Source organism: Pseudomonas sivasensis (genome assembly GCF_013778505.1).
In the GTDB taxonomy this organism is placed as follows: Bacteria; Pseudomonadota; Gammaproteobacteria; order Pseudomonadales; family Pseudomonadaceae; genus Aquipseudomonas; species Aquipseudomonas sivasensis.
On the sequence record NZ_JAAOWU010000010.1, the window covers coordinates 1 to 57,671 of the forward strand.

At 61.4% G+C, this 57,671-nt stretch carries 42 protein-coding genes and 2 pseudogenes (1 of these 44 running past the window's edge); 29 read left to right on the forward strand and 15 right to left on the reverse strand.

From position 1 onward, the window contains the following. Nucleotides 1-1,161: 1,161 nt before the first annotated feature. The 8 genes from G9Q84_RS17300 to glnE are packed head-to-tail and all read right to left on the reverse strand — an operon-like array spanning nucleotide 1,162 to nucleotide 11,105. Nucleotides 1,162-2,604, reverse strand: coding sequence for a lipopolysaccharide kinase InaA family protein (locus tag G9Q84_RS17300; RefSeq protein WP_181643760.1), 1,443 nt, complete (start codon nucleotides 2,602-2,604; stop codon nucleotides 1,162-1,164). Further along, nucleotides 2,604-3,356 carry a lipopolysaccharide kinase InaA family protein gene (locus tag G9Q84_RS17305; RefSeq protein ID WP_181643761.1) on the reverse strand — a complete coding sequence of 251 codons (753 nt, stop codon included), beginning with the start codon at nucleotides 3,354-3,356 and terminating at the stop codon, nucleotides 2,604-2,606. Before G9Q84_RS17305 ends, G9Q84_RS17300 begins: the two co-directional genes overlap by 1 nt. Continuing rightward, complete coding sequence (locus tag G9Q84_RS17310) at nucleotides 3,353-4,087, reverse strand: lipopolysaccharide kinase InaA family protein (protein ID WP_095186097.1); 735 nt, start codon at nucleotides 4,085-4,087, stop codon at nucleotides 3,353-3,355. Before G9Q84_RS17310 ends, G9Q84_RS17305 begins: the two co-directional genes overlap by 4 nt. Then, complete coding sequence (gene rfaP / locus G9Q84_RS17315; protein ID WP_181643762.1) at nucleotides 4,087-4,893, reverse strand: lipopolysaccharide core heptose(I) kinase RfaP; 807 nt, start codon at nucleotides 4,891-4,893, stop codon at nucleotides 4,087-4,089. The genes G9Q84_RS17310 and rfaP overlap by 1 nt, the downstream gene beginning before the upstream one ends. Then, entirely contained in the window at nucleotides 4,890-6,014 is a 1,125-nt protein-coding gene (locus tag G9Q84_RS17320) for a glycosyltransferase family 4 protein (protein WP_032890373.1), read from the reverse strand. Before G9Q84_RS17320 ends, rfaP begins: the two co-directional genes overlap by 4 nt. Beyond that, a complete protein-coding gene (gene waaC, locus G9Q84_RS17325) occupies nucleotides 6,014-7,075 on the reverse strand; it encodes a lipopolysaccharide heptosyltransferase I (RefSeq protein WP_181643763.1) in 1,062 nt (353 codons plus the stop codon). Before waaC ends, G9Q84_RS17320 begins: the two co-directional genes overlap by 1 nt. A gap of 1 nt (nucleotide 7,076) precedes the next feature. Beyond that, a complete protein-coding gene (waaF, locus tag G9Q84_RS17330) occupies nucleotides 7,077-8,111 on the reverse strand; it encodes a lipopolysaccharide heptosyltransferase II (RefSeq protein WP_181643764.1) in 1,035 nt (344 codons plus the stop codon). Nucleotides 8,112-8,165: 54 nt separating this feature from the next. Beyond that, nucleotides 8,166-11,105, reverse strand: a complete 2,940-nt coding sequence (glnE, locus tag G9Q84_RS17335) for a bifunctional [glutamate--ammonia ligase]-adenylyl-L-tyrosine phosphorylase/[glutamate--ammonia-ligase] adenylyltransferase (protein ID WP_095186099.1) — start codon at nucleotides 11,103-11,105, stop codon at nucleotides 8,166-8,168. Between the two features lie 383 nt (nucleotides 11,106-11,488). Between glnE and aceE the strand changes: the two genes are divergently transcribed. The 4 genes from aceE to msrA all read left to right on the forward strand — a co-directional run bounded on the left by aceE (nucleotide 11,489) and on the right by msrA (nucleotide 19,515). Further along, on the forward strand, nucleotides 11,489-14,134 hold the full coding sequence (aceE, locus tag G9Q84_RS17340; RefSeq protein WP_032890366.1) for a pyruvate dehydrogenase (acetyl-transferring), homodimeric type: 2,646 nt from the start codon (nucleotides 11,489-11,491) through the stop codon (nucleotides 14,132-14,134). A gap of 11 nt (nucleotides 14,135-14,145) precedes the next feature. Beyond that, nucleotides 14,146-15,798, forward strand: coding sequence for a dihydrolipoyllysine-residue acetyltransferase (gene aceF, locus G9Q84_RS17345; protein WP_181643765.1), 1,653 nt, complete (start codon nucleotides 14,146-14,148; stop codon nucleotides 15,796-15,798). Between the two features lie 303 nt (nucleotides 15,799-16,101). Beyond that, nucleotides 16,102-18,795: a putative bifunctional diguanylate cyclase/phosphodiesterase gene (locus G9Q84_RS17350; RefSeq protein ID WP_032890362.1), complete on the forward strand. Its 2,694-nt coding sequence runs from the start codon at nucleotides 16,102-16,104 to the stop codon at nucleotides 18,793-18,795. A 72-nt stretch (nucleotides 18,796-18,867) separates the two neighbouring features. Beyond that, on the forward strand, nucleotides 18,868-19,515 hold the full coding sequence (gene msrA / locus G9Q84_RS17355) for a peptide-methionine (S)-S-oxide reductase MsrA (RefSeq protein ID WP_032890360.1): 648 nt from the start codon (nucleotides 18,868-18,870) through the stop codon (nucleotides 19,513-19,515). 125 nt (nucleotides 19,516-19,640) lie between these two features. On the opposite strand, the gene G9Q84_RS17360 is transcribed toward msrA, so the two are convergent. Continuing rightward, the gene (locus G9Q84_RS17360; protein WP_016975658.1) at nucleotides 19,641-20,477 is read right to left on the reverse strand and encodes a 23S rRNA (adenine(2030)-N(6))-methyltransferase RlmJ; all 837 of its coding nucleotides are present in this window, start codon (nucleotides 20,475-20,477) and stop codon (nucleotides 19,641-19,643) included. A 174-nt stretch (nucleotides 20,478-20,651) separates the two neighbouring features. Here G9Q84_RS17360 and G9Q84_RS17365 point away from each other — a divergent pair, with 174 nt between their 5' ends. After that, a complete protein-coding gene (locus G9Q84_RS17365) occupies nucleotides 20,652-21,929 on the forward strand; it encodes an O-acetylhomoserine aminocarboxypropyltransferase/cysteine synthase family protein (RefSeq protein WP_181643766.1) in 1,278 nt (425 codons plus the stop codon). Here the strand turns inward: G9Q84_RS17365 and G9Q84_RS17370 are convergent. From G9Q84_RS17370 to putP, 3 genes are all read right to left on the reverse strand, one after another. Continuing rightward, entirely contained in the window at nucleotides 21,915-22,640 is a 726-nt protein-coding gene (locus G9Q84_RS17370; RefSeq protein WP_095186102.1) for a DUF4123 domain-containing protein, read from the reverse strand. The genes G9Q84_RS17365 and G9Q84_RS17370 overlap by 15 nt on opposite strands. Nucleotides 22,641-22,655: 15 nt before the next feature. Beyond that, complete coding sequence (locus G9Q84_RS17375; RefSeq protein ID WP_181643767.1) at nucleotides 22,656-24,671, reverse strand: type VI secretion system Vgr family protein; 2,016 nt, start codon at nucleotides 24,669-24,671, stop codon at nucleotides 22,656-22,658. 169 nt (nucleotides 24,672-24,840) lie between these two features. Then, nucleotides 24,841-26,325 carry a sodium/proline symporter PutP gene (putP, locus tag G9Q84_RS17380; protein WP_032890351.1) on the reverse strand — a complete coding sequence of 495 codons (1,485 nt, stop codon included), beginning with the start codon at nucleotides 26,323-26,325 and terminating at the stop codon, nucleotides 24,841-24,843. A gap of 461 nt (nucleotides 26,326-26,786) precedes the next feature. On the opposite strand from putP, the gene putA reads away from it, so the two are divergent. Next, nucleotides 26,787-30,740 (forward strand): trifunctional transcriptional regulator/proline dehydrogenase/L-glutamate gamma-semialdehyde dehydrogenase, encoded by a 3,954-nt coding sequence (gene putA, locus G9Q84_RS17385; RefSeq protein WP_181643768.1) that lies wholly within the window; start codon nucleotides 26,787-26,789, stop codon nucleotides 30,738-30,740. Nucleotides 30,741-30,968: 228 nt separating this feature from the next. After that, nucleotides 30,969-32,771 (forward strand): acyl-CoA dehydrogenase, encoded by a 1,803-nt coding sequence (locus G9Q84_RS17390; RefSeq protein WP_181643769.1) that lies wholly within the window; start codon nucleotides 30,969-30,971, stop codon nucleotides 32,769-32,771. Here G9Q84_RS17390 and G9Q84_RS17395 read toward each other — a convergent pair. Next, entirely contained in the window at nucleotides 32,768-33,058 is a 291-nt protein-coding gene (locus G9Q84_RS17395; protein WP_032890345.1) for a cell division protein ZapA, read from the reverse strand. The genes G9Q84_RS17390 and G9Q84_RS17395 overlap by 4 nt on opposite strands. Beyond that, nucleotides 33,055-33,285, reverse strand: a complete 231-nt coding sequence (locus G9Q84_RS17400; RefSeq protein WP_032890343.1) for a hypothetical protein — start codon at nucleotides 33,283-33,285, stop codon at nucleotides 33,055-33,057. The genes G9Q84_RS17395 and G9Q84_RS17400 overlap by 4 nt, the downstream gene beginning before the upstream one ends. 344 nt (nucleotides 33,286-33,629) lie before the next feature. On the opposite strand from G9Q84_RS17400, the pseudogene G9Q84_RS29850 reads away from it, so the two are divergent. The 6 genes and pseudogenes from G9Q84_RS29850 to trxC form a co-directional block, all read left to right on the forward strand. Further along, nucleotides 33,630-34,286: pseudogene (locus tag G9Q84_RS29850) on the forward strand (MCP four helix bundle domain-containing protein); the annotation flags it as partial. Nucleotides 34,287-34,589: 303 nt separating this feature from the next. Then, nucleotides 34,590-35,189, forward strand: a pseudogene (locus tag G9Q84_RS29855) (methyl-accepting chemotaxis protein); the annotation flags it as partial. A 234-nt stretch (nucleotides 35,190-35,423) separates the two neighbouring features. Then, nucleotides 35,424-37,166, forward strand: a complete 1,743-nt coding sequence (locus G9Q84_RS17410; RefSeq protein WP_032890339.1) for a potassium/proton antiporter — start codon at nucleotides 35,424-35,426, stop codon at nucleotides 37,164-37,166. A gap of 52 nt (nucleotides 37,167-37,218) precedes the next feature. Continuing rightward, complete coding sequence (gene mscK, locus G9Q84_RS17415; protein ID WP_032890337.1) at nucleotides 37,219-40,602, forward strand: mechanosensitive channel MscK; 3,384 nt, start codon at nucleotides 37,219-37,221, stop codon at nucleotides 40,600-40,602. 48 nt (nucleotides 40,603-40,650) lie between these two features. Continuing rightward, nucleotides 40,651-42,114 carry a protein adenylyltransferase SelO gene (gene selO, locus G9Q84_RS17420; RefSeq protein WP_122753840.1) on the forward strand — a complete coding sequence of 488 codons (1,464 nt, stop codon included), beginning with the start codon at nucleotides 40,651-40,653 and terminating at the stop codon, nucleotides 42,112-42,114. Nucleotides 42,115-42,216: 102 nt separating this feature from the next. Then, nucleotides 42,217-42,651 (forward strand): thioredoxin TrxC, encoded by a 435-nt coding sequence (gene trxC, locus G9Q84_RS17425; RefSeq protein ID WP_181643770.1) that lies wholly within the window; start codon nucleotides 42,217-42,219, stop codon nucleotides 42,649-42,651. A 117-nt stretch (nucleotides 42,652-42,768) separates the two neighbouring features. Here the strand turns inward: trxC and G9Q84_RS17430 are convergent, their stop codons facing one another. Continuing rightward, nucleotides 42,769-43,539: a ParA family protein gene (locus G9Q84_RS17430; protein WP_032890333.1), complete on the reverse strand. Its 771-nt coding sequence runs from the start codon at nucleotides 43,537-43,539 to the stop codon at nucleotides 42,769-42,771. Nucleotides 43,540-43,876: 337 nt separating this feature from the next. On the opposite strand from G9Q84_RS17430, the gene G9Q84_RS17435 reads away from it, so the two are divergent. The 16 genes in view from G9Q84_RS17435 to G9Q84_RS17510 are tightly spaced (at most 33 nt apart) and all read left to right on the forward strand, a layout consistent with a single transcriptional unit that may run on beyond the window. Next, nucleotides 43,877-44,596 (forward strand): beta-ketoacyl synthase chain length factor, encoded by a 720-nt coding sequence (locus G9Q84_RS17435; RefSeq protein ID WP_032890331.1) that lies wholly within the window; start codon nucleotides 43,877-43,879, stop codon nucleotides 44,594-44,596. Then, complete coding sequence (locus tag G9Q84_RS17440; protein WP_181643771.1) at nucleotides 44,572-45,384, forward strand: lysophospholipid acyltransferase family protein; 813 nt, start codon at nucleotides 44,572-44,574, stop codon at nucleotides 45,382-45,384. The genes G9Q84_RS17435 and G9Q84_RS17440 overlap by 25 nt, the downstream gene beginning before the upstream one ends. Further along, on the forward strand, nucleotides 45,362-45,631 hold the full coding sequence (locus G9Q84_RS17445) for a phosphopantetheine-binding protein (protein ID WP_010563239.1): 270 nt from the start codon (nucleotides 45,362-45,364) through the stop codon (nucleotides 45,629-45,631). Before G9Q84_RS17440 ends, G9Q84_RS17445 begins: the two co-directional genes overlap by 23 nt. A gap of 9 nt (nucleotides 45,632-45,640) precedes the next feature. Beyond that, the gene (locus G9Q84_RS17450) at nucleotides 45,641-45,895 is read left to right on the forward strand and encodes an acyl carrier protein (RefSeq protein ID WP_003187949.1); all 255 of its coding nucleotides are present in this window, start codon (nucleotides 45,641-45,643) and stop codon (nucleotides 45,893-45,895) included. Continuing rightward, complete coding sequence (locus tag G9Q84_RS17455; RefSeq protein ID WP_032890326.1) at nucleotides 45,892-46,437, forward strand: COG4648 family protein; 546 nt, start codon at nucleotides 45,892-45,894, stop codon at nucleotides 46,435-46,437. Before G9Q84_RS17450 ends, G9Q84_RS17455 begins: the two co-directional genes overlap by 4 nt. Continuing rightward, nucleotides 46,434-48,104: an acyl-CoA synthetase family protein gene (locus G9Q84_RS17460; protein ID WP_181643772.1), complete on the forward strand. Its 1,671-nt coding sequence runs from the start codon at nucleotides 46,434-46,436 to the stop codon at nucleotides 48,102-48,104. The genes G9Q84_RS17455 and G9Q84_RS17460 overlap by 4 nt, the downstream gene beginning before the upstream one ends. Then, nucleotides 48,097-48,831, forward strand: a complete 735-nt coding sequence (locus G9Q84_RS17465) for a glycosyltransferase family 2 protein (RefSeq protein WP_095186112.1) — start codon at nucleotides 48,097-48,099, stop codon at nucleotides 48,829-48,831. Before G9Q84_RS17460 ends, G9Q84_RS17465 begins: the two co-directional genes overlap by 8 nt. Further along, entirely contained in the window at nucleotides 48,828-49,763 is a 936-nt protein-coding gene (locus tag G9Q84_RS17470) for an LpxL/LpxP family acyltransferase (protein WP_032890320.1), read from the forward strand. Before G9Q84_RS17465 ends, G9Q84_RS17470 begins: the two co-directional genes overlap by 4 nt. Then, complete coding sequence (locus G9Q84_RS17475; RefSeq protein ID WP_032890318.1) at nucleotides 49,747-51,288, forward strand: HAL/PAL/TAL family ammonia-lyase; 1,542 nt, start codon at nucleotides 49,747-49,749, stop codon at nucleotides 51,286-51,288. Before G9Q84_RS17470 ends, G9Q84_RS17475 begins: the two co-directional genes overlap by 17 nt. Beyond that, complete coding sequence (locus G9Q84_RS17480) at nucleotides 51,281-51,706, forward strand: acyl-CoA thioesterase (protein ID WP_181643773.1); 426 nt, start codon at nucleotides 51,281-51,283, stop codon at nucleotides 51,704-51,706. The genes G9Q84_RS17475 and G9Q84_RS17480 overlap by 8 nt, the downstream gene beginning before the upstream one ends. Beyond that, on the forward strand, nucleotides 51,703-52,293 hold the full coding sequence (locus tag G9Q84_RS17485; protein ID WP_095186114.1) for an outer membrane lipoprotein carrier protein LolA: 591 nt from the start codon (nucleotides 51,703-51,705) through the stop codon (nucleotides 52,291-52,293). The genes G9Q84_RS17480 and G9Q84_RS17485 overlap by 4 nt, the downstream gene beginning before the upstream one ends. Next, a complete protein-coding gene (locus G9Q84_RS17490) occupies nucleotides 52,283-54,595 on the forward strand; it encodes an MMPL family transporter (protein ID WP_122756631.1) in 2,313 nt (770 codons plus the stop codon). The genes G9Q84_RS17485 and G9Q84_RS17490 overlap by 11 nt, the downstream gene beginning before the upstream one ends. Nucleotides 54,596-54,628: 33 nt before the next feature. Continuing rightward, the gene (locus G9Q84_RS17495) at nucleotides 54,629-55,876 is read left to right on the forward strand and encodes an NAD(P)/FAD-dependent oxidoreductase (RefSeq protein WP_081797837.1); all 1,248 of its coding nucleotides are present in this window, start codon (nucleotides 54,629-54,631) and stop codon (nucleotides 55,874-55,876) included. Beyond that, on the forward strand, nucleotides 55,873-56,607 hold the full coding sequence (locus G9Q84_RS17500; RefSeq protein WP_181643774.1) for a class I SAM-dependent methyltransferase: 735 nt from the start codon (nucleotides 55,873-55,875) through the stop codon (nucleotides 56,605-56,607). Before G9Q84_RS17495 ends, G9Q84_RS17500 begins: the two co-directional genes overlap by 4 nt. Next, nucleotides 56,604-57,086, forward strand: a complete 483-nt coding sequence (locus tag G9Q84_RS17505) for a hypothetical protein (protein ID WP_032890308.1) — start codon at nucleotides 56,604-56,606, stop codon at nucleotides 57,084-57,086. The genes G9Q84_RS17500 and G9Q84_RS17505 overlap by 4 nt, the downstream gene beginning before the upstream one ends. Continuing rightward, nucleotides 57,083-57,671 carry the 5' portion of a beta-ketoacyl-[acyl-carrier-protein] synthase family protein gene (locus G9Q84_RS17510; protein ID WP_122682117.1) on the forward strand. It continues 578 nt past the right edge of the window, so the window shows 589 of its 1,167 coding nt (coding positions 1-589); its start codon is at nucleotides 57,083-57,085; its stop codon lies off the right edge, out of view. The genes G9Q84_RS17505 and G9Q84_RS17510 overlap by 4 nt, the downstream gene beginning before the upstream one ends.

Sequence of the window (57,671 nt, forward strand, 5' to 3'; positions counted from 1 at the left end):
ATCAGTCGGATAGAAAATAATGAGTGCGTAAGCGCTGTCGTTCTTCACTCACAAATGCCCAAGCACTGTTGCTGACACAACACTTAAGAAGAGCACCATAACTGTGGTGAGCGGGCTTGCCCCGCGCTGGGCTGCGCAGCGGCCCCAAAACCAGCCGCTGCGATTTACCTGAAGCATTGCGGTGCTTCTAGTGGGCCTGCTGCGCAGCCCAGCGCGGGGCAAGCCCGCTCACCACAGGAAGACCGCTCACCACGTGTAAGCGCTGTCGTTCTTCACTCACAAATACCCAAGCACTTTTGCTGACACAACACTTAAGGAGAACACCATAACTGTGGTGAGCGGGCTTGCCCCGCGCGTGTAAGCGCTGTAGTTCTTCACTCACAAATGCCCTAGCACTTTTGCTGACACAACACTTAAGGAGAGCACCATAACTGTGGTGAGCGGGCTTGCCCCGCGCTGGGCTGCGCAGCGGCCCCAAAACCAGCCGCTGCGATTTACCTGAAGCATTGCGGTGCTTCTAGTGGGGCTGCTACGCAGCCCAGCGCGGGGCAAGCCCGCTCACCACAGGAAGACCGCTCACCACGTGTAAAGCGCTGTCGTTCTTCACTCACAAATGCCCAAGCACTTTTGCTGACACAACACTTAAGGAGAGCACCATAACTGTGGTGAGCGGGCTTGCCCCGCGCTGGGCTGCGCAGCGGCCCCAAAACCAGCCGCTGCGATTTACCTGAAGCACTGCGGTGCTTCTAGTGGGGCTGCTGCGCAGCCCAGCGCGGGGCAAGCCCGCTCACCACAAGAAGACCGCTCACGACGTGTAAGCGCTGTCGCTCTTCACTCACAAATGCCCAAGCACTTTTGCTGACACAACACTTAAGGAGGGCACCATAACTGTGGTGAGCGGGCTTGCCCCGCTCTGGGCTGCGTAGCGGCCCCAAAACCAGCCGCTGCGATTTACTTGAAGCACTGCGGTGCTTCTAGTGGGGCTGCTGCGCAGCCCAGCGCGGGGCAAGCCCGCTCACCACAGGAAGACAGCTCACCACAAGAAGCACACTCACCACAGGAAGACAGCTCACCACAGGAAGCACACTCACCACAGGGAGACAGCTCACCACAGGAAGCCCATTCACCGCAGGAAGACCGCTCACCACGGGAAGCACGCGTTCAGTCGATGGTTTTAGGCAGTCGCTGATCAATCAGTTTGTACAACGCACTGTCCTGCGGCCAATTACGCATAAACCGCGCACGATCCTTCGCGTATGCCGTGGCGAAGCTGACGGCGGAGGTGTGTTGGCACATTGCATCGAGGTCGATCAGCGACCAGCGGTCCTTGTCCCAGAACAGGTTATGGCCCTTGAAATCGCCATGGCTGATGCGTTCGCGGATCAGTTCGGCAAACAGCTTGTCGAGTGCCAGCAGCTCATTTTCCGGTGCATCACCGTGTTCAATATAGGGCGCGAAACGCTCGATGATGTCCGGGCCCGGCAGGTATTCGGTGATCAGATAAGCCCGACTGCGCAGCCACAAAAAGCGCTTTTCCAACACAGCCAAAGGCTTCGGCGTGGCGATACCAAGGAACGCCAGGCGATTGCCTTCGCGCCAGGAATGCCAGGCGCGACTTGGGCGCCAGAAGCGCTTGAGCCAGTGGGCAAAGCCCTTGATGTTGTAGCGCTTGATAACCAGCGGGCGACCGGCTACCTCGACCTTGGCCACGCTCGCGGCGCCACCGGTCTTGTACAAGTGGCCCTGGTCGAGCAGTGCATCGGCCTGTTCCAGCACCGGCAGCATCGAGGCCTCTTCTTCGCGACGAATCGCGCGCAAACCAAAGGCGCCGCGTACCACGCTGAACAACGTGCATTCGCGGCCGACCTTGTTCAAAAAGTCCTTCAAGCGCCAAGCGCTGACCTTGCGCACCTGCTTCTCCAGGGCTTCCAGCGGCAAGGCGTGTTCGCCGTTGCTCAGCAGGTAATACACCAGCAACTCTTCGGTAAACGGCTCAAGGTTTTTCGGCAACTGGGCGAAAAACACGCCGAGGTTTTCCAGCACGCGGTTACGCGACAGCGGCTTGCCGGCCTCTTCGACGCGGATACCGGCACCGTCGATCAGGTACAGCTTGCCGTCCTGGCGCAGCAGGTTGTCCAGGTGCAGGTCTTCCTGCCACAAGCCTTTGGTGTGCATCTGGGCAATCGCGCCCAGTGCTTCGGCGAGCACGGCGGTTTGCTCGTCAGCCAACGGTGGCAGGCCTTCGACGGCATGCCAGGCATCGGCCAGGCTTTCGGCGCCTTCGATAAACTCAAACAGCAGCCAGCCGCCTTCGCCTTCCTGCAGGCCATCGGCGAGCAACAGCGGCGTGGTCAGGCCTTGTTCTGCCAGTAGTCGTACGCCATTCAGTTCACGCTGAAAGTGCCGCGCGGCCTTGCTGCCCACCAGTAACTTGGCCAGCACCGGACGCCCGCGCCAGACTGCCGCGCCCACGTAACGCTCGCCCGGTAACACGCGCAAAAGGCTCAGCAGTTGCAGTCGGCCGGGGCCAGCGGCATCCGCCAGGTCAAGGGTCAGGGGCAGGCTCGGTGTGCGGCCGGCGCTTTTCAGCTCGGACAGGCGCATCAGCGGTTCTCCTTGTGGCTACGCCGAGCCGTCAGGCGTTGCAGCCAGGTCGCGACCAGCGCGCTGTCTTCGGGCTGATCAAGGTAGGCCGCCAGCAGTTGACGCACCTGCACGTCCGACCACTGCCGTGCACGACGCAACAACGGTTCCAGGTCTTTGACCCGATCACGCCAGCCGAACAGCAGCGGGCGGGTTTTTTCCAGGTCGATCAACTGCGCGGCATAACCGTCGCCGGTCGCCTGCAGGAAAATATGCTTGGGGTAAAAGCAGCCATGGACCTGGCCGAGGCTGTGCAACCGGCGCGCCAATTGGCCGCACGCCAGCAGGATCGCGCGGTGCTGGGCGTCGCTCAGTTGCGGCCACTGCTCCAGCAATGAATCCAAGTCATTCCAGCCGTCGAGGGCGCGGGTCAGCAGCATTGCGCGGTGTTCACCGGCGACCTTGCGCTCCCCGTAAAACGCCGCCTGCAAGGCCGGGATACCCAGCGTGCGGTAACGACTGATATTGCGAAACTCACGGGAGAAACTCGGCTCGCCCAGCGGTCGGTGCAAGCTGCGCGTGAGGTAGTTGCTCTGGCGCTTTAGGTAATACCCGTGGCCATCGAGCTCCAGACGAAACACGCTACTCCAGCCGCCACGGCTGGTGTTGGGCTCGTCCACCGCGTCCAGTTGCTTGGCCCACAGCGCGTCGAATGTCGCGAGGCCGTGGCGCTCCAGCAAGGCACGGTCTTCAGCCGCCAGAAAATCACTCATTCGCGTCCCTCGAAAAACTTCACTACGTGGCGGATCCGCCGCTTGTCCGAATCGCTCAGGTGCCGACAACCACGGTACTGCATGTAGAAACGCAGACGCTGGGTAGCCGACAGGTGATACTTAGCCACCTTGTCGAGGCAGGCCAAGTCCTTGGTGATGCGGTACTTGAGCCAGAAACCGCGCCAGAAATCGCCGTTAGGGCAATCGATCAGGTACAGGGTCTGCTGGTCGTCGATCAGCAGGTTGCGCCACTTCAAATCGTTATGGGTAAAGCGCTGGTCGTGCATCGTGCGCGTGTACTCGGCGAGTTGGCGGCTGACGACATCGACCCACTTGGGGTCGCGCAGGCGCGCATCTTTACGCTCGGCCACCACCGAAAGATCTTCGGTATTGGGCAACTCACGAGTGATCATCGCACCACGGTCGTAGGCCAGGCCATTGCGCTCCAGGCCCCAAGCCACCACATCGGCGGTGGGAATGCCCCACTTGGCGAAGCGCTTGAGGTTCTGCCATTCGGACTTTACCCGCGGCTTGCCCAGATAACGCCGCAGGCCCTTGCCGGCGCCGGTGTAGCGCTTGACGTAGTAATTGACCCCGCCGCGCTGCACCCGGATCACTTCCGATAACGGATCGCGGGTCAGCCGCTCGCCTTGCAGGGCGAACACCGCGTCGAGGCTTCCAAAATCATCCGCCAGGGCGGCATAAGCAGGTTCCAGGTTCCAACCCGCCATCAGATCGCATCCCCGTAGCGTTGCTTGCGTGCGTACAGCTTGTCGGCCTTGCGCTGCATCAGGCTCAGGGACGCCGATTGCTCGGTCAGGATCTGGCGCAGCGGCTGGCGGAAATAGCCCTTGAGGAAGCGCAGTTTGTCGCGACGGGTCAGGCCGATGTCCAGCGCTGAGTAATACAGTGCCGACAGGTCCTTGTCGCGCCAGCGCAGCGGCAAATGGGCCCGCATTTGGGCGCGGTGCAGGTCGATCACCGAGAGTTTGATGTCACGCGCGTCGATCGGCTTGGACGTGTCCAGCAGGAAGTGGCACAGGTAGCAGTCGCGATGGTTCACGCCGCCCCGGTGCATGTCGCCGACCATGCGCGCCAGCTCTGCGGTGAGGGCGTGACGCAAGGCAGGTGCGGGCGGCTCGGCGGCCCAGTTGAGGGTCACGTCTTCAAGGCTGAGGGTCGGCGCCAGTTCTTCGGTGATGATGAACGAGTGTTGGTCCGCCGGGTTGCTGCCTTTTTCGCCGAAGGCCACGCCGGTCATGGTCGGTACGCCGATCTCCTGCAAGCGGTGAATGGCATCCCATTCCAGGCCGGCGCCCAGTACCGGCAACTTGGCGGTGATCAGGTTCTTGAAGATTTCTGCCCAGCCAATACCGCGATGAATCTTCACGAAATACGGGCGGCCATCCACCTCGGTGCGCAGCGTGCGACGCGCTGCCAGTTCACGGAATACCCGGCCTTGCAGTTTCTCGACTTCGGCGAAAGCATCACGCCCGGCCCATAACGTCTTGAACGGTTCGGCAAGAATCAACTTCATCGTTTTGGCTCCGCCAGAATCACATCCGCAGCGTGCTGCGGCATGCTGTAGAGGTCGGCCGTCTCGGCGAAGGCCAACCCATTGCGGCCCCAGGCCGCGCGCTGTGCAGAATCGGTCAACATTTGCGCCAGGTACTGGTTCAACTGAGCCTGTTCAAAGGGCTCGTCCAGCACCAGCCCACTGTCGGCTTCAGCGATGTAGTGCGCATAGCCACACACGGCAGAAACCAGCACCGGCAACCCGGCCACCAGGGCTTCGAGCAATACGGTGCCGGTGTTTTCGTTGTACGCCGGGTGGATCAGCAGGTCGGCGCCCAGCAGGAAACGCGGGATATCGCTGCGCCCCTTGAGGAACTGCACGTTGTCGCCCAGCCCAAGAGTGGCGCTTTGCAGTTGGAATACTTTGGGGTCGTCCTGGCCGATTACAAACAGGCGCGTACGTTTCTTCAGTTCAGAGGGCAACGCGGCCAAGGCTTTCAGGCTGCGGTCGACGCCCTTGGTCTTGAATCCGGAGCCGATCTGCACCAGCAGCAGGTCGTCATCGCCGAGGTTGAATTCCTTGCGGAAACCTTCGCGGATTTCAGCCGCGTTCGGCGGCGCGCGACGGTCCTGGGCAATGCCCGGCGGCAGCAGATGGAAGCGCTCCAGCGGGGTATCGTAATGCTTGATGAACAGCGGCTGCTGCACCTCGGAGATCATCAGGACTTCAGTCTTGGCGTCCTTGGCGAACACCGCACGCTCGTATTCGGCAAAGTGCTTGTAGCGGCCAAAGCTGCGGTACAGCGAATGGCGCAGGTTTTGCGCCTTGTCTTCAAAGCAGCCATCGGCGGCGTAGTACACGTCCAGGCCTGGCATCTTGTTGAAGCCGATCAGGCGGTCCACCGGGCGCTTGGCGAGGTCGGCCTCCATCCACGCACTGAGCTTCTCGTTGCGCTTATGGTTGAAGAACGCCTTGACCGGCGCCACCAGCACTTCGAAGCCGGGCGGGATGTCGCCTTCCCAGATCAGCGTGTAGACACGAATCTGATGGCCGCGCTGCTGGCACTCCAGGGCGATGCGCATGAAGTCGCGCTGCAGGCCACCGAAGGGGAAGTATTTGTACAGAACAAAAGCCAGTTGCATCAGTGCAGCTCCTCAGCCAATAACAACGTGCTCAGCCGGCTTGCCACACGCTCAGGGTTCAGGCGCGTAAAGCACAGGGGCGACTCGCGCTTGATGTCGAACCGACGCAGGTCGTCGGCCGTGGGTTGATAGGTACATTGCTTTTGCAGACACGGTGCGCACGACCAGTCGCTGCCCAAGTGAATCTGGCCCTTGCCGTAAGCGCCGGTCAGGCCGGGGTTGGTGGGGCCGAACAGGGAAATGGTCGGCACGTCCAACGCGGCAGCCAAGTGGCCGAGACCGGTGTCCACCGCGACGCAGGCACGGGCGCCAGCCAATACCCGAGCGACGCCGGCCAGGTTGAGTTTGGGCAACACTTCGGCGTTGCCCAGGCCTTGGGCCAGGCGTTCGGCGCGGGCTTTTTCGGCGGCATTGCCCCAAGGCAATTTCACGTCCACACCCAAGCGGCCCATGCGCTCAGCCAGCTCGCGCCAATAGGCTTCGGGCCAGTGTTTGGTGTCCCAGGTGGTGCCGTGCAACAGCAGCACAAACGGTTTTTTCGGCGGCAGCCCGAGCAGTTTTTCGGTGCTCAGGCCGTAGTCACCCAAGCCTTTGGGCAAGTCATAACCCAGCGCCACGGCGAACAGCTGGCGCAGACGCTCCACCGCGTGTTGCCCACGGGCCACGGCCAGGCGTCGCGAGTAGAAGCGCGCCGCAATGGGTTCACGGGCGGAGTTCTTATCGAAGCCCGCTACCGGAGAACGCACATAGCGGGTCAACCAAGCACTTTTGAGCAGGCCTTGGGCGTCGATCACCAGGTCGTATTTGGTCGACTGGATCTGCTGCTTGAAACGCCGCCACTCGCCGCTTTTTATGGTCTGCCAGAGGTTCTTGCGCCAGCGGCGGATCGCCACCGGGATCACTTTGTCTACGGCCGGGTGCCAGGTCGGGATCTCGGCGAAGCCTTCTTCCACCACCCAGTCGAATTGAATGCCGGGGATCGCCCGCGCCGCGTCGGTGAGTGCCGGCAGCGCATGAATCACGTCGCCCAGGGATGAGGTCTTGATTACCAGTACCCGCAACTCAGTGAACCTCGACCGCAATGCCCTGCAACCGCTGCAAAGCCTCGTTCACCGGCTGTGGCAGCAACTGGCGCATGCAGTTGTAGTGGCCGAAACGGCAAGTACGGTCAAAGCACGGGCTGCATTCCAGGCCCAGGCGCACCACTTCAACCTTGTCGGCCAGGGGCGGGGTAAACCCTGGAGACGTCGAACCGTACACCGCCACCAATGGGCGGTTCAGCGCTGCGGCCACGTGCATCAGGCCGGAGTCGTTGGACACCACCGAATCCGCGCAAGACAGCAGGTCAATCGCCTCGGCCAGCGATGTGTCGCCACTCAGGTTAACCGACTCTTCGCGCAGGCCAGGAATCAGGCGCTGGCGAATCTCTTCACCCACCGGATGATCTTTTTTCGAGCCGAACAACCACACCTGCCAGCCTTCGCGAATCTTCATCTCGGCGACTTTGGCGTAGTGCTCCGCCGGCCAGCGCTTGGACTCGCCAAACTCGGCGCCAGGGCACAGGGCAAGCACCGGGCGATCCAGCGTCAGGCCGAACTTGGCCAGGGCCGCGTCGCGGGTTACTGGGTCGATCTGCAGGCTCGGGCGCGGGTACGGCTTGGGCAGCTCCGCGCCTGGCTCATATGCCAACGCCATGAAGCGTTCGATCATCAGCGGGTAGCGCGCCTTATCCAACGTGCGCACATCGTTAAGCAGTACGTAGCGAAACTCGCCGCGCCAGCCGGTGCGCTTGGGGATGCCAGCAAAAAACGGCACCAGCGCCGACTTCAGCGAGTTGGGCAACAGGATCGCCTGGTCATACTGGCCGGCCAGGGATTTGCCGATGCGACGGCGGGTTGCCAGCTCCAGGGCGCCGTGGCCGAGCGGGAAGCTCAAGGCGTTGCGCACTTCGGGCATGCGCTCAAGGATCGGCCGGCTCCACTCAGGAGCGAGCACGTCGATCTGGCAGTCTGGGTGGCGCTGGCGCAAGCACTGGAACAGTGTCTGTGCCATCACCATGTCACCGACCCAACTGGGCCCAACGATCAGAATATTCATGTAGTTTCCACAAACGATGCGGGGAGGCTTATGCCTCCCCGCCCTAATAGTGTTTCAGCTCAACCCCAGCTCCTGCCAGATGCGCATCACCTGTCGCCGTTCGTCGGCGAACTGATCCCCCGCCACCGTACCGGCCTCGTTTTGCAAGGCCTGGCGATGCGCAGCGGAACGGTAGGCCTTATACACCTCGCGCAGCAGGTGGGCATCGGCGGCGGGCATCAACCCCACCTGCTCCAGGCCTTCCAGAATGCGGATATTGTCGGTGTAGCGCAGCAACGATGGGTGCTGGGCAGACCACGCCAAAGCCGCGTATTGCACCATAAATTCAATATCGACGATACCTCCGGCGTCCTGCTTGAGGTCGAACACGGCCGCGGCGTCGAAGGCATTGGCGCCGGTACCGGCTGTGGTGGCCTTGGTGCCCAGGTTGTCACGCATCTTGGTGCGCATCTCGCTGACCTCCTGGCGCAGTTTCGCCAGATCCCGCTCACGCCCCAACACTTTAGCCCGTACCTGCTCGAACGCACGGCCCACATCCTGACTGCCAACCAGCACCCGCGCGCGGATCAGGGCCTGATGCTCCCAGGTCCACGCTTCATTTTGTTGATAGCGATCAAATGCACCCAGCGAACTGACCAGCAAACCGGACGCACCGGAAGGTCGCAGGCGCATGTCCACTTCATACAACTGACCGGAGTTGGTCTGGGTGGTCAGCAGGTGAATGATGCGCTGGCCCAGGCGCGTGAAGAACTGCGCGCCGTCAATCGGCTTGGCGCCATCGGTTTCGGCCTGCGGATCGCCATCATGGATAAACACCAGATCCAGGTCCGAACCATGCCCCAGTTCGATCCCGCCGACTTTCCCATAACCGACAATAATGAACCCAGGATCGCACAGGGTGCCGTCCAGACGCTGCGGCGAGCCGTGGCGCGCCACGGTCTGGCGCCAGGCCAGGGCCAGCACTTGTTCGAGGATGGCTTCGGCGAGCCAGGTCAGGTAGTCGCTGACTTTCATCAACGGCAGGCTGCCGGCGATTTCCGAAGCGGCCACGCGTAGGCGGTGGGCGAGCTTGAAGTGACGCAGCGCTTCCATCTGCTGCTCAAGGTCGTCCTCGGGGATACGCGTAAGGCGCTCGCGCAATTCGGCGGCCAACTCCGGCGCCAGCGGCGGCTTGAACAGGCGGCCTTCGTTGAGCAACTCGTCCAGCAACAGCGGGAAACGGGTGATCTGCTCAGCAATCCACGGGCTGGCGGCGCACAGGGTCAACAGGCGGCGCAGGGCGTCGGGGTTTTCCGTGAGCAGCACCAGGTAAGCGGAGCGACGGGCGACGGCCTCCACCAGCGGCAGCACGCGCTCCAACACCAGGTCCGGGTTGGCGTGTTCGACCGCCTGGGCCAACAGGCGCGGGATAAACGCATCCAGCCGTTCGCGACCGAGGCGCTGCATCGCACGTAACTGCGGGCTGCCGCGCAAACCAGCCAGAGCCTTGAGCGCCCTGGGCGCGTCAGTGAAGCCGCCTTCGGTCAATTGGCGGCAGGCGGCGTCTTCATCCTGGGACTCTTCCCACAGCGGCAACCACTCACCGCCCACTACCAACTCGCTTTCTTCGCCCTCTTCTTCATCGGGGTCGGCAATCACTTGGCGGAAGTGCCAGTCCACCCGACCACGCCAGTGCATCAGGCGCTCATGGAACGCGGCCCAGTCGGCAAAGCCCAGCATAAAGGCAATGCGCGCCTGATCTTCCGGCGTGCTCGGAAGCATTTGGGTCTGGCGGTCAGCTATTGCCTGGATGGCATGCTCGGTGTAGCGCAGGAACTCGTAGCCATTGCGCAACTCGGCGATCACCGCCGGCGGCAGGTAACCCTGGCCCTCCAGGGTACCGAGCACTTTGAGCAGCGGGCGTTGTTGCAGGCTGAGGTCGCGACCGCCGTGAATCAACTGGAAGGCCTGAGCGATGAATTCCACCTCGCGGATACCGCCCGAGCCGAGCTTGATATTGTCGGCCATGCCTTTGCGCCGCACTTCCTGCTGGATCAACTGCTTCATGGTGCGCAGCGCTTCGATGGCGGAGAAGTCCAGGTAGCGGCGGTACACAAACGGTCGCAGCATATCGAGCAATTGCGCACCGGCCACCTGGTCGCCTGCCACTACGCGCGCCTTGATCATGGCGTAGCGTTCCCAGTCGCGGCCCTGATCCTGGTAGTACTGCTCCAGCGCATTGAAGCTGAGCACCAGCGCTCCGGCCGAACCGTAGGGACGCAGGCGCATATCAACGCGGAACACAAAACCGTCGACGGTCATGGGGTCGAGGGCCTTGATCAGTTTTTGACCAAGGCGAATGAAGAACTCCTGGTTATCCAGTGAACGCTTCACGCCCACTGTTTCGCCGCCTTCGGGGTAGGCGAAGATCAGGTCGATATCCGACGAGAGGTTCAGCTCCACCGCGCCGAGCTTGCCCATGCCAAGGATGACCATGTGCTGCGGCTCGCCGCTGCGCCGGCCGGTGGGCGTGCCGAACTGCACGCAGTGGCGTTGGTACAGCCATTGGTAGGCTTGGTCGATGCAGGCGTCAGCCATGTCGGACAGATCACGACAGGTCTGCACCAGATCAGCCTGACGGGTCAGGTCGCGCCAAATAATCCGTACTTGCTGGCGCGTGCGCTGGCGACGTAATACGCGGCCCAGTTCGTCTTCGGTTTCGGCCTGTTGCACAGCGCCTGCAATTTGCCCGCACAGCTCGCCCGGCGCAAAGCTGCGGTCCAGCTCGCCCCAGGCCACCAGCTCCAGCAACATCAAAGGGTCACGAACACTCTGTTCAATGACGAAATCACTGGCGGCGCACACCCGGGTGAAGTCGGCCCAGCGTTGCGGCGTCCACGTACAAAGTCCATGATCGTCGTCCAGCGCGGCCACTGCGTCACGAAATGACTGCTCGGCCCGCTGGGCAATTGGGAGGAGAATGGCCGGCAATTCGGCCAGCATTGGAAGGCTCATGGTCTATCCTTGATCGGCGCGTAATGGGCTTGTTGCTGCGAACGCAAGAAGCACGCTCGATGAAGGACTGTCGAACAAAGGTTATAAATAGCTGAAAATTTATAGTTTTTGGCAGACAACATTAAACTTCTACCTTTTCTTGTTCGCAAAAGATCAACAATAACGATTATGCTCACCAGCCAGACCGAGCCATACGCTCGGTCTTGTGTAGTTTTACTACTCGTATATACATTCGAAAGGCTGAAATGGCCGACGATTTGTAGTAAAACTACAGGACGCCGAAGCAACCTTCGGCCATCCAAGAATTTATGTCGTCTGCCCACAAGGCCAGTCGCAAACTTCAGGCAACCGATTCTGGTAGCCTTTCCGCCCTGGAGCAAGCCATGCAAGACCTCGATCCCGTCGAAACCCAGGAATGGCTGGACGCCCTGGAATCGGTTCTCGACAAAGAAGGCGAAGACCGTGCTCACTACCTGATGACCCGTATGGGCGAACTCGCGACCCGCAGCGGCTCGCAACTGCCCTACGCCATCACCACGCCATACCGCAACACCATCCCCGTTACCCACGAAGCACGCATGCCTGGCGACCTGTTCATGGAACGCCGCATTCGCTCGCTGGTACGTTGGAACGCCATGGCGATGGTAATGCGCACGAACTTGAAAGATTCGGACCTGGGCGGTCACATCTCCAGCTTCGCTTCCAGCGCAACCCTGTATGACATCGGCTTCAACTACTTCTTCCAGGCCCCGACCGACGAACACGGCGGCGACCTGATCTACTTCCAGGGTCACACCTCGCCAGGCGTTTATGCCCGCGCGTTCATGGAAGGTCGTATCACCGAAGACCAGATGAACAACTTCCGCCAGGAAGTCGACGGTGGCGGCTTGTCGTCCTACCCGCACCCTTGGCTGATGCCTGATTTCTGGCAGTTCCCGACCGTTTCCATGGGTCTGGGTCCAATTCAAGCGATCTACCAGGCACGTTTCATGAAGTACCTGGAAGCCCGTGGCTTCATCCCTGAAGGCAAGCAGAAAGTCTGGTGCTTCCTGGGCGACGGCGAGTGCGACGAGCCGGAATCCCTGGGCGCCATCTCCCTGGCCGGCCGCGAGAAGCTGGACAACCTGATCTTCGTCATCAACTGCAACCTGCAGCGCCTCGACGGCCCGGTTCGCGGCAACGGCAAGATCATCCAGGAACTCGAAGGCGTGTTCCGCGGTGCTCAGTGGAACGTGACCAAAGTCATCTGGGGCCGTTTCTGGGACCCACTGCTGGCCAAGGACGTTGACGGTATCCTGCAACGTCGCATGGACGAAGTCATCGACGGCGAGTACCAGAACTACAAAGCCAAAGACGGCGCGTTCGTACGTGAACACTTCTTCAACACGCCTGAACTCAAGGCAATGGTTGCAGACCTGTCCGACGACGAGATCTGGAAACTCAACCGTGGCGGCCACGACCCGTACAAGGTCTACGCGGCGTACCACGAAGCGGTCAACCACAAAGAACAACCAACCGTCATCCTGGCCAAGACCATCAAGGGTTATGGCACCGGTGCTGGCGAAGCGAAGAACACTGCGCACAACACCAAGAAAGTCGACGTCGACAGCCTGAAGTTGTTCCGCGACCGCTTCGACATCCCGGTCAAGGACGAAGAGCTGGAAAACCTGCCGTTCTTCAAGCCAGAGCCAAACAGCGCCGAAGCCCGCTACCTGAGCGAGCGCCGCACTGCACTGGGCGGTTTCGTACCACAGCGCCGCGCCAACAGTTTCTCCGTACCGACCCCGGACCTGAGCACCCTCAAGGCTATCCTGGACGGTTCGGGCGACCGTGAAATTTCCACCACCATGGCCTTCGTGCGGATCCTCGCGCAGTTGGTCAAGGACAAGGAAATCGGTCCACGCATCGTTCCGATTATCCCGGACGAAGCCCGTACCTTCGGTATGGAAGGCATGTTCCGTCAGTTGGGCATCTACTCCTCCGTCGGCCAGCTCTATGAGCCAGTCGATAAAGACCAGGTGATGTTCTACAAGGAAGACAAGAAGGGCCAGATCCTCGAAGAAGGCATCAACGAAGCGGGCGCCATGAGCTCCTTCATCGCTGCCGGTACTTCGTACTCCAGCCACAACCAGCCGATGCTGCCGTTCTACATCTTCTACTCGATGTTCGGCTTCCAGCGTATCGGCGACCTGGCTTGGGCAGCAGGCGACAGCCGTACCCGTGGCTTCCTGATCGGCGGCACCGCCGGCCGGACCACGCTGAACGGCGAAGGCCTGCAACACGAAGACGGTCACAGCCACATCCTGGCTGCCACCATCCCGAACTGCCGCACCTTTGATCCAACCTACGGCTATGAGCTGGCGGTGATCATCCAGGACGGCATGAAGAAAATGACCGAAGAGCAGCAGGACGTTTTCTACTACATCACCGTGATGAACGAGTCCTACCAGCAGCCAGCCATGCCGGCCGGTGTCGAGGAAGGCATCATCAAGGGCATGTACCTGCTCGAAGAAGACACCAAGGAAGCAGCGCACCACGTACAGCTGATGGGCTCCGGCACCATCCTGCGTGAAGTGCGTGAAGCAGCGAAGATCCTGCGTGACGAATTCAACGTCGGCGCCGACGTGTGGAGCGTTACCAGCTTCAACGAACTGCGTCGCGACGGCCTGGCCGTAGAGCGCAGCAACCGCCTGCATCCTGGTCAGAAACCCGCGAAGAGCTACGTCGAAGAGTGCCTGGCCGGCCGTAAAGGTCCAGTCATTGCCTCTACCGACTACATGAAGCTGTTCGCTGAACAAATTCGCCAGTGGGTCCCGTCCAAGGAATTCAAAGTCCTGGGTACCGACGGTTTCGGCCGCAGTGACAGCCGTAAGAAGCTGCGTCACTTCTTCGAAGTCGACCGTCACTTCGTGGTGTTGGCAGCCCTGGAAGCCTTGGCTGACCGTGGTGAGATCGAACCTAAGGTGGTGGCTGACGCTATCGTCAAGTTCGGGATCAACCCGGAAAAACGCAACCCACTGGACTGCTGAGGAGATTTTTTGTGAGCGAACTCATTCGCGTACCTGACATCGGCAGCGGTGAAGGTGAAGTAATCGAGCTGTTTGTGAAGGTCGGCGACAAAGTCGAAGCCGACCAGAGCATCCTGACCCTGGAGTCGGACAAGGCGAGCATGGAAATCCCTGCTCCCAAGGCCGGCGTGGTCAAGAGCCTGAAAGTGAAGCTGGGCGACCGCCTGAAAGAAGGCGACGAACTGCTGGAGCTGGAAATCGAAGGTGCCGCTGATGCTGCACCTGCGGCGGCTCCTGCTGCCGCTGCTGCATCAGCGCCTGCCGCTGAAAAGCCTGCCGCTGCAGCCGAGGCCCCTGCGGCCCCGGCTGCTGCACCGGCCGCCGCCTCTGTTCAGGACATTCATGTTCCGGACATCGGTTCGTCGGGCAAGGCCAAGATCATCGAGCTGTTGGTCAAGGTTGGCGACACCGTCGAAGCCGACCAATCGCTGATCACCCTGGAATCCGACAAGGCTTCCATGGAAATTCCTTCGCCGGCTGCTGGCGTGGTGGAAAGCATCGCAGTCAAGCTGGAAGACGAAGTCGGCACCGGTGACTTCATCCTCAAGCTGAAAGTACAAGGCGCCGCACCGGCTGCCGCTCCAGCCCCCGCCGCTCCGGCTGCTGCCAAAGCTGAAGCTGCACCGGCCGCTGCACCTGCACCCGCACCTGCTGCAAAAGCCGAGGCCGCACCGGCTCCAGCTGCTGCTGCACCTGCGCCAAGCGGTGCCAAGGTTCACGCTGGCCCGGCGGTACGCCAACTGGCCCGTGAATTCGGCGTCGAGCTGAACGCTGTGTCGGCCACTGGCCCACATGGCCGCGTGCTGAAGGAAGATGTGCAGGTTTACGTCAAAGCCATGATGCAGAAAGCCAAGGAAGCTCCGGCTGCCGGCGCTGCTACCGGCGGCTCAGGCATTCCACCGATCCCGGTCGTGGACTTCAGCCGCTTCGGCGAGACCGAAGAAGTGCCAATGACTCGCCTGATGCAAATCGGCGCGTCGAGCCTGCACCGCAGCTGGCTGAACATTCCGCACGTTACCCAGTTCGACCAGGCCGACATCACCGACCTGGAAGCTTTCCGCGTTGCGCAGAAAGCCGTGGCCGAGAAGGCTGGCGTGAAACTGACCGTGCTGCCACTGCTGCTCAAGGCGTGTGCACACCTGCTCAAGGAACTGCCGGACTTCAACAGCTCACTGGCGCCAAGCGGCAAAGCGATCATTCGCAAGAAATACGTCAACGTGGGCTTCGCTGTAGACACCCCTGACGGCCTGCTGGTACCGGTCATCAAGAACGTCGACCAGAAGAGCCTGCTGCAACTCGCTGCCGAAGCGGCTGCGTTGGCTGCCAAGGCCCGCGACAAGAAGCTGACCGCAGACGACATGCAAGGCGCCTGCTTCACGATCTCCAGCCTCGGTCACATTGGCGGCACTGGCTTCACGCCAATCGTCAACGCGCCGGAAGTGGCGATCCTGGGTGTTTCCAAGGCAACCATCCAGCCGGTCTGGGACGGTAAAGCGTTCCAGCCGAAGCTGATGCTGCCACTGTCGCTGTCCTACGATCACCGTGTGATCAACGGCGCGGCCGCTGCACGCTTTACCCAGCGTCTGAGCCAGCTGCTGAACGACATCCGCACCATCTTGCTGTAAGCCAGATCAGGTCTCCCCTTCACCGGGGAGACTTGGTTGCACCGATTTCCGAGCGCCACGCTCGTACCTCAACCCCGTCAATTTGGCGGGGCTTTTTTTGCTTTTCGATACAGACAGAACAGGTTTGTACACCTTCTGTCATCTCGATTGAAGAAATCCCTCGCCCGGCCGATAACCCCCTTATAGCACTTAGCCTTCATCCTCTCTTGTCAGTCTGTGCCGCATGATGCAACCTTGCCACAGGCAACAAAAAAAGAGGGCGTGAGCCCTGCGCCGTGCGCGTTTTTTGAAGTGAGTCTCCCCATGAAAAGCCAACCCGATGTCGCCCGTATGGCGGCCGAGGTAGTGACGCAGTTACCGGTGCCTTCGCGCCTCGGTATGCTGCGTTTCGAGCGGCTTAATGAGGCAAGCTGGGCTCTCCTGTACCTTGACCCCAATTGCGAGCGCCAATTCGGCCTGCCTGCGGTCGAGTTGTGTGCCCTGCTCGGCACGCCCTACGCCAGCCTGATGGAACCCCAGGCCCGCTATCAACTGCACGACATCATCCAGCAGCAATTGACCCAGAGCCCTCATTACCTGGTGCGCTACACCCTGCACACCAGTGACGGCCCCCTGAGCCTGCTGGAAATGGGCGAAGCCTACAAACAACACAATCGCCATCTGCTGCGCGGCTACCTGATGGTGGTCGATGGTCTGTTCAGCGAGCTTCCCTTACCCGTCCCGACCGAGGATCTGGAAAGCCAGAACAGCCGCCTGCAAATCGCCCTGGAGCTGAACCAGCGCGCCCAGCAGGAGCAATTGCAGCACCTGGAACGAGTGCGCGCCCAGCAGGAACTGATCCTGTTGCTGGCCCGCCAGCGCTACACCGCCAACAATTCGCTTCAGGAAGCCGCCGAGCTGATCACGCGCAGCGCCTGCGATATCTACCAGATCGACTGCGCCAGCATCTGGAACCTCGAAGACCAGCGCCTGGTGCCAATCTCGGCTTACCACCGCGACAACCAACAGCACCATCTGCCCGAACCCATCGATGCCAGCCGCTTCCCGGATTATCTGGAAGCCTTGCAAAGCAGCCGCGCCATCGACGCCACCAACGCCATGCGCGATCCGCGCACCCGCGAAATGGCCGAGAATCTACGCAACAGAGACATCCACGCCATGCTCGATGCGAGCATCCGCGTCGACGGCCAAGTGGTCGGCGTATTGTGCCTGGAGCAGTGCGGCAGCCCGCGTGACTGGCAGGCTGACGAGATCGCCTTCGCCGGCGAGCTCGCGGACCAGTTCGCGCAAGTGATCAACAACCACAACCGCCGTACTGCCACCAGCGCCCTGCATTTGTTCCAGCGTGCGGTGGAGCAAAGCGCCAACGCCTTTCTGCTGGTCAATTGCGACGGCGTGGTGGAGTACGTCAACCCAAGCTTCACCGCGATCACCCAGTACAGCGCCGAAGAAGTCCACGGCCACCGCCTGGCGCAATTGCCCGCCCTGGAAAACCTCAGCGAATTGCTGTTCGACGCCCCATCGAGCCTGGCCAAGAGCAACAGCTGGCAGGGCGAGTTCAAGAGCCGGCGCAAGAACCTCGAACCCTATTGGGGCCAGTTGTCGATTTCCAAGGTGTATGGCGACAACCGTGAGCTGACGCACTACATCGGCATCTACGAAGACATCACCCAGACCAAGCTCGCCCAGCAGCGCATCGAGCGTCTGGCGTATACCGACAACCTGACCAACCTGGGCAACCGCCCGGCGTTTATCCGCAACCTCGATGAACGCTTTGCACGCGACAGCGATAGCCCGATCAGCCTGTTGCTGGTAGACATCGACAACTTCAAACGCATCAACGACAGCCTTGGCCACCAGACCGGCGACAAGCTGTTGATCAGCCTGGCCCGCCGCCTGCGCAACAGCCTGAGTGCCAGCGGCAGCCTGGCGCGCTTTGCCAGTAACGAGTTTGCGGTGTTGCTGGACGACACCGACCTGGAAAGCGGCCAGCAGGTCGCCAGCCAATTGCTGGCGACGCTCGACAAACCGATGTTCGTCGACAACCAATTGATCAGCGTCACCGGTTCCGTGGGCCTGGCCTGCGCGCCGCTGCACGGGCGCGACCCGCAGACCCTGATGCGCAACGCCGGCCTCGCCCTGCACAAGGCCAAGGCCAACGGCAAACACCAGGTTCAGGTGTTTACAGAGGCGCTGAACGCCGAGGCCAGCTACAAGCTGTTCGTGGAAAATAACCTGCGGCGCGCCCTGACCCAGAACGAACTGGACGTGTTCTACCAGCCCAAGCTGTGCCTGCGCAGCGGCCGGTTGCTGGGCATGGAAGCGCTGCTGCGCTGGAATCACCCAGAAAAGGGCATGATCCGTCCCGATCAGTTCATCAGCGTGGCCGAAGAGACGGGGCTGATTATCCCAATCGGCAAATGGATCGCCCGCCAGGCCTGCCGCATGAGCAAGCAACTGAGCGCCGCCGGCATGGGCAACCTGCAGGTGGCGATCAACCTGTCACCCAAGCAGTTCTCCGACCCGGACCTGGTGGCCTCGATTGCCACAATCCTCAAGGAAGAAGAGCTGCCGGCCAACCTGCTGGAGCTGGAGCTGACCGAAGGCCTGCTGCTGGAAGCCACTGAAGACACGCGCCTGCAACTGGATCAGTTGAAGAGTTTTGGCCTGACCCTGGCCATGGACGACTTCGGTACTGGTTACTCGTCGCTGAGCTACCTGAAAAAATTCCCCATCGACATCATTAAGATCGATCGCAGCTTTATCCATGAAATTCCGGACAACCAGGACGACATGGAAATCACCTCGGCCGTGATCGCCATGGCTCACAACCTCAAGCTCAAGGTCGTGGCCGAAGGCATCGAGACCGCCGAGCAACTGGCGTTCCTGCGTCGGCATCGCTGCGACGTGGGCCAGGGCTACCTGTTCGACCGGCCAATCCCCGGCGCAGAGCTGCTTGAGAAGCTCAAACGCTACCCGCGCGGGCCAATCGCCTGACAGCGCGGTAACACTCGGGCACACTGGCTGTCTGAATTCTTACCTTACTCAATCTGACTGAGAGGACTGATCATGGTCTTGCGCTCGGAAATTCTGGTGAACAAAAACGTGTTGCCTACTCAAGAACAAGCGTTGCCTGGTCGTGAAACCCCGATGAATCTGCCGGAGACGCACTTCGTCAACGGCAACCCACTGCTCGGCCCGTTCGTCGATGACGTGGGTTTTGCCATCTTCGGCCTGGGCTGCTTTTGGGGTGCGGAGCGCAGGTTCTGGCAGCGCGAGGGCGTGGTCAGCACCGTGGTCGGCTACGCGGGCGGCTACACGCCGAACCCGACTTACGAAGAAGTTTGCTCCGGCCTGACCGGTCACAGTGAAGTGGTGCTGGTGGTTTATGACCAGGCCAAAGTGAAATACGAAGACCTGTTGAAGATGTTCTGGGAATTGCACAACCCAACTCAGGGCATGCGCCAGGGCAACGATATCGGCAGCCAGTACCGTTCGGTGGTCTATGCGACCACGCCTGAGCAATTGGCGGCGGCGAAGGCCAGTGCCGAGACTTATCAGCAAGAGCTGACCAAATCCGGCCTGGGTGCTATCACCACGGAAATCGAAGAAGCCCCAACGGTGTACTTCGCCGAGGCGTATCACCAGCAATACTTGGCGAAGAACCCGCAGGGCTACTGTGGGATCGGCGGGACCGGCGTGACCTGCCCGATCTAAAGCCGACGTAGATCAAAATGTGGGAGGGGGCTTGCCCCCGATAGCTGAATGTCAGTCAGTACATCTGTAGCTGACCCACCGCTATCGGAGGCAAGCCCCCTCCCACACTTGATCAGCGCCGAGGATTATTCGGCGATAAGCCAATCCATCTGCCACCCACCCTGGGTCTGGCCAAGCTTCTTGGACAGCCACGGCAGCAGTTCACGCAATTCCTCTTCCAGACCCCAAGGCGGGTTGGCAATCGCCAGGCCCGAGCCCGTCAAGGTGTTGGGCGTGTCCAGCGGATGCACCAGCAATTCCACACGCAGCAACTTCGGCGCACCGGTGCCGGCCAGGTCCTGGTAGAAGCGACGCAGCATGCGTTGATCCTTCACCGGGTACCAGATCGCCGCGACGGTTTGGCGCATGCGGCTGACGGCTTCCTTGAGGGAGGCGGCGCAGCGTTGCATCTCGTCGAGCTTTTCAAACGGCGGGTCGATCAGCATCAGCGCGCGTTTTTCCGGCACAGGCAGCAAGGCACGCGGCACATGCCAGCCTTCGCCCAAGTGCACTTTGACGCGGCGATCACCCTTCATATTGTCTTTGAGCAGCACGCCGTCCTCCGGGTGCTTTTCATTGAGCAACACGCGGTCCTGTGGGCGCGTGAGACGCCGCGCCAGTTCCGGCGAGCCAGGGTAGTAGCGTAACTGACCGTCAGGATTCATCTCGTGCAGCACGCGCATGTAATCGGCAGTCAGCGGCGGCAGGTCGCTTTCGCCCCATAGGCGCGCGATGCCTTCCAGATACTCACCCGTGCGATTGGCCTGGTCGCCTTGCAGGTCGTACAGACCAATCCCTGCGTGGGTGTCGAGGTAGGCGAACGGCTGCTCCTTGCGCGACATCAGGGCGATGAGGCGGGTCAAGGTCAGGTGTTTGAAGACATCGGCGTGGTTGCCGGCGTGAAAGGCGTGACGATAATTCATGGTTGCTCCTGCGCAGGGGGCGAAGTTTACCTTCTACGGGCGCAAAGGTGCAGGGCTGCATGCCAGGCGGTGCTTATGTCGTAAAAGCAGGACGGGGACTGAAAAAAATCTAAATGCTGGCGCCAAGGCGGATTTATTGTGGCCATCCACCATCCAGGGAGGTCAATAACAATCATGAAAGACGCCACCATCGCACTGCACCACGCCTTCAAGTCGGACCCGACCACCAAGGCCGTGGCCGTGCCGATCTACCAGAACGTCGCTTTCGAATTCGATAACGCCCAGCACGGTGCCGACCTGTTCAACCTCGACGTGCCCGGCAATATCTACACGCGCATCATGAACCCCACCAATGATGTGTTGGAGCAACGCATCGCCGCCCTCGAAGGCGGTATTGCGGCACTGGCCGTGTCGGCCGGCAGCGCGGCCATTCACTATGCGATCCAGACCCTCACTCGCGCCGGCGACAATATCGTCACCACGCCACAGCTCTACGGCGGCACCTACACCCTGTTCGCCCACTTGCTGCCCAGCTTTGGCGTCGACGTACGCTTCGCCCGCGACGACAGCGCCGCGGCCATTGCCGAACTGATCGACGACAACACCAAGCTGGTGTATTGCGAAAGCATCGGCAACCCGGCGGGCAATATCATCGACATCGAAGCCCTGGCAGAGGTCGCCCATGCCCGCGGCGTGCCGCTGATGGTGGATAACACCGTGGCCACACCGATCCTGTGCAAGCCGATCCAGTTCGGCGCCGACATTGTGGTGCACTCGCTGACCAAATACATCGGCGGCCATGGCAACTCCCTGGGCGGTGCGATCGTCGACAGCGGCACCTTCCCCTGGACCCAATACCCGGAAAAATTCCCCGGCCTCAACCAGCCCGAGCCGGCTTACCACGGCGTGGTCTACACCGAAAGGTTCGGCCCCGCCGCCTTCATCGCCCGCGCGCGCACCGTCCCGTTGCGTAACACCGGCGCAGCACTGGCGCCCATGAACGCCTTCCTGCTGCTCCAGGGCCTGGAAACCCTGGCCCTGCGCATGGAGCGCCATACGGAAAATGCCCTCAAGGTCGCGCAATTCCTCCAAGGCCATGCCGATGTGGAATGGGTCAGCTATGCGGGGCTGCCGGATCACCCCCATCACGCATTGGCGCAGAAATACCTGCAAGGCAAACCCTCGGCGATCCTTTCATTCGGCCTGAAGGGCGGGTACGCGGCAGGTGTGCGCTTCTACGACGCCCTGCAAATCTTCAAACGCTTGGTGAATATCGGCGACGCCAAGTCCCTGGCCTGCCACCCCGCGTCCACCACCCATCGACAAATGAACGAACAGGAACAGGCCAAGGCCGGCGTGAAGCCGGAGATGATTCGCCTGTCGGTAGGCATCGAGGCGATTGAAGATTTGATCGAGGACCTGCAACAGGCGCTGGGCTCAACTCAACTCTAAGGCCAGATATTCGGCCAACGCCCCATGGGTGACATCCGGCCGACGAGCGAAATAAGCGACCTTGTGCTGCAAGGTCGCCAACGTGAAGGCGGTGTACAGGTCGGGCCGCTGCTCTTGCAGCCACTGCAAGAGGTTGTCGATCAAGGTTTGCGGTGCTTGCTCTGCCAGGTGTGCCAAGAGCGATGCGGGGACTCGCCACCAAGGGCTGGTGTTGGCCTCGGTCGCAGGCCCCGTCGCGACCGTCAGCGGCTGGCCGTTGATCAAGTAGCGCTGGAACACCGGCAATACTTTTGCCGCCTCATCGCCTAGCCCCTGCAACATCGGCAGACACTGGGTGCCATCCCAGAATCGCAAAAACACTTCCTGGCCATCCGGCAGATAGACCTTGGTCAAACTTTGGAGGTGCGCGATGACGACGTCTAACGGACTGGAAGATACCGCCAGCCACCCCCAATCCATTGTTTCAGTGGTTGCAGCCCATTCAAGAAAGGCGCTGTCAGGTTCGACGATGCCCAAGTAAGGCATGACCTCCTCCCATTCGGCGTAAGCCGTGCCTGTCCAAATTGATTGGGGCAGCGATGCGGCTGAGGTGGCTCGCCAGGCAGCAAGCGGATTGGCGTCGCTGGCAGCGCCCAACACCACGAAGAGCTGCTCATTGGGAAGCAGAGGGAATTGTGTAAGCCAAGCGCTGGGGATCAACCGTTCAGACATGGGGATAACTTCCTTTTAAGGCTGAGCTGAATGAGCGATATCGCACTGCCCTCTCTTGCAGCGCTCACACTCTTCGCAAAAGGGAGCGCTACGCTTGAGGCTAGCCACCTGCACCAGGCTCAGGGGCGCGGGGATAACCGCCAACAGCTTCTCCTTCACTCCAGGCATCAACGGCGCTGCCACAGGAGCAGGACCACTTCCCAACTGAATCGGCACACTGCTGAAAATACCGCCCGCAGACAACGTGATCGACTGCCCTCCCGCCTGGATCGTCACGATGGCCCCCGCATCAATAACAACGCTTTGGCCTGCACCGATCTGAATGGTCAGCCCAGCCTTTACCTGCTGCGAGCCGCCGATCACCAGGTGATCATCCTGCTTGAGTTCGGTGAGCCGATTGCCGTGAGTGATGCGCAGCTCTTCGCCTTGAAGCTCATGGTGCGACTCGCCCGCCACCCTGATACGACGTTGATTGTCGACCTCCACCCGCTGGTCATGCAGCACGTGCTGGGTCCAGTCTCGCTGGGCGCGCAGGTAAATTTCCTCGGAGCCCTTGCGGTCTTCGATGCGCAGTTCGTTGTAGCCACCTCCACCGGGGCTGCTCCGACTGCGCAAGATGCTGCGGGTTTTGTCGGCCGGCAGGTCGAGGGGCAGCGATGTCGCAGCGTTGGGCAGGCAACCCACCACCAGCGGCATGTCCATATCACCATTGACGAACCCCACCAGCACTTCCATACCCACTCGCGGAATAAGCACCGCACCATAGCGGTCATGGGCCCAACCGCTGGCGACACGCAGCCAGCAGCTGGAATGATCGTTGTGCTCCCCGGCTCGATCCCAGGCCAGTTGCACCTTGACCCGCCCGTATTCATCGCAGTGGATTTCACTGTCGGCGGGGCCAGTCACCACTGCGTTTTGATAACCCGCCAATGTCGGCCGCGGTTGCTCGGGCAAAGGCGGTCGGAAAATCACGTCCCACGGCGCAGCAACAAACTCGTTGCGATAACCCTGACGAAAATCGCCACCGGCGACCTCTGTCACCGCCTCCTCCAACACCTGGGGTTGCTTGCCTTCGTGAGTGACGTGAGTCACCAACCACAAGTCATTCCATGGATCACGCGGGTGACCGGTCAACGTAAGGAAATGGCCGCTGACCAATGCCGGCTCATCACCGCTGCCGCGGGCAATTCGATAGTCGCTACGGTGGCGCTCCAACCCCCGTTGCGCGAGGTACTTGCCATGGGACCGGTCGCAAAAGTGGCCGGGATAGCCCTGCGCCTCAAGACGTGGCAGCTGTTCGCTGGCCACGTCACTCTCCAGCACCAGGCTAGGTTTACGGAAATCGTAGTCACGCAGGTTGACCCCCGTGGTGCGGGTTTCCAGTTGCACGGCAAAGCGCTTGATCGCGGGTGTATCCGCCACCATCCCTGAGCCTGGCATGTAGGGCGTTGGCTGATTGGGTTGGGCGAATACTGTTTGATCATCGCCAAATACCAGCAAGTGTCGTTCAGGCGAGTGCTGGAAGTGATAGTGAATCCCCTCCTCAGCACACAGCCGCTGAATGAACGACAAGTCGCTTTCAGCAAACTGCACGCAATACTCGCGCTCGGGGTAAACACCGCTCAGGTGAAATTCGAATTGATCGGCATGGACCCCCTGCTCCACCAGCACCTGCGTAACAATCTGCGGCACTGTTTGATGCTGGAAAATGCGCTGGTGACTGCTGTGGGCCAGGTAGGCCAATTGCGGCACAAGCTTGATCTGATAACGCGTCAGGCGCCGCCCGGAGTCGCCCTGCGCCACCCGATAGACCAGGCCGTGGACGCCATGGCCGAGCTCATCGAAACGCAGAAAAACCTGGCGATGCAGCAAACTTTCCAGGTCGAGGTCAGGCTGCTCACTGACCAGTTCAAGGTCAAAACAATACGGCTGGCTGATGGCTTCCGCACCGTGAAACTCAAAGACGTTGAGTTCACTAGGCTCCCCGTCGAGGGTCAGGGTAAAAGCACTTTGATTGGCAGGAGCGAACATCCGGTGTTTCTCTGCGAGGAGTAGGCGGTGGATTCTGCACCACTGTTTTGCACGGCAGAGCGCACGCCCGATAAATCAGCAACTCCCTACACACACGCGCAAAAAAAGGCCCGCCATCCGTAGGACGCGGGCCTTTTTTCAATTCGTAGAGCGCCTAACGCCCGGCGAATTACTTGTTGAGGTTGTAGTCTTTTTCCGCCGCATCAAAGCGCTCGACCATACCGGCGGTCGGGGCGCCCATCTTGCTCACGAAGAAGATCGCGAGGCTGGCGAAGATGAAGCCTGGGATGATTTCGTACAGGCCCAGCAGTTCGAAGTGCTTCCACACGATCACGGTGATCGCGCCGACCAGGATGCCGGCCAGTGCGCCGTTGCGGGTCATGTTTTTCCAGATCACCGAGATCAGTACCACCGGACCAAACGCCGCGCCGAAACCGGCCCAGGCGTAGCTGACCAGGCCAAGGACGCGGTTGTTTGGATTGGCAGCCATGGCGATGGCGATCAGCGCCACCAGCAGCACCATCAGACGGCCGACCCAGACCAGTTCAACCTGGGAGGCGGTCTTGCGCAGGAAGGTTTTGTAGAAGTCTTCGGTCAGGGCGCTGGAGCACACCAGCAGTTGGCAGCTCAGGGTACTCATCACGGCCGCGAGGATGGCCGACAGCAGTACGCCCGCGATCCATGGGTTGAACAGCAGCTTGGCCAGTTCGATGAACACACGTTCGTGGTTCTCGTTGACCGGGCCAGCCACTTCCGGGTGCGCCGAGAAGTAAGCGATACCGAAGAAGCCCACGGCCACAGTGCCGCCCAGGCACAGGATCATCCAGGTCATGGAGATACGGCGTGCGTTGGCAATCGACTTCACCGAATCCGCCGCCATGAAACGCGCGAGGATGTGCGGCTGGCCGAAGTAGCCCAGGCCCCAGCCCATCAACGAAATGATGCCGATGAAGGTGGTGTTTTTCAGCATGTTGAAGTTGTCAGGGTTCTTCGCTTCGATCGCCAGGAAGGTCGTATCGACACCACCGGTGGCCAGCAGCACGATGATCGGCGTGAGGATCAGCGCGAAGATCATCAGCGTGGCTTGTACGGTGTCAGTCCAGCTCACTGCCAGGAAACCACCGACGAAGGTGTAGGCAATTGTCGCCGCAGCGCCGGCCCACAGCGCGGTCTCGTAGGACATGCCGAAGGTGCTTTCGAACAGACGGGCACCGGCCACGATGCCGGAGGCGCAGTAGATGGTGAAGAACACCAGGATGACCACGGCGGAGATGATCCGCAGCAGGCCGCTTTTATCTTCGAAACGGCTGGAGAAGTAATCCGGCAGCGTCAGGGCATCGCCGTTGTGTTCGGTCTGTACCCGCAGGCGACCGGCCACGAACAGCCAGTTGAGGTAGGCACCGACGATCAGGCCAATGGCGATCCAGCTTTCCGACAGACCGGACATGTAGATTGCGCCCGGCAGGCCCATCAACAACCAGCCGCTCATATCGGAAGCACCGGCGGACAACGCTGTCACCACGCTACCGAGGCTGCGACCGCCAAGGATGTAATCGGAAAGGTTGTTGGTGGAGCGATAGGCCATGAAGCCGATCAGCACCATTGCTGCGATGTAGATCACGAATGTGATCAGAGTTGGATTACTTACGCTCATTTGAGTGACGCCCTGGCTTTGTTTTTATGTAGCGGCGGTCTGTCAGACGGCCACCCACTGGTCAGTGGGTAAACGTAGCTGCATGCCGCGCATTTATGACTGACGTTTCCCCAGGAAAGCCGTCAGCCGATGAACCCCGGTTTACGGATGGTTGCACCTTGGCCGCGAATGCTATTCAACAAAGCAAATAAGGTGCAACCAGTTTCTGGGTAATAAGTTGCACCTGAGTACAAAATCCGCAAAACACCCTGTTTTTGCTCCCTTTCGGAGCAAGAACAGCCGATCTAAGAAGTAAAAGCACCAAGACAAAGCGCATTCTGCTGGCGTCAAAATTAATTCGGATGAAGCGTCGAAAATTTCATGGATAAAAAGGGTTGCACCCGGTTGCACCTCTGCATGCGCAAAGCTAATCTTGCCGCCAGCTAATGCCACTCGGTAGTGGCACCCATGAGGATAAGAAAATGGCGACGACCACCCTTGGGGTCAAACTTGACGACCCGACCCGCGAACGCCTGAAGGCAGCCGCGACCTCCATTGATCGCACGCCGCACTGGCTGATCAAGCAGGCGATTTTCAATTACCTGGAGAAACTGGAGGGTGGTGCAACCCTGACCGAACTCAACGGTTTGAGCAGCAAGGATGCCGATGACGCGGGTGAGGTCCAGGCCGACCATGCGCACCAGTGCTTCCTTGAATTCGCCGAGAGCATCCTGCCGCAGTCCGTACTGCGCGCGTCCATCACTGCCGCTTACCGTCGCCCAGAGCCGGAAGTGGTGCCGATGCTGATCGAGCAGGCGCGTCTGCCGGCTCCAATGGCTGAAGCCACCAACAAGCTCGCCGCCTCGATTGCCGAAAAACTGCGCAATCAGAAAAGTGCTGGCGGTCGTGCCGGCATTGTTCAGGGCCTGCTGCAGGAATTTTCCCTGTCATCCCAGGAAGGCGTGGCCCTGATGTGCCTGGCCGAGGCGCTGCTGCGCATCCCGGACAAGGGCACCCGTGACGCGCTGATCCGCGACAAGATCAGCACCGGCAACTGGCATCCGCACCTGGGCAACAGCCCGTCGCTGTTCGTCAACGCTGCCACCTGGGGTCTGCTGCTGACCGGTAAACTGGTCGCCACCCATAATGAGGCCGGCTTGACCTCGTCCCTGAGCCGCATCATCGGCAAAAGCGGCGAGCCGATGATCCGCAAGGGCGTCGACATGGCCATGCGCCTGATGGGCGAGCAGTTCGTCACCGGCGAAACCATCGCCGAAGCCTTGGCCAACGCCAGCAAGTTCGAAGCCAAAGGTTTCCGCTATTCCTACGATATGCTCGGTGAAGCCGCACTCACCGAACACGATGCCCAGAAATACCTGGCGTCGTACGAACAAGCGATTCATTCCATCGGCAAAGCGTCTCACGGCCGTGGGATCTATGAAGGCCCGGGCATTTCCATCAAGCTGTCGGCACTTCACCCGCGTTACAGCCGTGCGCAGTACGAGCGCGTGATGGACGAGCTGTACCCGCGCCTGCTGTCCCTGACCTTGCTGGCCAAGCAATACGACATCGGCCTGAACATCGACGCCGAAGAGGCCGACCGCCTGGAGCTGTCCCTCGACCTGCTGGAGCGCCTGTGCTTCGAGCCGCAACTGACCGGCTGGAACGGCATCGGTTTCGTGATCCAGGCCTACCAAAAGCGTTGCCCCTATGTAATCGACTACGTCATCGACCTGGCGCGCCGCAGCCGCCATCGCCTGATGATCCGCCTGGTAAAAGGCGCGTACTGGGACAGCGAGATCAAACGCGCCCAAGTCGAAGGCCTGGAAGGCTACCCTGTGTATACCCGCAAGGTGTACACCGACGTTTCCTACATTGCCTGTGCACGCAAGCTGCTGTCGGTGCCGGAAGTCATCTACCCGCAGTTCGCCACGCACAACGCCCACACCCTGTCCGCCATTTACCATATCGCCGGTCAGAACTATTACCCCGGCCAGTACGAGTTCCAATGCCTGCACGGCATGGGTGAGCCGCTGTACGAGCAGGTCGTAGGCAAGGTTTCCGACGGCAAACTGAACCGTCCGTGCCGCGTGTACGCACCGGTCGGCACCCACGAAACGTTACTGGCTTACCTGGTGCGTCGCCTGCTGGAAAACGGCGCCAACACCTCGTTCGTTAACCGCATCGCCGACCAGTCCATCTCCATTCAGGAGCTGGTGGCTGATCCAGTGGCCAGCATCGAGCAAATGGCCACGCAGGAAGGCGGCTTCGGCTTGCCGCACCCGCGTATTCCATTGCCGCGCGACCTGTACGGCAGCGACCGCGCCAACTCGGCCGGTATCGACTTGGCCAACGAACACCGTCTGGCGTCGCTGTCCTGCGCCTTGCTGGCAACCGCACACAACAACTGGAAAGCCGCGCCGATGCTGGGTTGCGCCACCAGTGATCAACCGGCTGCGCCAGTACTGAACCCGTCTGACCTGCGTGATGTGGTTGGTCAGGTTCAAGAAGCTACCGTCGAAGACGTCGACAACGCGATTCAATGCGCCATCAACGCTGGCCCGATCTGGCAGGCCACCCCGCCCGCCGAGCGTGCCGCGATTCTGGAACGTGCCGCCGACCTGATGGAAGGCGAGATCCAACCGCTGATGGGACTGCTGGCTCGCGAAGCCGGCAAAACCTTCGCGAACGCCATCGCCGAAGTGCGTGAAGCCGTGGACTTCCTGCGTTACTACGCCGTACAGGCCCGTAACGACTTCACCAATGATGCCCACCGCCCGCTGGGCCCAGTGGTCTGCATCAGCCCTTGGAACTTCCCGCTGGCGATTTTCAGTGGTCAAGTCGCAGCCGCATTGGCCGCCGGCAACCCGGTATTGGCCAAACCTGCCGAGCAAACCCCGCTGGTGGCTGCACAAGCCGTGCGCATCCTGCTGGAAGCCGGTATTCCGGAAGGCGTGCTGCAACTGCTGCCGGGCCAGGGCGAAAGCGTGGGTGCCCGCCTGGTCAATGATGATCGCGTCAAAGGCGTGATGTTCACCGGTTCCACCGAAGTCGCGCGCCTGCTGCAACGCAATGTCGCCGGCCGCCTGGATGCCCAGGGCCGTCCGATCCCGCTGATCGCCGAAACCGGTGGCCAGAACGCGATGATCGTGGATTCTTCGGCACTGACCGAACAAGTGGTCATCGACGTGGTGTCCTCGGCCTTCGACAGCGCCGGCCAGCGTTGCTCGGCCCTGCGGGTACTGTGCCTGCAGGAAGATTCGGCAGACCGCGTCATCGAAATGCTTAAGGGCGCCATGGCTGAATGCCGCCTTGGCAACCCGGAGCGCCTGTCGGTAGACATCGGCCCGGTGATCGACGCCGAAGCCAAGGCCGGCATCGAGAAACACATCCAGGCGATGCGCGACAAAGGCCGCAATGTGTACCAGGTGGCAATTGCCGACGGTGAAGAAATCAAGCGCGGCACCTTCGTGATGCCAACCCTGATCGAACTGGAAAGCTTTGACGAACTGCAACGCGAGATCTTCGGCCCGGTACTGCACGTGGTGCGCTACAAGCGCAAAGAGATCGACCAGCTCATCGGCCAGATCAACGCCTCCGGCTACGGCCTGACCCTGGGCGTGCACACCCGTATCGACGAGACCATCGCCAAGGTGATCGACAACGTCAATGCCGGTAACGTCTACGTGAACCGCAACATCGTGGGTGCCGTGGTCGGCGTGCAACCGTTCGGCGGCGAAGGCCTGTCGGGCACAGGCCCGAAAGCCGGTGGTCCGCTGTACCTGTACCGCTTGCTGTCGACCCGTCCTACCGATGCGATCGAGCAATCCTTCGTACGTGGCGACACGTTGACTGCACCGGATGTACGTCTGCGCGACGCCATGAGCCAACCGCTGACCGCCCTGAAAACCTGGGCCGACAGCAATTCGTTCAGCGAGCTGAGTGCTCTGTGCAGCCAGTTCGCCGCGCAATCCCAAAGCGGGATCACCCGTCAGTTGGCGGGTCCGACCGGCGAGCGCAACAGCTACGCCATCCTGCCCCGCGAGCACGTACTGTGCCTGGCGGAAGTGGAAGGCGATCTGTTGACTCAACTGGCGGCGGTATTGGCCGTCGGCGGTTCGGCGGTATGGCCGGAAACTGACCTGACCAAGGCCGTGTTCCTACGCTTGCCGAAGGAAATTCAAGCGAAGATCAAGCGCGTGGCGGATTGGACCAAGGACGAGGTGGTGTTTGACGCCGTCCTGCATCACGGTGATTCAGACCAACTGCGTGCGGTGTGCCAGCAAGTGGCGCAGCGCGGTGGGGCGATTGTCGGGGTGCATGGCTTGTCTCAGGGCGAAACATCCATTGCCTTGGAGCGCCTGGTGATCGAACGGGCGTTGAGCGTTAACACCGCTGCAGCGGGCGGTAACGCCAGCCTGATGACCATCGGCTAACTGACGAAACGCGGTAAACATGTGGGAAGGGGCTTGCCCCCGATTGTGGTGGATCAGTCAACTTATCTCTGGCTGACCCACCACTATCGGGGGCAAGCCCCCTCCCACATTTGATCGCACTTCAAATGATCATCTGTGTTTTGCCACTCCATCACTTAGATCAATCTTGCTGTTCACCCTTAATTCGCGCACTTAGACTCAGGCCAATTCCTCCAAAGGTAAGCCGCCATGTCCGAGATGCTGCTCAGTTCCCGCAATCTGGCTTTCGAGCTGTACGAAGTCCTCGATGCCGAGGGCCTGACCCAGCGCGAGCGGTTTGCCGAGCACAATCGCGAAACCTTCGATGCGGCCATCAGCACCGCGCGCTCCATCGCCGAAAAATATTTCGCGCCGCATAACCGCAAAAACGACGAGAACGAACCGCGCTACGAAGACGGCAAGGCGATCCTGATTCCGGAAGTCAAACCGGCCGTGGATGCGTTCCTGGAAGCCGGCTTCCTCAATGCCGCCCGCAGTTTCGAAGCCGGTGGCATGCAGTTGCCGACCTTGCTGTCCCAGGCCTGCTTTGCGCACTTCCAGTCCGCCAACGCGGCATCCACTTCCTACCCGTTCCTAACCATGGGCGCGGCCAACCTGATCGAAAGCTTCGGCACCGAGGAGCAAAAACAGCGCTTCCTGCAACCGATGATCGACGGGCGTTTCTTCGGCACCATGGCCCTGACAGAACCCCACGCGGGCTCATCGCTGTCGGATATTCGTACCCGCGCCGAACCTGCGGCTGACGGCAGCTATCGACTCAAGGGCAACAAGATCTTTATCTCCGGAGGCGACCACCCGCTGTCGGAAAACATCGTGCATATGGTGCTGGCCAAGCTGCCGGATGCACCGGCCGGGGTGAAGGGCATTTCGCTGTTCATCGTGCCCAAATTCCTGGTTAACGATGACGGCAGTCTCGGTGCACGCAACGACGTGCTGTTGGCCGGGCTGTTTCACAAGATGGGCTGGCGCGGCACCACGTCGACCGCGCTTAACTTCGGCGATAACGGCAACTGCGTCGGCTATTTGGTGGGTAAACCACACCAGGGCTTGAGCTGCATGTTTCAGATGATGAACGAGGCACGCATCGGCGTCGGCATGGGCGCGGTCATGCTCGGTTACGCCGGCTACCTGTATTCCCTGGAATACGCCCGCGAACGCCCGCAAGGTCGTCTGCCCGACAGCAAAGACCCAAGCACCGCGCCGGTCTCGATCATCCAGCACGCGGATATCAAGCGCATGCTGCTGACCCAAAAAGCTTACGTAGAAGGCGCGTTCGACCTGGGCCTGTACGCCGCGCGCCTGTTCGATGACACCACGACGCTGGAAACCGAGAGCGAACGCAAACAGGCCCACGAACTGCTGGACCTGCTCACGCCCATCGTTAAATCCTGGCCGTCGGAGTTTTGCCTCAAGGCCAACGAACTGGCGATCCAGATCCTCGGCGGCCACGGCTACACCCGTGAATACCCGGTGGAGCAGTACTACCGCGACAACCGCCTGAACCCGATCCATGAAGGCACCCATGGCATCCAGTCTCTGGATTTGCTGGGCCGCAAGCTGGCACAGAACGGCGGCGCGGGGCTCAAGCAACTGATCCGCCTGATCGCCGAAACCGGCGCCCGCGCCCAGGAATACTCATCACTCACCGCCTTGAGAGAACCTCTGGAACAACTGGTTGCGCGCCTGCAACACGTCACCCTGGGCCTGCTGACGGATCTCGCCCACGGCAAGGTCAACAGCAGCCTGGCGAACTCGGCGCTGTACCTGAAGGTATTCGGGCATACGGTAATTGGCTGGCGCTGGCTGGAACAGGCGATTCGCGCCGAAGAAGGGCTGGCCAAGGGCAATGCGGCGGATGCTGCCTTCTATAAAGGCAAGCTCCAGGCCGCCCGTTACTTCCTGACCTGGGAAGTACCGGGCTGCCATCATGAACTGGCGATTCTGGAGGCGCGGGATGATACGTGCCTGGGGATGCAGGATGCGTGGTTCTAAGGCTGGATCGCCTTGGAAATCACCTCGACCGTGGCGCTGACTTGCTCTTGGTAACGGTCGAGTTCCTGCTGATGAGCCTGCTGCAGTTCAATCTGCTCGGCGCACAGGTTCAGCGCCGCCAGCACCAGTAATTTGTCACCGATCAGGGTCGGGTACTTTTTCTTGGTGGTGGCCAGGGAGGCCTTGAGCATGGTCACGGCGTGCATCAGGGTCTTGTCTTCCCCGGCTGGCGCCTTGATCGAGTAATCCTCTCCGAGAATCGAAACGACCTTTATCCCTTCATTCATGCGCCGACAGGCCCTGCGCTCACACGCTCAACCAACGCCTGGATACGGGCAGCGGTGGCGCCGTGTTTTTCTTCCTGCTCCATCAAGCTCAGTTGCAGGCTGTCGTTCTCATCCTTGGCGTTGGCCAGTTCGGCCTTGAGGGATTCGTTGCTGCTCAGCAGGTCTTGATTCTGCTGTACGAGGTCGTTGACCAGTTGTTCCAATTGGCTGAGGGATGCTTCTAACATTTTGATTTCTCGGGCTTTTTCAAAGGGCGGTGACGATAAAGAAAATTCACCTCGGATGCCAGGGTTATCCCCGGCGCGCAGCCCGATTTTTAGGGGCCGGGCCGCACTTTCGAGCCTTAGTGACTGCATTTACCCGATCTGGTTCCTGAATCGGCCAAACCCCTCGTCAGATGCGACAAAAACGCACACGCCCCTTTAGACTTTAGTCGTACGACCGATAGAGATGCACACCCCGTCTCACCCCTCGCACGGATCGCGCTTCTCCCCAGGATTCCCGCATGTCGCTTCGTAATATGAATATCGCTCCGAGGGCCTTCCTCGGTTTTGCGTTGATTGGTGCACTCATGCTGTTTCTCGGTGTATTCGCCCTCAACCAGATGAGCAAAATCCGTGCTGCCACCGAAGACATCACCTTGTCCAGCGTGCCAAGCATTCGTGCCCTTGATGAATTCACCCAACTGACCTTGCGCCTGCGAGTGCTGTCGTACCGCTTGCTGACCAACCGCGAGCCGGACGTGCAGCAAAAGACCCTGGAAGCCTTCGAACTGCGTAACCAGCAGATCCGCACAGCCCAGGGCATTTACGAAAAACTGATTGAAGGCAGCGAAGAGCGCGCCACCTACAACGAGTACGTGCGCTTGCTTGGCCAGTACCATCAAATTGAAGAACGCATGAAGAGCCTGTCACGGGCCAACCAGGTGGACGAGCTGCGCAGCCTGCTCAACACCGAATTGCTGAGCAACTCCGAGCAGGTCAACGCCGTGCTGACGCGCCTGCTGGACCTCAATAACAAGATGGCCCTCGCCACAAATCAGGAGGCCGAAGACCAATACAACTTGGCGTTCAATCTGGTCGTGGGCCTGCTGGTGATCGCCACGGCGCTGACGATGTTGTTCGCCTGGCTGCTGACCCGCAGCATCACCCTGCCGATTTCCCAAGCGCTCGAAGCGGCGGAAGAAGTCGCCGAAGGCAACCTGACCCGGCCGATCAAGGTCGACGGCAACGACGAAGCCGGACGCTTGCTGGCCGCCATGGCCAAGATGCAAGACAAGCTGCGCGACACCCTGCAACGCATCGCCGGCTCCGCCACCCAACTGGCCTCAGCCGCCGAGGAGCTGAATGCCGTCACCGACGAAAGCGCCCGTGGCCTGACCCAGCAGAACAACGAGATCGAGCAAGCCGCCACCGCCGTCAACGAGATGACCAGCGCCGTCGAAGAAGTCGCGCGCAATGCGGTGAGCACCTCCGAGGCCTCGCGCAACGCCACCACCTCAGCCGGTGACGGCCGTGACTTGGTGCAGGAAACCGTCAGCGCCATCGAGCGTATGAGCGGCGATGTGCAAGCGACCGCCACGCTGATTGGCGAACTGGCCAATGAGTCGCGCGATATTGGCAAAGTACTGGACGTGATTCGCGGCCTGGCTGACCAGACCAATCTGCTGGCCCTGAACGCGGCGATTGAAGCCGCGCGTGCCGGCGAAGCCGGGCGTGGTTTCGCGGTGGTCGCCGATGAAGTACGGGCGTTGGCCCATCGCACCCAGCAGTCCACCAGCGAGATCGAGCGGATGATCGGCAGTATCCAGGCCGGCACCGAGCACGCGGTGGATTCGATGCGCAACAGCACCGAACGCGCTGAGTCGACGCTGAACATCGCCAAAGGCGCAGGGATGTCGCTGGACACCATCAACACGGCGATTGTCGAGATCAACGAGCGCAACCTGGTGATCGCCAGCGCGGCGGAAGAGCAGGCGCAGGTGGCGCGGGAAGTGGACCGCAACCTGGTGAACATTCGTGACCTGTCGGTGCAGTCGGCGACCGGCGCCAGCCAGACCAGTGCGGCCAGCAGTGAGCTGTCGCGCCTGGCGGTGGATTTGAATGGGATGGTCGGCCGCTTTCGCCTCTAACTGCCTGCACTGGCTTGAAATGTGGGAGGGGGCTTGCCCCCCGATAGCGGTGGGTCAGTTACAGATAAGCTGACTGACATACCGCCATCGGGGGCAAGCCCCCTCCCACATTCAGATCTGCGCCCGGCGTTAAAAGCTTTTTGACAGCACAGCAATTCAACAGGTTAGAATCCCTGGCACGCAGACTGCATGGTCAGTTTGCGTCCCGTCTTATTTGCTCATGGAGTACTGCCTTTGAATGCGACGACCATCAACAGCCTGTTCTTGATCGGCGCGTTGCTGGTGAGTGCGAGCATTCTGGTGAGTTCTCTTTCGTCGCGCCTGGGCATCCCGATCCTGGTGATCATCCTGGCCGTGGGCATGGTCGCCGGCGTCGATGGCGGCGGCATCATTTTCGATAACTACCCAACCGCCTACCTGGTGGGCAACCTCGCACTGGCCGTAATCCTGCTCGACGGCGGGTTGCGCACGCGGGTGGCGAGTTTCCGAGTGGCGCTATGGCCAGCACTGTCCCTGGCCACGGTGGGGGTGTTGATTACCACCGGCCTCACGGGTATGGCGGCGGCCTGGTTGTTTGACCTCAATATTATTCAAGGCTTGCTGATTGGCGCGATTGTCGGCTCCACAGACGCTGCGGCGGTGTTCTCGCTGCTCGGCGGCAAGGGCCTGAACGAACGGGTCACCGCCACTCTGGAAATCGAATCCGGCAGCAACGATCCAATGGCGGTGTTCCTCACCGTCACCCTGATTGACATGCTCGCCAGCGGTCAGACTGGCCTGCACTGGAGCCTGCTGACTCATCTGGTACGCGAATTCGGCATCGGCGGCATCGTCGGCCTGGGCGGCGGTTGGCTGATGCTGCAGATGGTCAACCGTATCAATCTGGCGACCGGCCTTTATCCGATCCTGGTGATCGCTGGCGGCCTGTTCGTCTTCGCCCTGACCAACGCCTTGCACGGCAGCGGCTTCCTTGCCGTGTACCTGTGCGGCCTGGTAATCGGCAACCGCCCGGTGCGCAGTCGGCATGGCATTTTGCACATGCTCGACGGCATGGCCTGGCTCGCGCAAATCGGCATGTTCCTGGTGCTTGGCCTGCTGGTCACGCCCCATGATTTGCTGCCAATCGCTCTGCCGGCCCTGGGCCTGGCGCTGTGGATGATCCTGTTTGCGCGTCCTCTGTCGGTGATCGTCGGCCTGCTGCCGTTCAAAGCGTTCCACGGTCGCGAAAAAGGCTTTATCGCCTGGGTCGGTCTGCGCGGCGCAGTCCCGATCATTCTCGCGGTATTCCCGCTGATGGCCGGACTGCCCCACGCACAGCTGTACTTCAACTTGGCGTTCTTTATCGTGCTGGTCTCGCTGCTGGTGCAGGGCACGAGCCTGCCGTGGGTGGCCAAGTTGCTGAAAGTGACCGTACCGCCGGACCCCGCGCCGATCTCTCGCGCCGCCCTGGAAGTACACGTCACCAGCGAGTGGGAGCTTTTCGTCTACCGCCTGGGCGCCGAAAAATGGTGCATCGGGGCAGCGCTGCGCGAACTGAAAATGCCTGAAGGCACGCGGATTGCTGCGCTGTTCCGGGGCCAGCAACTGCTCCATCCGTCGGGTAGTACGGTGCTGGAAGTCGACGATCTGCTCTGTGTGATCGGCCATGAACACAACCTGCCAGCCCTCGGCAAACTGTTCAGCCAGGCACCACAACGCGGCCTCGATCTGCGCTTCTTCGGCGACTTCGTGCTGGAAGGCGACGCCCAACTGGGCGCGGTTTCGGCCCTTTACGGCCTGAAGCTGGAAGGTATCGACCCGGACATGCCACTGAGCAGCTTCATCAACCAGAAAGTCGGCGGCGCCCCTATCGTCGGCGACCAGGTGGAGTGGAACAACACCATCTGGACCGTCGCGGTCATGGACGGGAACAAGATCGGCAAAGTGGGCGTCAGATTCCCCGAAGGAAGTCGCCCGGGCCCCGGACTCTTCCTCTAAACTGCGGAGCGACAGCACGCTCCCGATTCTTCACCTTGCAAGACCGGTCTCTATGCCAACCCTGCGCACTTTTCTCGCCACTGCCCTGCTGGGCCTGACCCTTTGTGTCGGCAGCGTCTACGCCGCCGAGCCGCCCAGCGCCGACGCCATTCAGCAAACCCTGGACAAGCTGCCTGATCGCAAACTGCCCGACGCCGACATGAAGGCGCTGCAGTCGATCCTGCAACAGACCCTGACCTACCTGGGCAACCAGCAGGATTATGAGCAGCGCCTCACTGACCTCAAGCGCCAGCTGGAAGACGCGCCGCGCCAGACCAGCGAAAACCAGCGCGAGCTGACCCGGCTCAAGGCCACCAAAATCATCCCGGTGGCCCAACGCTATGCCACGCTGCCCGTGCCACAGCTTGAGCAATTGCTGGTGCAACGCACCACCCAGCAAGGCGACCTGCAAAAAGACCTGGCCGAAGCCAACAGCCTGACCATCGCTGCCCAAACACGCCCCGAACGCGCGCAGACCGAAATCAGCAGCAGCCAGACGCGCATCCAGCAGATCAACGCGACCCTCAAGGCCGGTAAAGACAATGGCAAAGCCCTCAGCGGCGACCAGCGCAACCAACTGAATGCCGAACTCGCTGCGCTCAATGCCCTGATCCCCCTGCGCCGCCAGGAACTGGCCGGCAACAGCCAACTGCAAGACCTGGGAAACAGCCAGCACGACCTCGTGGTGGAAAAGACCGCGCGCCTGGAACAAGAAATCCAGGACCTGCAAACCCTGATCAACCAGAAACGCCTGGCCCAGTCCCAACAGACCGTCACCCAGCAGTCCATCGAAGCGCAAAAGGCCGGTGGCAGCAGCCTGTTGGCCACCGAAAGCGCGGCCAACCTGAAGCTGTCCGACTACCTGCTCAAAAGCACCGACCGCCTCAACGACCTGACCCAGAAGAACCTGCAGACCAAGCAGCAACTGGACACCGTGACCCAGAGCGACTCGGCCCTGGACGAGCAGATCAACGTGCTCAAGGGCAGCCTGCTGCTGTCGAAGATTCTGTATAAGCAAAAACAAGCGCTGCCACGCCTGACGGTGGACCGCGACCTGGCGGACGACATCGCCAACATTCGCCTGTACCAGTTTGAGGTCAACCAACAGCGTGAGCTGATCAGTTCCCCCAGCACCTATGTGGACAATCTGCTGGCCAACCAGCCACCGGATGACATCACCCCGCAACTGCGCCGAACCCTGCTGGAGCTTGCGATTACCCGCAGCGACCTGCTGGAGCGTCTGAGTCGTGAGTTGAGCGCGCTGCTCAATGAGTCCATCACCCTGCAACTGAACCAGAAACAACTGCTCAGCACCGCGACCACCCTGCGCGCAACGCTGGATGAACAGATGTTCTGGATCCCCAGTAACAAGCCGCTGGACACCGAGTGGCTGGAAACCGTGCCGGCGCACTTGAGCAAGCAAGTCACCACCCTGCCCTGGGCCTCCAGCGTCAGTGAGTTGTACGACGGCCTGACCCAGCGCCCGCTGCTGTTCCTGCCATTGCTGCTATTGATTGGCGCACTGCTGTGGCGACGCAAGGCCCTGTACCAACGCCTGAACAAGGTCCATCTGGACATCGGGCACTTCAAGCGCGACAGCCAGTGGCACACGCCGCAAGCCATCTTGATCAATATCCTGCTGGCCATGCCCGTATCGCTGGGACTGGCGCTGTGCGGCTACGCGCTGCAGATCGACGCCCGTGGGCAAAACGCCAATCTGGGTTCAGCCCTGCTGCAACTGGCCCAGGCGTGGCTGGTGTTCTACACCGCCTACCGCATCCTGGCGCCGGGCGGCGTGGCGGAACTGCACTTCCGCTGGGAAAAACCCCAGGTCGAATTCCTCCAGGGTTGGGTGCGCAAACTCGGGCTGGTGGTATTGGCTCTGGTGGCCGTGGTGGCGATTGCCGAGCATCAACCGGCGGCATTGGCCGACGACGTGCTGGGCATCGCCGTGGTCCTGACCTGCTACGCCCTGATGGCCTGGCTGCTCGGGCGCCTGCTGCTGCACAGCCCGACCCACGAAAAAGCCTCGCTGTTCCGCAAATCCGTGGGCCTGGTATTCACCGCGCTGCCGATCGCCCTGTTTATTGCCGTGTGCTTTGGCTACTACTACACCGCCCTCAAGCTCAGCGACCGACTGATCAACACCTTGTACCTGTTGATGTTTTGGCTGGTCATCGAAGCCACCTTCGTCCGCGGCCTAGGCGTTGCCGCCCGGCGCCTGGCTTATTCCCGCGCCTTGGCCAAACGCCAGGCCGCCAAGGAAGCAGGTGACGGCGAAGCGGTAATCGAAGAGCCGACCCTGGACATCGAGCAGGTCAACGAACAGTCCATGCGCCTGATTCGCCTGGCCCTGCTGGGCGGCTTTATCGCCGCGTTGTACTGGGTGTGGTCGGACCTGATCTCGGTGTTTTCGTACCTGGATAACGTCACGCTGTACGAATACACCAGCGGCACCGGTGCCAATATCAGCATGGTGCCCATCAGCATCGGCGACTTGCTCGGCGCGCTGATCATCATCGGTATCACCTTCGCCCTGGCGCGCAACCTGCCCGGTCTGCTGGAGGTGTTGGTGCTGTCCAAACTGGATCTGGCCCAGGGCAGCGCCTACGCCACCACCACGCTGCTGTCCTATGTGATTGCCGGCGTCGGCTTCGTGTCCACCCTGTCTACCCTCGGCGTGAGCTGGGACAAGCTGCAGTGGCTGGTCGCCGCGCTGTCGGTGGGCTTGGGCTTCGGCATGCAGGAGATCTTCGCCAACTTTATCTCCGGCATCATGATCCTGTTCGAACGCCCGGTGCGTATCGGCGACACCATCACCATCGGCAACCTGTCGGGCACGGTGAGCAAAATCCGCATCCGCGCCACCACCATCACCGACTTCGACCGCAAGGACATCATTGTCCCGAACAAGACGTTCATTACCGGGCAACTGATTAACTGGTCGCTGACCGACACCATCACCCGCGTCACTCTGAAACTGGGCGTGGACTACGGCTCCGATCTGGACCTGGTGAAGGAATTGCTGCTCAAGGCCGCGAGGGAAAATCCACGGGTGCTGAAGGAACCGGAACCTCACGTGTACTTCCTCAACTTCGGCGAAAGCACCCTCGACCACGAGCTGCGTATGCACGTGCGCGACCTGGGTGACCGCAACCCGGTACTCGACGAGGTCAACCGCTACATCAACCGTGAGTTCAAGAAGCAGCACATCAACATCTCGTTCCGGCAGATGGAGGTGTACCTCAAGAACATGCATGGCCAGGAGTACAAACTGGTGCCGGTCGAGGATGATCGCAAGACCATCGCCGGGCCCGCCACCGAACAGGACGCCCCCGAGCCGCCGCCCGGCAAAGTCGACGATGCGCCGGAACCGCCGCCCAGCAAACTCGACTAAAGCGTCTATCCCCAGCAGAATGCTCGGACATTCTGCTGGAGATGGCCGGTGAAAGCCCTCGACGAACTGACCTTCGACAACCGCTTCGCACGCCTGGGCGACGCGTTCTCAACCCACGTTTTGCCCGAACCCCTCGACGAGCCTCGCCTTGTCGTGGCGAGCAACGCCGCCATGGCCCTGCTCGACCTCGACCCGGCGGTGGCCGAAACGCCGGTATTCGCCGAACTGTTCAGCGGCCACAAGCTGTGGGCCGAAGCAGAACCGCGCGCGATGATCTACTCCGGGCACCAGTTCGGCGGCTATACCCCTCAGCTGGGCGACGGCCGTGGGTTGTTGCTGGGCGAGGTGTACAACGAGGCCGGCGAACATTGGGACCTGCACCTCAAGGGTGCCGGGATGACGCCTTACTCGCGGATGGGCGATGGCCGCGCGGTCTTACGCTCCTCGATTCGTGAATTCCTCGCCAGCGAAGCACTTCACGCGCTGGGCATTCCCAGCAGCCGCGCGCTGTGTGTAATCGGCTCCAGCACGCCGGTATGGCGGGAAAAACAGGAGCGGGGTGCCATGGTGTTGCGCCTCGCGCCCAGCCATATCCGCTTCGGGCATTTCGAATACTTCTACTACACCAAGAAGCCCGAGCAGCAAGCCGAACTGGCCGAGCACGTGCTGAACCTGCACTACCCCGAGTGCCGCGAACAGCCCGAACCGTACCTGGCGATGTTCCGTGAAATCGTCGAGCGCAACGCCGAGATGATCGCCAAATGGCAGGCCTATGGCTTCTGCCATGGCGTGATGAACACCGACAACATGTCGATCCTGGGCATCACCTTCGACTTCGGGCCGTTCGCGTTTCTTGATGACTTTGACGCGCACTTCATCTGCAACCATTCGGACCATGAAGGGCGCTACTCCTTCAGCAATCAGGTGCCGATTGGACAGTGGAACCTCAGTGCGCTGGCCCAGGCACTCACGCCGTTTATCAGCGTCGATGCCTTGAAGGAGGCCCTCGGCCTGTACCTGCCGCTGTACCAGGCGCACTACCTGGACCTGATGCGTCGCCGACTCGGGCTCACCACCGCCGAAGACGACGACCAGCAACTGGTGGAGCGCCTGCTGAAACTGATGCAGAACAGCGGTGTGGATTACACACTGTTCTTCCGTCGTCTCGGGGATGAGTCAGCGGCGCTGGCCGTAGCACGGTTGCGCGATGATTTTGTCGACATGGCCGGGTTCGATGCCTGGGCCGAGCAGTACAAGGAACGTGTCGCACGGGACGCAGACTCCAGCGAGGAGCAGCGCCGCGAACGGATGCACGCCGTGAATCCGCTGTACATCCTGCGCAACTACCTCGCCCAGAACGCCATCACCGCAGCCGAGTCGGGCGACTACAGCGAAGTTCGGCGATTGCATGAGGTGCTTTCCAGGCCGTTCGAGGAGCAAGCGGGGATGGAGCAGTACGCGCAGCGGCCGCCGGATTGGGGAAAGCATTTGGAGATTAGTTGTTCGTCGTGACCACGAGAGCAATGAGCGCCCTTTCTACAATCATGTGTTTCGCTTGATAACTATCATTGCTGGCTCCAAATAGAGCCTATTGGCCATTTCCAGGAGCCCTCAATGTCCGAACCTCTCGTCATACCCTGCCCTCATTGCAACGGCCTCAACCGCATCCCCGGCGAACGCCTGGCAGATGCGCCCAAATGCGGGCGTTGCAAACAGCCCGTTTTGTTGAGTAAGCCTTTTGAGCTGAAACAAGGCGATTACGCCAGCCAGATCAAAGGCGACCTGCCGCTTCTGGTGGACGTTTGGGCCGACTGGTGCGGACCGTGTAAGTCGTTCGCACCAGTGTTTGAACAGGCTGCCGGACAGTTGGAGGGCAAGTGCCGGTTGGCCAAGCTGGACAGCGAGGCCAATCAACAGTTGTCGGCGCAGTTGGGGATTCGGTCGATTCCGAGCCTGATTCTGTTCAAGAATGGTCGCGAAGTGGCGCGTCAGAGTGGAGCGTTTCCGTTGCCGCAGTTGATGAGTTGGTTGCGTAGCCAGGGGGTGTAACCGAACCTCAAGGACAATGCTGGGCAGTGTGGGAGGGGGCTTGCTCCCGATGCGGTGGGTCAGCTCCAGATGAGCTAGCTGGCATACCGCTATCGAGGGCAAGCCCCCTCCCACAGGTCAGGCGTTTTCCAGCAAGTTATGCAATTCCACGAACTGTTGGGTCAGCTTGTGCCGTGGATCGAGGTGGATCAGCGGCTTGTTCTCCTGATGGGACTCGCGCATGCGCACCGAACTGGCCAGGTACACCGGAAGCACCGGCAACCCTTCGTTGATCAACTCCTCCAGCATCTGCTGCGGCAGACTCGCTCGGGCCTGGAACTGGTTGACCACGATACCTTCGACTTCGAGGCCTTCGTTGTGGTCTTCCTTCAATTCTTCGATTTCGGCCAGCAGGCCATACAGGGCCTGCCGCGAGAAGCTGTCGCAATCGAAGGGGATCAACACACGATCAGCAGCAATCAGCGCCGAAACCGCATAAAAGTTCAGGGCTGGCGGTGTATCCAGGTAAATCCGGTCGTAATCTTCGCTCAGCTCATCCAGCAGCTTTCGCAGCTTGTTGATCTTGTGCTTGGCTTCAAGCTTGGGCTGCAAGTCCGCGAGTTCGGCCGTCGCGGTGATGACGTGCAGGTTATCGAAGGGCGTTTCGTAGATATCGACCTTGTTCTTCTTCGAAAACGGCCCGGAAGACAGGGTTTGCTTGAAAAAGTCCGCGATCCCCATGGGAATGTCGTCGCCGGTCAGCCCGGTGAGGTACTGGGTTGAGTTGGCTTGTGCATCGAGGTCCACCAACAGGGTTCGATAGCCTTCGCTGGCACTGACGGCCGCCAGGTTGCAGGCGATGCTGGACTTGCCAACGCCGCCTTTCTGATTGAACACCACACGCCGCATGGAAAAACCTCCGTGTATCAATGAATGTCCGAGTGTAGAGGGCAAAAGCGCCTGTTAGCTACCTCGTTCATCCATCCATTGCCGCACTCTAGACAGGTCGTCGCACCTCACACACAAAAGAATAGGAACGGTCCGACAATCCAACTCAGCCATCGATAAAGGACAATCTGTAAATCCTTACCAACAAATTGTATTCAGCCGTGAACAAATCTTTACCAAAGTTTGCTAGAACCCCGCGGCACCGGGATAATGCGCGCCATTCGGCTATTGCTCCCTGTCCCGGTATTCGGGGCCAAAAGCCGCACATGGAAGCCCGCAGGGGCGGGATAACTTCTCAGTGATCAACTTCAACATTGCCCAATGGCGTGCCTGGGCCCCAGGGCTGGAAAGTGCGGACGAATGGCGCGCATGGTGCCAGGCGCCGGTGCTGCTGCCCGCCAGCGATGCCTCGCCCGACGTATCCTTCTTGCCCGCGATGCAGCGCCGCCGCCTGAGCCGGCTGGCGCGTATGGCCTTCAGCGTGGGCTGGCCCCTTGCAGAAGGCCTGCAAGACCTTCCGCTGGTGTTTATTTCCCGGCACGGCGAAACCCCACGCACTCTAGACATCCTCAGCGACCTGGCCAACGAGCAGCCGCTGTCCCCGACCCAGTTCAGCCTGTCTGTGCATAACGCAGTGATTGGCCTCTGGTCGATTCTGCGTAATGAAACCAGTGAAATGACCGCCCTCGCCGCCGCCGGCGATGGCCTGGAGCACGGCATGCTCGAAGCCGCCGCGCTGCTCAATGAAGGCGCCCCGGCGGTATTGCTGGTGATCACCGAAGAACAGCCGCCCGAGGCTTACGCCAGTTGGATCGTTGACGTGCCCTTCCCCTACGCCCTCGGCCTGTTGCTCACACCAGGCGACGAGTGGCAACTGGAACTCACACCCGGCACTGTCCAAGCCAATCAAACCCAGTGGCCCCACGCCCTGAACCTGCTGCGCACCCTGCTCACCGAACAGGGCGCCTGCCAACATGCCTGGAAGAACCGTGTATGGAACTGGCAACGCAAGCTCTGACTGACAAGCCACGGGACGCCTACTACTGGCGCCTGTTTGCCACCGCCACCAGCTTCTTCCTGTTTGGTGTCGGCGGGCTGTGCCTGCGTTTGCTGGTGTTTCCGGTGCTCAGTTGCCTGCCGGGCAGTGCCGACAAGCACCAGCGCCGTGCCCGTCACACCATCAGCAAGCTGTTCTGGTTCTTTATCCGCATGATGCATCGCGCTGGCGTGCTGACCTACAGCGTCGAAGGCGCCGAGAAACTCGGCCGCCCCGGCCAGATGATCGTTGCCAACCACCCGTCGCTGATCGATGTGGTGTTTCTGATCGGCCTGATGCGCCAGACCAACTGCGTGGTCAAGCAAAGCCTGTGGCAGAACCCGTTCACCCGGGGGCCGATACGCGATGCGGGCTATATCAGCAATGACGGCAGCGCGGAGATGCTCGATGCCGCCGCCGACGCCCTGCGCGAAGGCCAGACGCTGATCATCTTTCCTGAAGGCACTCGTACCACACCCGGCGCGGCGCCCGCCTTTCATCGCGGCGCCGCCGCCATTGCGCTGCGGGGTGCGACAATCATCACCCCCGTGGTGATCAAGGTCAGCCCAACCACCTTGACCAAAGCCGAACCCTGGTATCGCATCCCGAAACGCCGCTTTCACTTCAGTTTGCGGGTGGGTGCCGATATAGAACCACAGGCGTTCGCAGCACTGGGGCCCGCGCCTCAGGCTTCACGCAAGCTCAACGATCACCTGCACCACTATTTCATTAAGGAGCTCGCCGAAGATGAGCGACCAACACCGCCTTGAGCACGACATAAAGACGCTGATCATCGAGGCCCTGGGTCTGGAAGACATCAGCGCCGACGACATCGGTAGCGACCAAACCCTGTTCGGCGAAGGCCTGGGCCTGGATTCGGTAGACGCCCTGGAATTGGGTCTGGCGATTCAAAAAAAATACGGCATCAAAATCGATGCCGACGCCAAGGACACCCGTAATCACTTCACCAACGTGGCGAGCCTTGCGGCGTTCGTTACGGCCAGACAGGCAGCTTGAGACCGGACCATGCAAACTCGTGACGATATTTTCAACACCCTGCGCGATGCCTTGGTGGAACTGTTTGAACTACCCCCAGAGCGCGTCACCCTTGACGCCAACCTGTATCAGGACCTGGAAATCGACAGCATCGATGCCGTAGACCTGATCGACCATATCAAGCGCCAGACCGGCAAGAAGATTGCCGCCGAAGAGTTCAAGGCCGTGCGCACAGTGAACGACGTGGTAGAGGCGGTGTACCGTCTGGTCCAACCCGCCGCATGAGCCGGCTGATCGGCCTTGGCCTGCTGTTGGCGGGGCTGCTGTACCCCTTTGCGGTGTATTACGGCACTGAGCATTTTGCGCCGTGGCAATTCGGGCTGCTGCTGGGCAGCCTCTGGCTGTTGCGCGCGTTCATCGGCGCACCACGTCCCGGCAGTCGCTGGATGGCGTTGGCGATGATCGTGTTTTGCCTGTTACTGGCTTGGTTCGACAGCCCGCATTTGCTGCGCTGGTACCCGAGCCTGGTCAGTGCCTTCATGCTCGCGCTGTTTGGCCTGAGCCTGAAATACGGCCCGCCGATGGTGGAGCGCCTGGCACGCATGACCGACCCGGAGTTACCGCCCAACGCGATTGTGTATACCCGCCAGGTCACCGTGGTGTGGAGCGTGTTTTTTCTGTGTAATGGCCTGCTCGCTGCCGCCCTAACCTTGTGGGCGCCACTGAGCTGGTGGACGTTGTACAACGGCCTGATCGCCTACGGATTGATGGGGCTGTTGTTTGCCGTGGAATGGCTTGTACGACAAAGGGTTCGAGGCCGCATATGAATGGGTTGAAACTTGAGCACTTGCTGCTTGAGCCGCTGCAACAGCGTTTGGTGACCACCGAACCTGCAATGAATCACGCCCAACTGTGGGAACAATCACTCGGCCTGGCCGCGGGCCTGCAAGCACGCGGTATTCGGCGTCTGGCGGTGCACCTGGAAGATGCCGGCGTGCTGGCGATCGCCCTGCTGGGCGCCTGGCGCGCAGGGGTCAGCGTACTGCTTCCCGCCGATCTGCAGCCCCAGACCCGCCAACGCTGGGCCGATGCCGTCGACGCATGGCTGGTCGAACCCGCCGATCTCGACGCGCTGTACCAGGCGCCGTTGCCTGCTGCCGCGCTCGACCTGGACACGTGCCAACTGAGCCTGTGCACCTCCGGCTCCAGCGGCGAGCCCAAGCGTATCGACAAAACCCTGCGCCAATTAGCCAACGAGGTTCAAGCGCTGGAAGCCTTGTGGGGTGCGGACCTTAAAGACGCCTGCATCATCGGCAGCGTCGCCACCCAGCACATTTACGGGTTGCTGTTCCGGGTGCTGTGGCCGTTGTGCGCCGGTCGTACCTTTGTGCGCAAGCAACTGGCCTTTCCCGAAGACTTGCAACGCGCCAGCCGCGAACACCCTCAATTTGCCTGGGTGGCCAGCCCGGCACTGCTCAAACGCATGGGCGACAACCTCGACTGGCCCGCGCTGAGCCAGGTGTCGCGAGTGTTCTCTTCCGGCGGCGCCTTGCCCGTCGAAGCCGCCGCCAGTCTTTACGAGCGTTTGCACCAATGGCCGACGGAAATTCTCGGCAGCTCGGAAACCGGCGGCATCGCCTGGCGCCAGGGCGCGCAACCCTGGCAGCCGTTTGCCGATGTGCAACTGAGCCAGGACGCCGACGGCGCTCTGCGCATCGCCTCGCCTTACCTGCCAGCAGGGCATATTGAACAGACCGCTGACGCTGCACATATCCATGCCGATGGTCGCTTCGAGCTGCTGGGTCGCCTGGACCGCATCGTCAAGCTGGAAGAAAAACGCATCTCCCTGCCGATGCTGGAACAAGCGCTGATGGCCCACCCATGGGTCGCGGAAACGCGCCTGGGCGTGGTGCAAGAAAACCGCGCGTCACTGGGTGCCCTGGTGGTATTGAGCGCCGAAGGCCTACACGCCCTGCGCAACCAAGGCCGCCGCAGCCTCACTCAAACCCTGCGCCAGCATCTGAGCCAGCATTGCGAAGCCCTGGCCCTGCCCCGTCGCTGGCGCCTGCTGCGACAGTTGCCGTTGAACGCCCAGGGCAAACTGCCCCAGGCCGATGTGGCCGCGCTGCTGCTGGCGCCACGGCCGAAGGCGCCGGAGGTGTTGGGGCAGATCGAAGCCGATGGCGAATGGACCGTGCAACTGAGTGTGCCGCCGGACCTGGCCTACTTCAGCGGGCACTTCCCGGTCACCCCCGTGCTGCCGGGCGTGGTGCAAGTAGAATGGGCGTTCAACCTGGGCCAGCAACTGCTCGACCTGCCCGCGACCTTTGCCGGGATGGAAGTGCTCAAGTTCCAGCAACTGATACGCCCCGGCGATCGTATCGAATTGCACCTGCGCTTCGACCAGGAGCGCGGCAAGCTGTATTTCGCCTACCGCAACGGCGTCGCGGCCTGCTCCAGTGGGCGGATTCTGCTGGAGACTGTCGATGCATAACCCCTGCGCCCTAATCCCGGTCTACAACCACGAAGCCGCCGTGCCCGCCGTGGTCCAAAGCCTGTTGAACAGCGGCCTGCCCTGCCTGTTGGTCGACGACGGCAGCAGCCCGGCGTGCGCGGCGGTGTTGGCGCAATTGGCGACCCTCAATAACGTGACTCTGCTGACCCTGCCACACAACCAAGGCAAGGGCGGCGCGGTCATGGCGGGTTTCCGCGAAGCTGCACGCCTTGGCTATTCCCACGCCCTGCAAGTGGACGCCGACGGTCAGCATGATTTGCGCGAAGTCGAAACGTTTGTCGATACCTCGCGCAGGCACCCCGACGCTATTATCTGCGGCTACCCCGAATACGATGAAAGCGTGCCCAAAGGCCGCTTGTACGCGCGCTACCTGACCCACGTGTGGGTGTGGATCAACACGCTGTCGCTGCAGATCCGCGACTCGATGTGCGGCTTTCGCGTCTACCCGCTGACACCGGTGCTGGCGCTGATGGACTCGGCCTACATTGGCACGCGCATGGACTTCGACTCGGACATCCTGGTGCGCCTGGCATGGCGTAATCAGCCGATGCGCTGGCTGCCGACGAAAGTGCATTACCCCACCGACGGCCTGTCGCACTTTCGCCTGTTCCACGACAACGTGCGTATCAGCGCCATGCATACGCGGCTGTTTTTCGGCATGTTGGTGCGCGCGCCGATGATCCTGTGGCGACGGTGGAAGGCATGAGCGACAACACGCAACACTGGGCCGACCGCGAAGAACGCGGCAGCTACTGGCTGATGAAATTCACCGCCTTCGCGGCCAAAGTCCTCGGCCGACGCCTGCTGAGCCCGGTGCTGTACGGCATCGTGCTGTACTTTTTCCTGTTCGGCCGAAGCGCGCGCCAGAGCGCCTGGCAATACCAGCAGCGCCTGGCCGAATGGAGCGGGCGCGATGAGTTACGCCCCAGCCACCGCAAAGTATTCGGCCAGTTCATGGCCTTTGCCGATTCCCTGCTCGACAAACTCGACGTGTGGAACGGCAAGCTGCGCCTGGAACAAATCGAAATCAACGACCCGGCGAAACTACGCGGGCAACTGCGCGGCGAGCGCGGCCAGATGCTGGTCGGCGCACATTTGGGCAACCTCGAAGTGTGCCGCGCGCTGGCGGAAATCGGCGAAAAGGTCACCATGAACGTGCTGGTGCACACCAAGCACGCCGAACAATTCAACCGCCTGTTGGGCGAAGCCGGGGCGAGTCATCTGCGCCTGATCCAGGTCAGCGAGCTGGACCCGGCGACGATGTTGCTGCTGAGCCAGCGCCTGGACGAGGGAGAGTGGCTGGCGATTGCGGGCGACCGCGTGCCGCTGCACGGCGGGCGCACGGTGCGCGTGGATTTCCTCGGCCATGACGCCGCATTCCCCCAAGGCCCGTGGCTGCTGGCCGGCCTGCTCAAATGCCCGGTCAACCTGCTGATGTGCCTTAAGCACACTGGGCGTTATCGCCTGACTATCGAACCGTTCACCCCCTTGATCGAATGGAAGCGCAGCACCCGCGAGCAGGTCATCGCTCAGTGGACCTCACGCTACGCCGCACGCCTGGGCCAGTTCTGCCTGGAAGCGCCCCAACAATGGTTCAACTTTTACCCTTTCTGGAAGACCGATGACGACGCATCTTGAGCCGGTAACCTTTGGCGAACGCCCCCTGCGCATCGAAGACGTGCTGGCCCTGGCCAACCGTCAGGCGCCCACCCAGTTGCAGGGCGACGCCGCGTATCGCCAGCGCATCGCCAAAGGCGCGCAGTTCCTCGACTCGCTGCTGGACAAGGAAGGCGTGATCTACGGCGTGACCACCGGCTACGGCGACTCGTGCGTGGTCGCAGTGCCGTTGCAACACGTCGAGGCCCTGCCCCGTCACCTGTACACCTTCCACGGTTGCGGCCTGGGTAAATTGCTCGATGCACAAGCCACCCGTGCCGTGCTGGCCGCGCGGTTGCAGTCGTTGTGCCACGGCGTTTCAGGCGTGCGCGTGGAGTTGCTGGAGCGCCTGCACGCGTTCCTCGAACACGACGTGCTGCCGTTGATCCCGGAAGAAGGTTCGGTGGGTGCCAGCGGTGATCTGACGCCGCTGTCCTACGTGGCCGCGACCCTGTCCGGCGAGCGCGAGGTGATGTTCCGTGGCGAACGTCGCCAGGCCGCCGACGTGCACCGCGAGTTGGGTTGGGACCCGCTGGTTTTACGTCCGAAAGAAGCCCTGGCCCTGATGAACGGCACCGCCGTGATGACCGGCCTCGCCTGCCTCGCCTTCGCCCGCGCCGACTACCTGCTGCAACTCGCCACACGCATCACCGCGCTCAACGTGGTCGCGCTGCAAGGCAACCCGGAACACTTCGACGAGCGCCTGTTCGCCGCCAAGCCGCACCCTGGGCAGATGCAAGTCGCCGCCTGGCTGCGCAAGGACCTGGCGATCGACGCGCCGACCGCACCGCTGCACCGCCTGCAGGATCGCTACTCGCTGCGCTGCGCGCCCCACGTCCTCGGCGTGCTGGCGGACAGCCTGAACTGGCTGCGTTCGTTTATCGAGATCGAGCTGAACAGCGCCAACGACAACCCAATCATCGACGCCGAAGAAGAACGCGTGCTGCACGGTGGGCACTTCTACGGCGGGCATATCGCCTTTGCCATGGACAGCCTCAAGACCCTGGTGGCCAACGTAGCTGACCTGCTCGATCGCCAACTCGCGTTGCTGGTTGACGTGCGTTACAACCACGGCCTGCCGAGCAACCTGTCTGGCGCGCCAGCCGACCGCGCGATGATCAACCATGGCTTCAAGGCCGTGCAGATCGGCACCAGCGCCTGGACCGCCGAAGCGCTGAAAAACACCATGCCGGCCAGCGTGTTCTCGCGCTCCACCGAGTGCCACAACCAGGACAAAGTGAGCATGGGCACCATCGCCGCCCGCGATGCAATTCGCGTGTTGGAGCTGACCGAACAGGTTGCCGCCGCCACCTTGCTCGCCGCCAACCAAGGTGTGTGGCTGCGCGCCCAGGCCGAGGATGCGCGGGCGCTGCCACCGGCGTTGGCCGCCATGCATGAGGAACTGGCCAAGGACTTCCCGCCGGTGATCGAAGACCGCGCCCTGGAAGGCGAACTGCGCCTGTGCCTGCAACGCATCGCCGAGCAACACTGGAGGCTGCATGCGTAGCCCCGGCGTACTGCACTGCGACACCGAAATCCTCGTGCCATTTTTCGACGTCGACACCATGAACGTGGTGTGGCACGGGCACTACGTGAAGTATCTGGAAGTGGCGCGCTGCGCGCTGCTGGACAAGATCGGCCACAACTACACGGCGATGCTCGAAGCCGGCTATGCCTGGCCGGTCATCGACATGCAACTGCGCTACGTGCGCGGGGCAGTGTTCGGCCAGACGATCAACGTGCGCGCCAGCCTGGTGGAATGGGAGAACCGCTTGAAGGTCAATTACCTGATTACGGACCTGGCCAGCGGCGAGCGTTTGACCCGCGCCACTACCGTGCAAGTGGCGGTGGAGATGGCCAGCCGCGAGATGCAGTTGGCCTCACCCAAAGTGTTCACAGATGCGGTCGAGAGGGCCCTGACATGAGAGCGATCATCCTGTTTGTGGGCCTGCTGCTGAGCGTCAGCGCCCACGCCTTCGACCTGCAACAACTCAGCGATCAGTTGGCAAAACCTTCCGTGATCCACGGCAGCTTCACCCAGGAAAAACACCTGCGTGCCCTGCCACAGCCCTTGGTCAGCAAGGGTACTTTCGTCCTCGCCAAAGACCACGGCCTGCTATGGCTGCTCAAAACCCCATTGCAACAGGACTACCGCATCAGCGCCCAAGGCATCGCCCGGCGTGAAGCCAATGGCTGGCAGACACTGCCAAACAAGAGCGCCGGTGCCGAGCAGAATCGGTTGTTCCTCGCCGTACTCCAAGGCGACAGCAGCGGCTTGCAGCGGGATTTCGAGCTGCAACTGCAAGGCGAGGCTACGCAATGGAAGCTGACGCTGATCCCTCGGTCGCTGCTGCTGAAACAAGTGTTCACCCAGATCAATATCGACGGCGGCGCGCTGGTGCAAAAAATCGAGCTGCTGGAAACCCAAGGCGACAGCACCGTACTGCGCATGCAGGACAGCACCGCCGAACAACCGTTGAGCGACGCGGAGCAACACGACTTTGCCCAGTGAGCGCCTGTTGCCGCGCCTGTTCCTTATCCTGCTGGTGGCGGTGCTGGCCCTGGCCGGCTGGCAGTGGCGCCACGGTGCGCCGCTGTCGGCCAACCTGATGGAACTGGTGCCGGGCAGCACGCCGAACGCCTTGGAACTGCAAGCCGAACAGCGCATGCAGGAACCGCTGAACCGCGAGATGCTGGTACTGGTGGGGCATGCCGACCGCCAGCAAGCGGTGGCTGTGGCGCAACAGTTGGGCGAGCGCTGGCAGGCCAGCGGTCTGTTTGAAAAGGTGCAGTGGAACCTGCAAGCCGACTTGCCGGCACTGCGCGAGCAATTGCTGCGCGGCCGTTTGGCGATGCTCTCGACCAAGGACCGCGAGCAACTGATTGAACACCCCGACGCCTTTATCCAGCAGCGCGTGCAGGCGCTGTTCGACCCGTTCACCGGCTTCAGCCTGGTGCCGAGCCAGGATGACTGGCTGGGCCTGACCGGACGCATCCAGAACAGCCAGCCGCAACGCGGCTCGGTGCAGTTGGATATCGGCAGCGGCGCGTTGATCGCCGATGCCGACGGCAAAAGTTGGGTGTTGCTGCGCGCGCGCACCACCGGCAATGCCTTTGATATGAAACTGCCGCTGCAAGTAGCGGACTTGCTGCAGGCCAGCCGTGAACAGGCCGGCCAGCAAGGCGCGCAACTGCTGGCGGCCAGTGGTTTGTTATACGCCGCCAATGGTCAGCAGCAGGCCACACGGGAAATCACCTGGGTCGGTGGCGGCGCGACCGTGGGCATCCTGCTGTTGCTGTTGCTGGCGTTCCGCCGATGGCGGGTATTGCTGGCTTTCGTGCCGGTACTGGTGGGCATGCTGTTTGGCGCCGTGGCGTGTGTGGCGCTGTTTGGCCATATGCATGTGATGACCTTGGTGCTTGGCTCCAGCCTGATTGGCGTCGCGGTGGATTACCCGCTGCACTACCTGTCAAAAAGCTGGAGCCTCAAGCCCTGGCGCAGTTGGCCGGCGTTGCGCCTGACCCTGCCAGGGCTGAGCCTGAGCCTGGCCACCAGTTGCATCGGTTACCTGGCGCTGGCCTGGACGCCGTTCCCGGCGCTGACCCAGATCGCGGTGTTCTCCGCGGCGGGCCTGGTCGGTGCGTATCTGTCGGCCGTGTGCCTGTTGCCGGCATTGCTCAAGGGCGTCGAACTGCGTCCGGCGCAATGGCCGCTGCGTATCGCCGAATGCCTGTGGCAGATTCGCGCCGCGTTGCTCACGCGCGTGCCGAGCCCGGCGCTACTGGCGCTGGTGTTGCTGTTTTGCGCCGGTGGCCTGTGGCAGCTCAATAGCAAAAACGATATCCGCCAGTGGATCGGCGCGCCGCCGCAGTTGCTGCAAGAGGCCCAGGCCGTGGCGCGCATCACAGGTTTCCAACCCACCAGCCAGTTCTTCCTGGTGCGCGCCGAGAATCAACAGCAATTGCTGGAGCGCCTAGCCGCGTTGGGCCAGCGCCTGGATCAATTGGTGAATATGGACAAGCTCCAGGGTTACCTGGCGCTCAATCAGCTGGTCAACCTGCCCGCCGAGCAGCAACAACTGCGCGAAGCGCTGAACACACTGCCACAGCATTGGCAGCCGCTGCTGGACCTCGGCGTGCCGGCCAGCGCCCTGCAAGCTGAAGTTGCGCAGTTGCAAGCGCTGCCCACCGAAGACATCGACGCGGCACTGGCAGGCCCGATGGCCGAACCCTGGCGCACACTGTGGCTCGGCCCGGTGGACGGCGGTGTTGCAGCGATGGTCAGCCTGCAAGGTCTGAACAACCCAGCGCTGTTGCGGGTGCAGGCTGTGGACTTGCCTGGCGTGCAGTTGGTGGATCGCCTCGGTGATCTGAACCGCGTCTTCGCCGCCACACAGATCAGCGCCGCGGAACTGAAATTGATGTCGTGCGTGCTGATCGTGTTGCTGCTGATCCTGCCGTTTGGTTTCGGCGGCGCCCTGCGCATCGTTGCACTGCCATTACTCGCCGCACTGTGCAGCCTGGCCAGCCTCGGTTGGCTGGGCCAGCCGCTGACGCTGTTCAGCCTGTTCGGCTTGCTGCTGGTGACGGCGATCAGCGTCGACTACGCGATCCTGATGCGCGAGCAGATCGGCGGTGCTGCCGTGAGCCTGCTGGGTACACTGCTTGCGGCGCTGACAACGTGGTTGTCGTTCGGCCTGCTGGCGGTGTCCAGCACGCCCGCAGTGAGTAATTTCGGCTTATCGGTCAGCCTGGGCCTGGCATTCAGCTTTATGCTGGCGCCCTGGGCTGGCCATCAGAAACACGCCTTATGAATCGGATTATCGCCATAGCGGCAAGGAGCCCTCGTGCCCACAGTTGAAATGGAACGTCGCCAGGTTGTCGTGATTGGTGCCGGCCCGTCCGGCGCCATCGCCGCCGCGCTGCTCAAGCGCAAAGGGCATGATGTATTGATCATCGAGCGCCAGCATTTTCCACGGTTCTCGATCGGCGAAAGCCTGCTGTCCCACTGCATCGACTTTATCGAAGAAGCTGGCATGCTCGACGCCGTGCAGGCCGCAGGCTTCCAGGTAAAAACCGGGGCAGCGTTCGCCTGGGGCGAGCGTTACAGCGCCTTTGACTTCAGCGACACCTTCAGCAACGGCAAGCCGACCACTTTCCAGGTGCAGCGAGGCGAGTTCGACAAGTTGCTGGCCGACCAGGCGGCATTGCAGGGCGTGGAGATCCGCTACGGTGAAACCATCGTCGGCGTGGATTTCGCGGGCGATAGCCGCTACCTGCATGTGCGCCGCGAAAACGGCAGCGAGTACCACATCAAAGCCAAGTTCGTGCTCGATGCCAGCGGCTATGGCCGCGTGCTGCCGCGCCTGCTGGATCTGGAAGCGCCGTCGAATTTTCCGGTACGCCAGGCGGTGTTCACTCATGTTGAAGACCGCATCGAACACCCAGGTTTCGACCGTACCAAGATCCTGGTAACCACTCACCCGACCAAACGCGATATCTGGTTCTGGACCATTCCGTTCAGCAATGGCCGGTGCTCGGTGGGCGTGGTCGCGGCCAAGGAGCACTTCGACGGCCGCGACGCTGACCTGGACGCCTGCCTGCGCGGCTTTATCGACGAAACTCCAAGCCTGTCCGGCGTGCTGAACAACGCGGTGTGGGACACGCCAGCGCGCACCATCGGCGGCTACTCGGCCAACGTCAAAACCCTGCACGGCCCGGGCTTTGCCCTGCTGGGCAATGCGGCGGAATTCCTCGACCCAGTGTTCTCCTCCGGTGTGACCATCGCCATGCGCTCAGCGAGCATGGCGGCAGCCCTGCTGGACCGTCAGCTCAAAGGCGAAACAGTGGACTGGCAAACCGAATTTGCCGCACCGTTGAAGCGCGGCGTCGACACCTTCCGCTGCTACGTCGAAGGCTGGTACGCGGGGACATTCCAGGATGTGATTTTCCACCCTGAAAGCTCGCCGGAGATTCGTCGCATGATCAGCGCGATCCTCGCAGGCTACGCGTGGGACGAGCGTAATCCGTTTGTCAGCGAGCCCAAGCGGCGGTTGCGGATGTTGTCGGAGATTTGCGCGAGTGAACCGACATGACATCTCAATACCTGAGTAAAAACTACGTCGAAGAAACCAAATTCGGTTTGTGGTTCCTGCGCAGCCACACCTGGCAGCACCATGTGCTGCGCGTGGCGATCAACGACCTGCGCAGCCTGTTCACCGACCCACTGCCCGAAGCGCCGGTATTGCTCGACGCCGGCTGCGGCCAGGGCAAGTCCTTCCAGTATTTGCAGCAGGTGTTCGCCCCCGAGCGCCTGATCGGGCTGGACGCAGACCCTCATAGCCTGGAATTGAGCAAGGCTGAAGCCACGCGCCAGGGCCTGGCCATCGAGCTGATCGGCAGCGACTGCGCCACCCTCGATGTGCCAGACGAGAGCGTCGATATCCTGTTCTGCCACCAGACCTTCCATCATCTGGTCGAACAGCATCGCGCACTCAAAGAGTTTTACCGAGTGCTCAAGCCGGGAGGCTATCTGCTGTTTGCCGAATCCACCGAAGCCTATATCGACACTTGGGTGATCCGCTGGCTGTTCCGCCACCCCATGCATGTGCAGAAAAGCGCCGAAGAATACCTGGAGATGCTCCGCGAGCAGGGCTTTGAATTCGGCCCGCAGAACGTTTCATACCCGTACCTGTGGTGGAGCCGTTCCAGCGACTTCGGCCTGCTGGAGCGCTGGGGCATGCGCAACCCGCCGCCGGTGGGCCAGCGCGAAGAAACCCTGGTCAACTGTGTGGCGCGCAAGCCTCTGGCGAGTTGCGCACCATGATGCGCAGCCTGTTGATCGGTTGCCTGCTATTGCTGAGCGCCTGCGCCAGCCAGCCGCCGTTGCCGGAAAAAACGCCCGCGCTGGCGTTGCCAATGCAACTGCATGTGCAGCGCCATGCAGATGGCCAGAGCCAGGACTGGTTCCTGGTGGTCCAGCGCGAAGGCAGCGCAATCCGCTGGTCGATGATGGACCCGCTGGGCATCCCGCTGGCCCGGCAAAAACTGATCGATGGCGCCTGGCAGGCCGACGGCTTGCTGCCGCCCAATCCCCAGGCGCGGGAGCTGTTCGCCGCCCTGCTGTTTGCCCTGGCTTCAGCCGATGACGTGCGCGCGCTTTACCCCAGCGCCCAGGCAAGGGGCCTCACACGTACCCTGCCGGGGCATTGGCAGATCGTCTACCAATCCTCAGAAGTCTTCAGTGTGACCATGACCGGCCAACCCTTGAGCTACCGCATTACACCGCTCGGTGCCGCCCAATGACCGCCTACCTCAACGCCCTCGGCGTGATTTGCGCCCTTGGTCGCGGTCAGGAGCACGTCAGCCGCAGCCTGTTTGCCGGTGACTGTTCAGGCATGCGCGCCGAAAGCGGTTGGGTGCCGGAGCGCGTGTTGCCGGTCGGCAGTGTGCACGGCGAGCTGGCAACCATCCCGGTGGAGCTCGGCCAGCAGAGCAGCCGCAATAACCAACTGTTGCTGGAAGCGGCGTTGCAGATCGAGAACGAGATTCGTCAGGCGATCCACACCTACGGCGCCTCGCGCGTTGGCGTCGTGCTGGGCACCAGCACCTCGGGCATCGACGAAGCCAGCCGCGGCATCGCCCTGTACCTGCGCGACAAGCACTTCCCCTGCGACTACGACTACCAGCAACAGGAACTCAGCGCCCCAGCGAACTTCCTCGCCGACTGGCTGCAACTGAGCGGCCCTGCCTACGTAATTTCTACCGCGTGCACCTCCAGCGCCCGCGCCCTGATGAGCGCCCAGCGCTTGCTTGATCTGGGGGTGTGCGATGCGGTGATCTGCGGCGGCGTGGACAGCTTGTGCAAGCTGACCCTCAATGGTTTCAGCG

Excerpts from the sequence above, each read along its gene's own strand:
- G9Q84_RS17365 (WP_181643766.1), top strand. The coding sequence starts at position 20,652 with ATGAAAGACGCCACCATCGCACTGCACCACGCCTTCAAGTCGGACCCG.
- G9Q84_RS17470 (WP_032890320.1), top strand. The coding sequence starts at position 48,828 with ATGAGCGACAACACGCAACACTGGGCCGACCGCGAAGAACGCGGCAGC.
- waaF (WP_181643764.1), bottom strand. The coding sequence starts at position 8,111 with ATGAATATTCTGATCGTTGGGCCCAGTTGGGTCGGTGACATGGTGATG.
- G9Q84_RS17440 (WP_181643771.1), top strand. The coding sequence starts at position 44,572 with ATGGAACTGGCAACGCAAGCTCTGACTGACAAGCCACGGGACGCCTAC.
- aceE (WP_032890366.1), top strand. The coding sequence starts at position 11,489 with ATGCAAGACCTCGATCCCGTCGAAACCCAGGAATGGCTGGACGCCCTG.
- trxC (WP_181643770.1), top strand. The coding sequence starts at position 42,217 with ATGTCCGAACCTCTCGTCATACCCTGCCCTCATTGCAACGGCCTCAAC.
- mscK (WP_032890337.1), top strand. The coding sequence starts at position 37,219 with ATGCCAACCCTGCGCACTTTTCTCGCCACTGCCCTGCTGGGCCTGACC.
- G9Q84_RS17505 (WP_032890308.1), top strand. The coding sequence starts at position 56,604 with ATGATGCGCAGCCTGTTGATCGGTTGCCTGCTATTGCTGAGCGCCTGC.
- G9Q84_RS17445 (WP_010563239.1), top strand. The coding sequence starts at position 45,362 with ATGAGCGACCAACACCGCCTTGAGCACGACATAAAGACGCTGATCATC.
- G9Q84_RS17305 (WP_181643761.1), bottom strand. The coding sequence starts at position 3,356 with ATGAGTGATTTTCTGGCGGCTGAAGACCGTGCCTTGCTGGAGCGCCAC.
- G9Q84_RS17350 (WP_032890362.1), top strand. The coding sequence starts at position 16,102 with ATGAAAAGCCAACCCGATGTCGCCCGTATGGCGGCCGAGGTAGTGACG.
- G9Q84_RS17485 (WP_095186114.1), top strand. The coding sequence starts at position 51,703 with ATGAGAGCGATCATCCTGTTTGTGGGCCTGCTGCTGAGCGTCAGCGCC.
- G9Q84_RS17395 (WP_032890345.1), bottom strand. The coding sequence starts at position 33,058 with ATGAATGAAGGGATAAAGGTCGTTTCGATTCTCGGAGAGGATTACTCG.
- putP (WP_032890351.1), bottom strand. The coding sequence starts at position 26,325 with ATGAGCGTAAGTAATCCAACTCTGATCACATTCGTGATCTACATCGCA.
- G9Q84_RS17460 (WP_181643772.1), top strand. The coding sequence starts at position 46,434 with ATGAATGGGTTGAAACTTGAGCACTTGCTGCTTGAGCCGCTGCAACAG.
- msrA (WP_032890360.1), top strand. The coding sequence starts at position 18,868 with ATGGTCTTGCGCTCGGAAATTCTGGTGAACAAAAACGTGTTGCCTACT.
- G9Q84_RS17500 (WP_181643774.1), top strand. The coding sequence starts at position 55,873 with ATGACATCTCAATACCTGAGTAAAAACTACGTCGAAGAAACCAAATTC.
- G9Q84_RS17465 (WP_095186112.1), top strand. The coding sequence starts at position 48,097 with ATGCATAACCCCTGCGCCCTAATCCCGGTCTACAACCACGAAGCCGCC.
- G9Q84_RS17300 (WP_181643760.1), bottom strand. The coding sequence starts at position 2,604 with ATGCGCCTGTCCGAGCTGAAAAGCGCCGGCCGCACACCGAGCCTGCCC.
- G9Q84_RS17360 (WP_016975658.1), bottom strand. The coding sequence starts at position 20,477 with ATGAATTATCGTCACGCCTTTCACGCCGGCAACCACGCCGATGTCTTC.
- G9Q84_RS17400 (WP_032890343.1), bottom strand. The coding sequence starts at position 33,285 with ATGTTAGAAGCATCCCTCAGCCAATTGGAACAACTGGTCAACGACCTC.
- putA (WP_181643768.1), top strand. The coding sequence starts at position 26,787 with ATGGCGACGACCACCCTTGGGGTCAAACTTGACGACCCGACCCGCGAA.
- G9Q84_RS17320 (WP_032890373.1), bottom strand. The coding sequence starts at position 6,014 with ATGCAACTGGCTTTTGTTCTGTACAAATACTTCCCCTTCGGTGGCCTG.
- glnE (WP_095186099.1), bottom strand. The coding sequence starts at position 11,105 with ATGAGCCTTCCAATGCTGGCCGAATTGCCGGCCATTCTCCTCCCAATT.
- G9Q84_RS17455 (WP_032890326.1), top strand. The coding sequence starts at position 45,892 with ATGAGCCGGCTGATCGGCCTTGGCCTGCTGTTGGCGGGGCTGCTGTAC.
- G9Q84_RS17450 (WP_003187949.1), top strand. The coding sequence starts at position 45,641 with ATGCAAACTCGTGACGATATTTTCAACACCCTGCGCGATGCCTTGGTG.
- G9Q84_RS17480 (WP_181643773.1), top strand. The coding sequence starts at position 51,281 with ATGCGTAGCCCCGGCGTACTGCACTGCGACACCGAAATCCTCGTGCCA.
- G9Q84_RS17375 (WP_181643767.1), bottom strand. The coding sequence starts at position 24,671 with ATGTTCGCTCCTGCCAATCAAAGTGCTTTTACCCTGACCCTCGACGGG.
- G9Q84_RS17310 (WP_095186097.1), bottom strand. The coding sequence starts at position 4,087 with ATGGCGGGTTGGAACCTGGAACCTGCTTATGCCGCCCTGGCGGATGAT.
- G9Q84_RS17370 (WP_095186102.1), bottom strand. The coding sequence starts at position 22,640 with ATGTCTGAACGGTTGATCCCCAGCGCTTGGCTTACACAATTCCCTCTG.
- G9Q84_RS17475 (WP_032890318.1), top strand. The coding sequence starts at position 49,747 with ATGACGACGCATCTTGAGCCGGTAACCTTTGGCGAACGCCCCCTGCGC.
- G9Q84_RS17390 (WP_181643769.1), top strand. The coding sequence starts at position 30,969 with ATGTCCGAGATGCTGCTCAGTTCCCGCAATCTGGCTTTCGAGCTGTAC.
- rfaP (WP_181643762.1), bottom strand. The coding sequence starts at position 4,893 with ATGAAGTTGATTCTTGCCGAACCGTTCAAGACGTTATGGGCCGGGCGT.
- G9Q84_RS17430 (WP_032890333.1), bottom strand. The coding sequence starts at position 43,539 with ATGCGGCGTGTGGTGTTCAATCAGAAAGGCGGCGTTGGCAAGTCCAGC.